The 55,804-nt window shown below is 73.5% G+C and carries 24 protein-coding genes, 4 tRNA genes and 78 pseudogenes (1 of these 106 running past the window's edge); 75 read left to right on the forward strand and 31 right to left on the reverse strand.

Annotated features, from left to right (window positions below; genetic code table 11):
* The 10 genes and pseudogenes from UK94_RS61665 to UK94_RS61705 form a co-directional block, all read left to right on the forward strand.
* On the forward strand, positions 1-189 hold a 189-nt coding region (locus UK94_RS61665; RefSeq protein ID WP_235489197.1), incomplete at its 3' end, for an FAD-dependent oxidoreductase.
* A 1-nt stretch (position 190) separates the two neighbouring features.
* A pseudogene (locus UK94_RS61670) lies at positions 191-373 on the forward strand (protoporphyrinogen oxidase); the annotation flags it as partial.
* Position 374: 1 nt separating this feature from the next.
* A pseudogene (gene hemG / locus UK94_RS22175) lies at positions 375-1,488 on the forward strand (protoporphyrinogen oxidase); the annotation flags it as partial.
* A gap of 54 nt (positions 1,489-1,542) precedes the next feature.
* A pseudogene (locus tag UK94_RS61675) lies at positions 1,543-1,632 on the forward strand (chlorite dismutase); the annotation flags it as partial.
* Position 1,633: 1 nt separating this feature from the next.
* Positions 1,634-1,825 (forward strand): annotated as a pseudogene (locus UK94_RS61680) (chlorite dismutase family protein); the annotation flags it as partial.
* 1 nt (position 1,826) lies between these two features.
* Positions 1,827-2,238: pseudogene (locus tag UK94_RS61685) on the forward strand (chlorite dismutase family protein); the annotation flags it as partial.
* Positions 2,239-3,282: 1,044 nt separating this feature from the next.
* Positions 3,283-3,937, forward strand: a pseudogene (locus tag UK94_RS61690) (sugar transferase); the annotation flags it as partial.
* A 1-nt stretch (position 3,938) separates the two neighbouring features.
* Positions 3,939-4,058 (forward strand): annotated as a pseudogene (locus UK94_RS61695) (hypothetical protein); the annotation flags it as partial.
* 1 nt (position 4,059) lies between these two features.
* Positions 4,060-4,496 (forward strand): annotated as a pseudogene (locus UK94_RS61700) (sugar transferase); the annotation flags it as partial.
* Position 4,497: 1 nt separating this feature from the next.
* Positions 4,498-4,944: pseudogene (locus tag UK94_RS61705) on the forward strand (sugar transferase); the annotation flags it as partial.
* A gap of 87 nt (positions 4,945-5,031) precedes the next feature.
* On the opposite strand, the gene UK94_RS61710 reads toward UK94_RS61705, so the two are convergent.
* Positions 5,032-5,163, reverse strand: a 132-nt coding sequence (locus UK94_RS61710; RefSeq protein ID WP_235489246.1) for a hypothetical protein, incomplete at its 5' end; no start/stop codon positions are given.
* Between the two features lies 1 nt (position 5,164).
* Positions 5,165-6,618: pseudogene (gene cysC / locus UK94_RS22190) on the reverse strand (adenylyl-sulfate kinase); the annotation flags it as partial.
* Between the two features lie 392 nt (positions 6,619-7,010).
* Here cysC and UK94_RS22195 point away from each other — a divergent pair.
* From UK94_RS22195 to UK94_RS22210, 8 genes and pseudogenes are all read left to right on the forward strand, one after another.
* Positions 7,011-7,826 carry a 3'(2'),5'-bisphosphate nucleotidase CysQ gene (locus tag UK94_RS22195; RefSeq protein WP_041940333.1) on the forward strand — a complete coding sequence of 272 codons (816 nt, stop codon included), beginning with the start codon at positions 7,011-7,013 and terminating at the stop codon, positions 7,824-7,826.
* A 207-nt stretch (positions 7,827-8,033) separates the two neighbouring features.
* Positions 8,034-8,942, forward strand: a complete 909-nt coding sequence (gene cysD, locus UK94_RS22200; protein WP_308203111.1) for a sulfate adenylyltransferase subunit CysD — start codon at positions 8,034-8,036, stop codon at positions 8,940-8,942.
* Positions 8,942-9,117 (forward strand): annotated as a pseudogene (locus UK94_RS61715) (sulfate adenylyltransferase); the annotation flags it as partial. The gene cysD and the pseudogene UK94_RS61715, both read left to right, overlap by 1 nt.
* Before the next feature lies 1 nt (position 9,118).
* Positions 9,119-9,518, forward strand: a pseudogene (locus UK94_RS61720) (GTP-binding protein); the annotation flags it as partial.
* Between the two features lies 1 nt (position 9,519).
* A pseudogene (locus UK94_RS61725) lies at positions 9,520-10,115 on the forward strand (sulfate adenylyltransferase); the annotation flags it as partial.
* Between the two features lies 1 nt (position 10,116).
* Positions 10,117-10,186: pseudogene (locus tag UK94_RS74675) on the forward strand (hypothetical protein); the annotation flags it as partial.
* Positions 10,187-10,222: 36 nt separating this feature from the next.
* A pseudogene (gene ligC / locus UK94_RS61730) lies at positions 10,223-10,421 on the forward strand (ATP-dependent DNA ligase); the annotation flags it as partial.
* Between the two features lies 1 nt (position 10,422).
* Positions 10,423-11,386: pseudogene (locus tag UK94_RS22210) on the forward strand (ATP-dependent DNA ligase); the annotation flags it as partial.
* Between the two features lie 2,362 nt (positions 11,387-13,748).
* Here the strand turns inward: UK94_RS22210 and UK94_RS22220 are convergent.
* From UK94_RS22220 to UK94_RS22225, 3 genes and pseudogenes are all read right to left on the reverse strand, one after another.
* Positions 13,749-14,018, reverse strand: a complete 270-nt coding sequence (locus UK94_RS22220; protein WP_055751381.1) for a hypothetical protein — start codon at positions 14,016-14,018, stop codon at positions 13,749-13,751.
* Between the two features lie 185 nt (positions 14,019-14,203).
* Positions 14,204-14,322 (reverse strand): annotated as a pseudogene (locus tag UK94_RS61740) (pyrimidine reductase family protein); the annotation flags it as partial.
* 1 nt (position 14,323) lies between these two features.
* Positions 14,324-15,052 (reverse strand): annotated as a pseudogene (locus tag UK94_RS22225) (pyrimidine reductase family protein); the annotation flags it as partial.
* A gap of 368 nt (positions 15,053-15,420) precedes the next feature.
* Between UK94_RS22225 and zapE (UK94_RS61745) the strand changes: the two are divergent.
* Together zapE (UK94_RS61745) and zapE (UK94_RS61750) are read left to right on the forward strand one after the other, a co-directional pair.
* Positions 15,421-16,253, forward strand: an 833-nt coding sequence (gene zapE / locus UK94_RS61745) for a cell division protein ZapE (RefSeq protein WP_268761555.1), incomplete at its 3' end; no start/stop codon positions are given.
* A gap of 1 nt (position 16,254) precedes the next feature.
* Positions 16,255-16,479: pseudogene (gene zapE, locus UK94_RS61750) on the forward strand (AFG1/ZapE family ATPase); the annotation flags it as partial.
* Between the two features lie 347 nt (positions 16,480-16,826).
* On the opposite strand, the gene UK94_RS61755 reads toward zapE (UK94_RS61750), so the two are convergent.
* The 16 genes and pseudogenes from UK94_RS61755 to UK94_RS61830 form a co-directional block, all read right to left on the reverse strand.
* A partial coding sequence (locus tag UK94_RS61755) for a DUF3459 domain-containing protein (protein ID WP_235489201.1) occupies positions 16,827-17,777 on the reverse strand: 951 nt, incomplete at its 5' end.
* Between the two features lies 1 nt (position 17,778).
* Positions 17,779-18,590: pseudogene (locus UK94_RS61760) on the reverse strand (alpha-amylase family glycosyl hydrolase); the annotation flags it as partial.
* Between the two features lie 279 nt (positions 18,591-18,869).
* A partial coding sequence (locus tag UK94_RS74680) for a hypothetical protein (protein ID WP_268761556.1) occupies positions 18,870-18,915 on the reverse strand: 46 nt, incomplete at its 5' end.
* A gap of 1 nt (position 18,916) precedes the next feature.
* A pseudogene (locus UK94_RS61765) lies at positions 18,917-19,418 on the reverse strand (malto-oligosyltrehalose synthase); the annotation flags it as partial.
* A 1-nt stretch (position 19,419) separates the two neighbouring features.
* A pseudogene (locus UK94_RS61770) lies at positions 19,420-19,864 on the reverse strand (malto-oligosyltrehalose synthase); the annotation flags it as partial.
* A 1-nt stretch (position 19,865) separates the two neighbouring features.
* Positions 19,866-20,448 (reverse strand): annotated as a pseudogene (locus UK94_RS61775) (malto-oligosyltrehalose synthase); the annotation flags it as partial.
* Between the two features lies 1 nt (position 20,449).
* Positions 20,450-20,563, reverse strand: a pseudogene (locus UK94_RS61780) (hypothetical protein); the annotation flags it as partial.
* 1 nt (position 20,564) lies between these two features.
* Positions 20,565-21,317, reverse strand: a pseudogene (locus UK94_RS61785) (alpha-amylase family glycosyl hydrolase); the annotation flags it as partial.
* A 153-nt stretch (positions 21,318-21,470) separates the two neighbouring features.
* Positions 21,471-21,797 (reverse strand): annotated as a pseudogene (locus UK94_RS61790) (glycogen debranching enzyme); the annotation flags it as partial.
* Positions 21,798-21,801: 4 nt separating this feature from the next.
* Positions 21,802-21,911: pseudogene (locus UK94_RS61795) on the reverse strand (hypothetical protein); the annotation flags it as partial.
* Between the two features lies 1 nt (position 21,912).
* Positions 21,913-22,259: pseudogene (locus tag UK94_RS61800) on the reverse strand (glycogen debranching enzyme); the annotation flags it as partial.
* Between the two features lies 1 nt (position 22,260).
* Positions 22,261-22,528 (reverse strand): annotated as a pseudogene (locus tag UK94_RS61805) (glycogen debranching enzyme); the annotation flags it as partial.
* A gap of 1 nt (position 22,529) precedes the next feature.
* Positions 22,530-22,576, reverse strand: a pseudogene (locus UK94_RS61810) (hypothetical protein); the annotation flags it as partial.
* A 1-nt stretch (position 22,577) separates the two neighbouring features.
* Positions 22,578-23,064, reverse strand: a pseudogene (locus UK94_RS61815) (alpha-amylase family glycosyl hydrolase); the annotation flags it as partial.
* A 35-nt stretch (positions 23,065-23,099) separates the two neighbouring features.
* A pseudogene (locus UK94_RS61825) lies at positions 23,100-23,482 on the reverse strand (glycogen debranching enzyme); the annotation flags it as partial.
* 1 nt (position 23,483) lies between these two features.
* A pseudogene (locus UK94_RS61830) lies at positions 23,484-23,655 on the reverse strand (hypothetical protein); the annotation flags it as partial.
* Between the two features lie 47 nt (positions 23,656-23,702).
* On the opposite strand from UK94_RS61830, the gene UK94_RS22250 reads away from it, so the two are divergent.
* From UK94_RS22250 to UK94_RS22265, 5 genes and pseudogenes are all read left to right on the forward strand, one after another.
* The gene (locus UK94_RS22250) at positions 23,703-24,137 is read left to right on the forward strand and encodes an NfeD family protein (protein ID WP_055751385.1); all 435 of its coding nucleotides are present in this window, start codon (positions 23,703-23,705) and stop codon (positions 24,135-24,137) included.
* 74 nt (positions 24,138-24,211) lie between these two features.
* The coding region (locus UK94_RS61835) for a paraslipin (protein WP_235489203.1) at positions 24,212-24,833 on the forward strand (622 nt) is incomplete at its 3' end.
* 12 nt (positions 24,834-24,845) lie between these two features.
* A pseudogene (locus UK94_RS61840) lies at positions 24,846-25,174 on the forward strand (SPFH/Band 7/PHB domain protein); the annotation flags it as partial.
* A 280-nt stretch (positions 25,175-25,454) separates the two neighbouring features.
* A pseudogene (locus UK94_RS22260) lies at positions 25,455-25,907 on the forward strand (DUF3145 domain-containing protein); the annotation flags it as partial.
* Between the two features lie 215 nt (positions 25,908-26,122).
* Positions 26,123-26,416, forward strand: a complete 294-nt coding sequence (locus tag UK94_RS22265; protein ID WP_011603287.1) for a DUF4193 family protein — start codon at positions 26,123-26,125, stop codon at positions 26,414-26,416.
* A gap of 271 nt (positions 26,417-26,687) precedes the next feature.
* Here the strand turns inward: UK94_RS22265 and UK94_RS61845 are convergent.
* Positions 26,688-26,991, reverse strand: a pseudogene (locus tag UK94_RS61845) (isochorismatase family protein); the annotation flags it as partial.
* Between the two features lies 1 nt (position 26,992).
* Positions 26,993-27,248: pseudogene (locus UK94_RS61850) on the reverse strand (isochorismatase family protein); the annotation flags it as partial.
* Positions 27,249-27,421: 173 nt separating this feature from the next.
* Between UK94_RS61850 and UK94_RS22275 the strand changes: the two are divergent.
* The 5 genes and pseudogenes from UK94_RS22275 to UK94_RS61870 form a co-directional block, all read left to right on the forward strand.
* A partial coding sequence (locus tag UK94_RS22275; RefSeq protein WP_235489205.1) for a DUF3097 family protein occupies positions 27,422-27,970 on the forward strand: 549 nt, incomplete at its 3' end.
* A 1-nt stretch (position 27,971) separates the two neighbouring features.
* A pseudogene (locus tag UK94_RS61855) lies at positions 27,972-28,156 on the forward strand (DUF3097 family protein); the annotation flags it as partial.
* A gap of 1 nt (position 28,157) precedes the next feature.
* Positions 28,158-28,231 (forward strand): annotated as a pseudogene (locus UK94_RS61860) (DUF3097 family protein); the annotation flags it as partial.
* 131 nt (positions 28,232-28,362) lie between these two features.
* Positions 28,363-28,772, forward strand: a 410-nt coding sequence (locus UK94_RS61865) for an N-acetylmuramoyl-L-alanine amidase (protein ID WP_235489207.1), incomplete at its 3' end; no start/stop codon positions are given.
* A gap of 1 nt (position 28,773) precedes the next feature.
* Positions 28,774-29,217 (forward strand): annotated as a pseudogene (locus tag UK94_RS61870) (N-acetylmuramoyl-L-alanine amidase); the annotation flags it as partial.
* A 161-nt stretch (positions 29,218-29,378) separates the two neighbouring features.
* Here UK94_RS61870 and UK94_RS22285 read toward each other — a convergent pair.
* From UK94_RS22285 to UK94_RS22295, 3 genes are all read right to left on the reverse strand, one after another.
* Positions 29,379-29,450: transfer RNA gene (locus tag UK94_RS22285), tRNA-Val, on the reverse strand.
* Between the two features lie 13 nt (positions 29,451-29,463).
* Positions 29,464-29,535 (reverse strand) — tRNA-Cys (locus UK94_RS22290).
* A gap of 42 nt (positions 29,536-29,577) precedes the next feature.
* A tRNA-Gly gene (locus UK94_RS22295) sits at positions 29,578-29,650 on the reverse strand.
* 340 nt (positions 29,651-29,990) lie between these two features.
* Between UK94_RS22295 and UK94_RS22300 the strand changes: the two genes are divergently transcribed.
* Both UK94_RS22300 and UK94_RS61885 read left to right on the forward strand, forming a co-directional pair.
* On the forward strand, positions 29,991-30,761 hold a 771-nt coding region (locus UK94_RS22300), incomplete at its 3' end, for a chorismate-binding protein (RefSeq protein ID WP_235489210.1).
* An 80-nt stretch (positions 30,762-30,841) separates the two neighbouring features.
* Positions 30,842-31,091, forward strand: a pseudogene (locus UK94_RS61885) (chorismate-binding protein); the annotation flags it as partial.
* 218 nt (positions 31,092-31,309) lie between these two features.
* Here the strand turns inward: UK94_RS61885 and UK94_RS61890 are convergent.
* On the reverse strand, positions 31,310-31,545 hold a 236-nt coding region (locus UK94_RS61890; RefSeq protein ID WP_235489212.1), incomplete at its 5' end, for an SsgA family sporulation/cell division regulator.
* Position 31,546: 1 nt separating this feature from the next.
* Positions 31,547-31,756, reverse strand: a pseudogene (locus tag UK94_RS61895) (SsgA family sporulation/cell division regulator); the annotation flags it as partial.
* A gap of 421 nt (positions 31,757-32,177) precedes the next feature.
* Here UK94_RS61895 and UK94_RS22310 point away from each other — a divergent pair.
* From UK94_RS22310 to UK94_RS61910, 4 genes and pseudogenes are all read left to right on the forward strand, one after another.
* Positions 32,178-32,249 (forward strand) — tRNA-Val (locus tag UK94_RS22310).
* Positions 32,250-33,892: 1,643 nt separating this feature from the next.
* Positions 33,893-34,032, forward strand: a pseudogene (locus tag UK94_RS61900) (HIT family hydrolase); the annotation flags it as partial.
* A gap of 1 nt (position 34,033) precedes the next feature.
* A pseudogene (locus tag UK94_RS61905) lies at positions 34,034-34,104 on the forward strand (HIT family hydrolase); the annotation flags it as partial.
* A 1-nt stretch (position 34,105) separates the two neighbouring features.
* Positions 34,106-34,353: pseudogene (locus UK94_RS61910) on the forward strand (HIT domain-containing protein); the annotation flags it as partial.
* A 166-nt stretch (positions 34,354-34,519) separates the two neighbouring features.
* Here UK94_RS61910 and UK94_RS61915 read toward each other — a convergent pair.
* The 3 pseudogenes from UK94_RS61915 to UK94_RS61925 all read right to left on the reverse strand — a co-directional run.
* Positions 34,520-35,358, reverse strand: a pseudogene (locus UK94_RS61915) (elongation factor G-like protein EF-G2); the annotation flags it as partial.
* A gap of 1 nt (position 35,359) precedes the next feature.
* A pseudogene (locus UK94_RS61920) lies at positions 35,360-36,528 on the reverse strand (GTP-binding protein); the annotation flags it as partial.
* A 1-nt stretch (position 36,529) separates the two neighbouring features.
* Positions 36,530-36,787, reverse strand: a pseudogene (locus tag UK94_RS61925) (GTP-binding protein); the annotation flags it as partial.
* Between the two features lie 207 nt (positions 36,788-36,994).
* Here UK94_RS61925 and UK94_RS22325 point away from each other — a divergent pair.
* The 39 genes and pseudogenes from UK94_RS22325 to cutA all read left to right on the forward strand — a co-directional run.
* A pseudogene (locus tag UK94_RS22325) lies at positions 36,995-37,644 on the forward strand (CDP-alcohol phosphatidyltransferase family protein); the annotation flags it as partial.
* Positions 37,645-37,744: 100 nt separating this feature from the next.
* Positions 37,745-38,176 (forward strand): annotated as a pseudogene (locus UK94_RS61930) (phosphatidylinositol mannoside acyltransferase); the annotation flags it as partial.
* A gap of 1 nt (position 38,177) precedes the next feature.
* A pseudogene (locus tag UK94_RS61935) lies at positions 38,178-38,587 on the forward strand (phosphatidylinositol mannoside acyltransferase); the annotation flags it as partial.
* Between the two features lie 43 nt (positions 38,588-38,630).
* A partial coding sequence (locus UK94_RS22335) for a glycosyltransferase family 4 protein (RefSeq protein ID WP_235489214.1) occupies positions 38,631-39,379 on the forward strand: 749 nt, incomplete at its 3' end.
* A 1-nt stretch (position 39,380) separates the two neighbouring features.
* Positions 39,381-39,758 (forward strand): annotated as a pseudogene (locus UK94_RS61940) (glycosyltransferase family 4 protein); the annotation flags it as partial.
* Positions 39,759-39,845: 87 nt separating this feature from the next.
* Entirely contained in the window at positions 39,846-40,571 is a 726-nt protein-coding gene (locus UK94_RS22340) for a hypothetical protein (protein ID WP_050997056.1), read from the forward strand.
* A 152-nt stretch (positions 40,572-40,723) separates the two neighbouring features.
* Positions 40,724-40,987 (forward strand): annotated as a pseudogene (locus UK94_RS61945) (pyridoxal 5'-phosphate synthase lyase subunit PdxS); the annotation flags it as partial.
* A gap of 1 nt (position 40,988) precedes the next feature.
* Positions 40,989-41,240 (forward strand): annotated as a pseudogene (locus tag UK94_RS61950) (pyridoxal 5'-phosphate synthase lyase subunit PdxS); the annotation flags it as partial.
* 1 nt (position 41,241) lies between these two features.
* Positions 41,242-41,523, forward strand: a pseudogene (locus UK94_RS61955) (pyridoxal 5'-phosphate synthase lyase subunit PdxS); the annotation flags it as partial.
* Position 41,524: 1 nt separating this feature from the next.
* Positions 41,525-41,656 (forward strand): annotated as a pseudogene (locus UK94_RS61960) (pyridoxal 5'-phosphate synthase lyase subunit PdxS); the annotation flags it as partial.
* Positions 41,653-41,714 (forward strand): annotated as a pseudogene (locus UK94_RS61965) (pyridoxal 5'-phosphate synthase glutaminase subunit PdxT); the annotation flags it as partial. The pseudogenes UK94_RS61960 and UK94_RS61965, both read left to right, overlap by 4 nt.
* 1 nt (position 41,715) lies before the next feature.
* A pseudogene (gene pdxT / locus UK94_RS22350) lies at positions 41,716-42,252 on the forward strand (pyridoxal 5'-phosphate synthase glutaminase subunit PdxT); the annotation flags it as partial.
* A gap of 22 nt (positions 42,253-42,274) precedes the next feature.
* Positions 42,275-42,331 (forward strand): hypothetical protein (locus UK94_RS74685; protein WP_268761557.1); only part of this gene is annotated, 57 nt, incomplete at its 3' end.
* Positions 42,332-42,339: 8 nt separating this feature from the next.
* A pseudogene (locus UK94_RS61970) lies at positions 42,340-42,646 on the forward strand (YebC/PmpR family DNA-binding transcriptional regulator); the annotation flags it as partial.
* Between the two features lies 1 nt (position 42,647).
* Positions 42,648-42,952: pseudogene (locus tag UK94_RS61975) on the forward strand (YebC/PmpR family DNA-binding transcriptional regulator); the annotation flags it as partial.
* 1 nt (position 42,953) lies between these two features.
* Positions 42,954-43,030 (forward strand): annotated as a pseudogene (locus tag UK94_RS74690) (hypothetical protein); the annotation flags it as partial.
* A gap of 148 nt (positions 43,031-43,178) precedes the next feature.
* Positions 43,179-43,772 carry a crossover junction endodeoxyribonuclease RuvC gene (gene ruvC / locus UK94_RS22360; RefSeq protein WP_011603304.1) on the forward strand — a complete coding sequence of 198 codons (594 nt, stop codon included), beginning with the start codon at positions 43,179-43,181 and terminating at the stop codon, positions 43,770-43,772.
* Positions 43,769-44,527, forward strand: coding sequence for a Holliday junction branch migration protein RuvA (gene ruvA / locus UK94_RS22365; RefSeq protein WP_011603305.1), 759 nt, complete (start codon positions 43,769-43,771; stop codon positions 44,525-44,527). Before ruvC ends, ruvA begins: the two co-directional genes overlap by 4 nt.
* A gap of 67 nt (positions 44,528-44,594) precedes the next feature.
* Positions 44,595-44,889 (forward strand): AAA family ATPase (locus UK94_RS61980; RefSeq protein WP_235489216.1); only part of this gene is annotated, 295 nt, incomplete at its 3' end.
* Between the two features lies 1 nt (position 44,890).
* A pseudogene (gene ruvB / locus UK94_RS22370) lies at positions 44,891-45,749 on the forward strand (Holliday junction branch migration DNA helicase RuvB); the annotation flags it as partial.
* A gap of 138 nt (positions 45,750-45,887) precedes the next feature.
* Positions 45,888-46,247 (forward strand): preprotein translocase subunit YajC (yajC, locus tag UK94_RS22375; RefSeq protein ID WP_235489218.1); only part of this gene is annotated, 360 nt, incomplete at its 3' end.
* Between the two features lie 476 nt (positions 46,248-46,723).
* A pseudogene (locus tag UK94_RS61985) lies at positions 46,724-47,596 on the forward strand (protein translocase subunit SecD); the annotation flags it as partial.
* A gap of 1 nt (position 47,597) precedes the next feature.
* Positions 47,598-47,836, forward strand: a pseudogene (locus UK94_RS61990) (protein translocase subunit SecD); the annotation flags it as partial.
* 1 nt (position 47,837) lies between these two features.
* A pseudogene (locus UK94_RS61995) lies at positions 47,838-48,524 on the forward strand (MMPL family transporter); the annotation flags it as partial.
* 3 nt (positions 48,525-48,527) lie between these two features.
* A pseudogene (locus UK94_RS62000) lies at positions 48,528-48,762 on the forward strand (protein translocase subunit SecF); the annotation flags it as partial.
* 1 nt (position 48,763) lies between these two features.
* Positions 48,764-49,781, forward strand: a pseudogene (secF, locus tag UK94_RS22385) (protein translocase subunit SecF); the annotation flags it as partial.
* Positions 49,782-49,892: 111 nt separating this feature from the next.
* Positions 49,893-50,018 (forward strand): annotated as a pseudogene (locus UK94_RS62005) (adenine phosphoribosyltransferase); the annotation flags it as partial.
* A 1-nt stretch (position 50,019) separates the two neighbouring features.
* A pseudogene (locus tag UK94_RS62010) lies at positions 50,020-50,198 on the forward strand (adenine phosphoribosyltransferase); the annotation flags it as partial.
* Position 50,199: 1 nt separating this feature from the next.
* A pseudogene (locus tag UK94_RS62015) lies at positions 50,200-50,462 on the forward strand (phosphoribosyltransferase family protein); the annotation flags it as partial.
* A gap of 82 nt (positions 50,463-50,544) precedes the next feature.
* Positions 50,545-51,541 (forward strand): HD domain-containing protein (locus UK94_RS62020; protein WP_235489220.1); only part of this gene is annotated, 997 nt, incomplete at its 3' end.
* 1 nt (position 51,542) lies between these two features.
* A pseudogene (locus UK94_RS62025) lies at positions 51,543-51,711 on the forward strand (hypothetical protein); the annotation flags it as partial.
* Between the two features lies 1 nt (position 51,712).
* A pseudogene (locus UK94_RS62030) lies at positions 51,713-52,871 on the forward strand (TGS domain-containing protein); the annotation flags it as partial.
* Position 52,872: 1 nt separating this feature from the next.
* Positions 52,873-53,127: pseudogene (locus UK94_RS62035) on the forward strand (ACT domain-containing protein); the annotation flags it as partial.
* 18 nt (positions 53,128-53,145) lie between these two features.
* Positions 53,146-53,446: pseudogene (locus UK94_RS62040) on the forward strand ((p)ppGpp synthetase); the annotation flags it as partial.
* A gap of 1 nt (position 53,447) precedes the next feature.
* A pseudogene (locus UK94_RS62045) lies at positions 53,448-54,043 on the forward strand (HD domain-containing protein); the annotation flags it as partial.
* A 1-nt stretch (position 54,044) separates the two neighbouring features.
* Positions 54,045-54,413: pseudogene (locus UK94_RS62050) on the forward strand ((p)ppGpp synthetase); the annotation flags it as partial.
* Between the two features lies 1 nt (position 54,414).
* Positions 54,415-54,484: pseudogene (locus UK94_RS62055) on the forward strand (hypothetical protein); the annotation flags it as partial.
* A gap of 1 nt (position 54,485) precedes the next feature.
* Positions 54,486-55,434: pseudogene (locus UK94_RS62060) on the forward strand (TGS domain-containing protein); the annotation flags it as partial.
* A 298-nt stretch (positions 55,435-55,732) separates the two neighbouring features.
* On the forward strand, positions 55,733-55,804 hold part of the coding region annotated (gene cutA / locus UK94_RS62065; RefSeq protein ID WP_235489252.1) for a divalent cation tolerance protein CutA (this coding region is incomplete at its 3' end). The annotated region continues 87 nt past the right edge of the window; 72 of 159 annotated nt are visible.

The following is a 55,804-nucleotide window of genomic DNA, read 5'->3' on the forward strand; positions in this document are numbered from 1 at the left end:
GTGCGGGTTGTCATCGTCGGTGGGGGAGTCGCCGGGCTCGCCGCGGCCCATGCCCTGTCCGGCCACGCCGAGGTGACCGTCCTGGACGCGGGGGAGCGCGTCGGCGGCAAGCTGCGCACCACCCCGATCGAGGGGATGGACGTCGAGGAGGGCGCCGAGTCGTTCCTCGCTCGCGTCCCCGACGGTCTGNGGCTGGCCAGGCAGATCGGCCTCGGCCACGACATCGTGCATCCGGCGACGACCTCGGCGTCGCTGTGGATCCGGGGCCGGCTGCGGCCGATCCCGCCGAACACCATGCTCGGCGTGCCGACCGACGCCTTCGGCCTGGTCCGCTCCGGGGTGTTGTCCCCCTGGGGGCTGCTGCGGGCCGCGGNCGACCTGGCCCTGCCGCGCACCCGCTTCCCCGACGACCCCACCGTGGGCGGCTTCGTCGGCGCCCGGGTCGGGCGCGAGGTCGTCGACCTGCTGGTCGACCCGCTGCTCGGCGGGGTGTACGCCGGGCGGGCCGACGCGCTGTCCCTGCGGGCCACCGTGCCGCAGCTCGTCCCGATCCTGACCGAGGACCGGTCGCTGCTGCTCGGCGCCCACCGGGTGCGGGCCCGCACCGCCCCGGCCGCGTCGGCGTCGACGACGCCGCTGTTCGCCAGCCTGCGCGGCGGCCTGGGGTCGTTCGCGACGCGGCTGGCCGAGCGGTCCGGCGCGACCGTGCGCACCGGCGTGCTGGTGCGCGCCGTGGAACGCACCGCCGGAGGCTGGCGGGTCGTCTGCGACCGGGTCGGCGGCGGGGAGAAGCCCGAGCCGCTGACGGCCGACGCGGTGATCCTCGCCGTGCCCGCCGGGGTGGCCCGGACACTGCTGAGCCCGCTGGCCCCGCACGCGGCGGCCCCGCTCGCCGGTGTCCCCTACGCCTCCGTCGGCCTGATCACGCTGGTCTACCGGGACGTCACCCCGCCGCCGGGCAGCGGTTTCCTGGTGCCGGCGCGGGCGGGTACGTCGGTGAAGGCGGCCACCTTCCTGACCACGAAGTGGCCGCATGTCCGCGCCGGCCGGTTCACGGTGGTCCGGGCCAGCATCGGCCGCGCCGGCGCCGAGCACGACCTGCAGCGCGGCGACACCGAGCTCGCCGGCGTGGCCGCGGCGGAGATCGCCCAGATCACGGGGCTGACGGCGCGTCCGATCGCCACCAGGGTGAGCCGGTGGGGCGGCGCGCTGCCGCAGTACCTCCCGGGCCATCTGAGCCGGATCGCCGGCGTGCGCCGGGCGCTGCCCGCGGGCCTCGCGCTCGCCGGCGCCGGCTACGACGGCGTCGGCATCCCGGCCTGCATCCGCTCCGGGGAGGCCGCCGCCGCCGCGGTGCTGCGCGCCGTCCGGACGGCCCAGGGCAGTCCGGCGGAGCCGTCGGGATCGACCGATCCGGTGGGATCGACCGATCCGGTGGAGCCGACCGATCCGGTGGGGCCGGTGGGTCCGCTGGGCCCGGGAGTCTGAGGAACGACCCGCACCGGCCGGTCCGGTCGGTGCGGGGTGATGGAGGAGACGGGTATGCCGGAGTCCACGAAGTCCGTTCAGGAGCTCAACGCCGAGCTCCTCTACACCGGGTGGTCGGTCTTCGCCGCCGACCGCCCGCTGCCCNCCGATCGGACCCCCCTGATCGACGAGGCCGACGCCCTGCTGGAAGGGGCACTGGCGAAGGACGTCTACACCCGCGGAACGTACGAGATCTCGGGCTACCGGGCCGACGCGGACCTGATGGTCTGGTGGACCAGCCCGGACCCCGACCTGCTGCAGGAGACCTACCAGCGGTTCCGCCAGACGGCGCTGGGCGNCCATCTGCGGCCCGTGTGGTCGGCCGTCGGGCTGCACCGCCCGGCGGAGTTCAACCGCAACCACATCCCGGCGTTCGTCCGCCGGGAGGACCCGCGCGGGTACATCTGCGTCTATCCGTTCAACCGGTCTCTGGAGTGGTACCTGCTGCCGGAGTACGAGCGGCGCGGGCTGCTCGCCGAGCACGGGATCATGGGCCGCGAGTTCGAGGACGTCCGGGCCAACACGGTCGCCGCGTTCGGCCTGGGCGACTACGAGTGGCTGCTCGCGTTCGAGGCCGACGAGCTGCACCGCATCGTCGACTGCATCCGCCACCTGCGGGGGAGCGCCACCCGTCGGCACACCCGGCTGGAGACCCCGTTCTACAGCGGCGCCCGCAAGTCCCTCGCCGACATCGTCGCCGCCCTGCCCTGACCCGGTGGCGGCCGCGCTGAGCCGCCCGCACAGCCCCGCCACGACGCTGCGCCGCGCGACCGTGCCGTCCCTCCGGCGCGCGGCGCCGTCGGTCCTGTCTGCGGCGCGTGCCGCCGGGGCCGGCTGACACCCGCAGCCGGCGCCTGCCTGGGCGCCCCCACCCGTCCGGCAGGCGCCGACCGTCCCGTATCCGTGCCCCCCGGCTCGCGCAGGCGCGAGCCGGATCGCACAGTTTCCACCCCGACGGCGCCCGTACGGGCCGGGCAGCCGACGGCTCCCCGGCCGGAGCCGAAGAGCCATGACGCACAGTAGCAGTCCAGCCGCTTCCTGTATACGCAGCGTGCGGCCGGCGTGTGCTGTCCGGAATTTCGGTATCCACGATTGAACGCGGGAATTTCGCTACGGCGGGTTACCGGCGATCGACGTCATCTCTGCTACCTTGAGTCGCCACAAACGGACGGATGACGCCGCCGCAACAGTCGGCGGTCGCGGCGTCGTCCGGCACCTGCTTCGCGGGCCCCCGGTAGATCGGCTGAGGAGAGCCGGTAACGTTGCCCGTGACCAGGAGTGCCGGCCGCGTCGGTGGCCGGCGGTCCGGTTCGCACCGGTGTGCACCCCGACGCAACGCCGGGCAGTGCGCGAACAGCCGGCCCGCCGTCCGCGGTGGCCCACAGTCAGTGGCGGGGGAAGATCGCTGGAGGTCCGGTCGATGCATCACCGATGGTTGAGCTCTCGGCCGTCCACGCGAGGCATACCGAGAACCGCGGCAGGATGGGGTCGGGCCCGGACCGCACCCGAGATCCGACGCGTTGTGGCGACCACGGAGCGGTCGACGATCGGCGCAGCTCGGGGCATCGTCATGACCCCCACCATGCGACCAGGGCGGACGATTCGGACAGTTTGTTCGATTCGTACATTTCAGGCGACTGTCGCCGCGGAGGCGACGGCGGGGTGTTCCGTCGGGAGTCGTCGTTCGGGCGGACCGGTCGGGCGGCGCTGTCCCGCGGGTCACGCTCCCGGGGAGGGCCACGCGTGACGGAGACGATGTCGGGGGACGCCCGCGCCTCCGCCGGGTCGAACTTCGTCCCGCGCACCCGGCCCGGCCCGTCGCCCTACCCGCCGCAGACCAGGCCCGGGGCCGCCGCACCGGCGGACCACGCCGCGACGCCCCCGGGCGGGCAGCCCGGCTGGACCGGCACCGGCGGCCGCCACAGCGTCGCCCGCGCGCACTCGGTCGCGGCGCTGGAGAACGTGGCCTACCGGGCGCAGGTCACCTGGGAGCGCCGCTACGTGCGGCTACTGATCCTGTTCGACGCGGCGGCCTGCGTGGTCGCCGCGGGGCTGGCGTTCTTCGTGCGGTTCGGCGACCTCGTCGACTTCGAGACCAAGCCGGTGTCGATCAAGCCGTACATCCTCATGACGGTGCTGCTGCCGGTCGCGTGGGTGCTCGCCATGTCGCTGAACCGGGCCTACGAGAGCCGGTTCCTCGGCGGTGGGTCGGAGGAGTTCCGCCGGGTGGTCAACGCCGCGGCCAGGTTCACGGCCGCGCTCGCGATCATCTCGTACGCGACCAAGGCCGAGATCGCCCGCAGCTACGTCCTCATCGCGTTCCCCGCGGCGACCCTGCTGTCGGTGGCCGGCCGGGTCATCGGGCGGGGGATCCTGCATCGGATGCGCCGCGCCGGGCGCTGCCTGCACCNGGTCCTCGTGGTCGGTGCCGGCGAGTCCGCCGCCACGCTGGTCCGCCTCGCCCAGCGCGACCCGACGTCGGGCTGGTCCGTGGTCGGCGTGGTGCTCGACCGCTCGCCGGGCCGGCACAGNCACGACCGCCCGGAGCGCAGCGGGTTCGACCTGCTCGGAGTGCCGATCGTGGGCACCTCGGAGACCCTGCACACCGCCATCACCGCCACCCACGCCACCACCGTCGCGATCTGCCCGCAGATGGACGGCGAGACCCTGCGCCGGGTGCTGTGGACGCTCGAGGGCAGCGACGTCGACGTGCTCGTCTCCTCGGCGCTGACCGACGTGACCGGCCCGCGGATCTCGATCCGCCCGGTGGCCGGGCTGCCCCTGCTGCACATCGAGGAGCCGGAGCTCAGCGGGACCCGCCGGGTCATGAAGGGCGTGTTCGACCGCTGCGTCGCCGGCACGGTGATCCTGCTGTTCCTGCCGGTCCTGCTCGGCCTCGGGATCGCGGTCCGGCTCACCAGCCGCGGCCCGGCGCTGTTCAAGCAGATCCGGGTCGGCCGGGGCGGCGANCACTTCACGATGTTCAAGTTCCGGTCCATGTACGTGGACGCGGAGGCGCGCAAGGCCGAGCTGGAGTCGCGTAACGAGCGCGCCGAGGGCCTGCTGTTCAAGATGCGCGACGACCCTCGGATCACCCGCGTCGGGAAGTTCCTGCGCAAGTGGTCGCTCGACGAGCTGCCACAGTTGATCAATGTGCTCAACGGCAGCATGTCGTTGGTCGGGCCGCGCCCGCCGCTGCCCTCGGAGGTCGCCCGCTACGAGGACGACGTGCACCGCCGGCTGATGGTGAAGCCCGGTCTGACCGGCCTGTGGCAGATCAGCGGACGCTCGGACCTGGAGTGGGACGAGTCGGTCCGCCTCGACCTGCGCTACGTGGAGAACTGGTCGCTGGCGATGGACTTCGTCATCCTCTGGCGGACCGTCTTCGCCGTCCTGCGCCGCGAAGGCGCCTACTGAGCTGGCCTGACCTGACCCGGCCGGCCGGCCCGACCGACCGACCGGCTGGCGGGCTTCCGGCCGGGAGCGGCCGGGCGGCCCGACGGACTACGCGGGGGTGAGCCAGCCGGCGACGCGTAGGTGATCGAGGATGCGGTCGACGGCCTCGTCCCCGGAAAGCTGCGCGGTGTCCACCGTGACATCGGCGTCGGCGGGTTGCTCGTACGGGTCCGACACCCCNGTGAACGCGGGGATGACGCCGGCTCGGGCCTTGGCGTAGAGGCCCTTGCGGTCGCGCGCCTCGCAGACCTCGAGCGGCGTCGAGACATGAACCAGGACGAAGCCGCCGCCGGCCGCCTGGACCATCTCGCGGACCTGCGTGCGCACCCGCGCGTAGGGCGCGATCGGCGCGCAGACCGCGGTGCCGCCCGCCCCGGCCACCTGCGCGGCGACGAACCCGATGCGGCGCACGTTGAGGTCCCGGTCGGCGCGGGAGAAGCCCAGGCCCTGGGACAGGTGGGTGCGCACGACGTCCCCGTCGAGCAGGGTGATCCGCCGTCCGCCCTGCTCGAGCAGCCGGCAGACCAGCAGCCCGGCCAGGGTCGACTTGCCGGACCCGGACAGCCCGGTGAAGAAGATGGTCAGCCCGCGCTGGGAGCGCGGGGGGATCGCCCGGGCGAGCTCCGCGGCCACCGCGGGCGGGGTCAGCTCGGCGGGGATCGGCCCGCCGGCGTCGAGCAGGGAGGCCAGCTCCTGGCGGCCGGGCGCGCCGATCGCCGGGCCGATCAGGCTGCCGGACAGGCCGTAGCTGCTGGCCAGGTGCGCGCGTTGGGCGGTGAGCCGGGCCAGCACCTCGGCGTCTGCGTTCGCCGACGGCGTTGCGCCCGCGGCGCCGCCGTCCGGTTCGAGGGGAATGGCCGCCGGGGCCACCCCGGCCGGTGCCGGGCCAGCCGACGACAGCGCCGCCGGTTCGAGGCCGCTCGGTTCGAGGCCGCTCGGTTCGAAGCCGCTCGGTTCGAGGCCGCTCGGTTCGAAGCCGGCCGGTTCGAAGCCGGCCGGGCCGGGGGCCAGCGGATGGCGCGTGCCGCCGGCGGGCGGCAGGACCGTCGCGCTCATCCCGGGCTCCCGGGGGGTGGCCAGCAGCGCCGAGGGGACGGCCGGGACGAGGACCAGCAGGCTGCGGTGACGCGGCGGGTGGTCGCCGGTGCCCGGGCGGCGGTAGGGATCGGGACCCGGCTCGTGGCGGCGGCCGGCGGCGCCCGCCGCGATGGCGTCGGAGGCCACCGCCTCGGAGGCCAGGGTCGCCTCGCTCGGGCGCAGCGGCGCGTCCACGGCGTCGAGCGCGGCCTGCAGGCAACGGACCCGCAGGTGATGCCCGGCATCCGCCGGGTCGGCACCGCCCACCGGGGCGAGCACCACGCAGCGCTTGCCCTGCCGGGTCAGCGCGCGGATGCGCCCCACGTCCGCGGTGTGCAGCAGGCCATCGGCCCAGACCGCCCACGCCGCCCCGGCTCCCACCTGCGGACCGGTCCAGCCGCGGGCGCGCAGCTCGGCACGGAGCTGGTCCGGGGTCAGCCGTAGCGCCGGGTGGTCCGGGTGGTGCGGCAGGCGCACCCCGTCCAGCGTGCCGACCAGGCGCACGGTGGACCCGGCCGGGGCCGGCAGCAGGGTGCGTACGTGCAGGGCGGCGATCATCACCCCCTCCGGGTCGCGCAGGGCGACGGTGTCCCCGGCCGCCAGCGGCTCGGCGTCGGCGGCCGGCACGGCGAGGATGGGCACCGGCACGCCGGCCAGCTCCTGCGCCGCCGGGTAGCCGGGGTTCGGACCGAAGGCGCCGACGAGCAGCAGCTCCAGCTCGGCGAGCTGCACCGGCGTCAGGGTGAGCGACGGCCAGCCGAGAGAGGCCGTCGTCAGCTCCGCGGCGCGGTCCGGCGTCACCAGGCGCAGCAGCCGATCGTCGGCGGCGGGCCCGTGCGACGGGTCGGTTGCGCCCGTGGCGCCCGGCTTCGGGAGGCGGTCGGGATCGGGATCCGGATGAGAGGTGGCACTCACACCCGCGACCGTAACGGGTGACAGACTCCGTCCCGATGAACACCGACGACACCCGCCGGCCGGCCACCGTCCCCGTCGACATCGCGACCGACGAACTCGACGACGACGTCCTGGCCCGGCGACTGGCCACGGATGCAGGCAAACTGCTGCTCAGAATCCGGGAGGAGGTCGGGTTCGCGGAGCCCGCCACCCTGCGCGACGCCGGCGACGCGCGTTCCCATCAGCTCCTGGCCCGGGCGCTGGCCCGCCACCGCCCGCAGGACGCGGTGCTGTCGGAGGAGGGCGCCGACGACCCGGCCCGACTGTCCGCCGAGCGGGTCTGGATCGTCGACCCGCTCGACGGCACCCGTGAGTTCGCCGAACCCGGCCGGTCCGACTGGGCGGTGCACGTCGCGTTGTGGCGCGCCGGCGAGCTCATCGCCGGCGCGGTCGCCCTGCCGGCGCTGAACGTGACGCTGTCGGCCGGCGGCGATGCTCCGGCCGCGGCCCGGCCCGCCGCGGCGGGTCCGCCGCGGATCGTCGCCAGCCGCACCCGGGCGCCGCGGATCGTCGGGGAGGTCGCCGAGGCGCTGGGCGCCAGCGTCGTCCCGATGGGGTCGGCCGGGGCGAAGGCCGCGGCGGTCATCCGCGGCCGGGCGGAGATCTACCTGCACGCCGGCGGGCAGTACGAGTGGGACTCCGCGGCCCCGGTGGCGGTCGCGCGGGCGGTGGGGCTGCACACCAGCCGCCTCGACGGCTCCCCCCTGCGGTACAACCAGCCCGACCTCCTGCTGCCCGACCTGGTCATCTGTGAGGCGAGCCTGGCCCCGGCGGTGCTCGCGGCGATCCGGGCGGCCGACCCACGGCCGTGAGGCCACCCGTGGTGGTCGCCCGGCGTCGCAGGCGGGGCGGCCGGGTGCCGACCGCGACCGGCCGGTGTCCGTCGTGTCGCCCGTGTGGCGGGATGGTGGAGTTGGGTCACGGGTGAGCCGGTTAACGTCGACGAAACCGCCGGTGGGAGAGCCGGGTCGGCTACTTTGGACTGATACATCGGCGAGACGAGGGGTTTTCGCGTGCCTGTGACGGGTTACGAGCTCACCCACCTGCAGATGCTCGAGGCCGAGGCCATCCACATCTTCCGTGAGGTGGCGGCCGAGTTCGAACGTCCCGCGCTGCTGTTCAGCGGCGGGAAGGACTCGATCGTCATGCTGCGGGTGGCCGAGAAGGCGTTCTGGCCCGCGAAGCTGCCCTTCCCGCTGCTGCACATCGACACCGGCCACAACTTCGACGAGGTGCTGGAGTTCCGGGACCGCCGCGCGGCCGAGCTCGGCGCCCGCCTCGTGGTCGGCTCCGTGCAGGCGGCGATCGACGCCGGGGAACTCACCGAGGACACCCGGCCCGGGGCGTCGCGCAACCAGCTCCAGACGCCCGTGCTGCTCGACTCGATCACCGACAACCGGTTCGACGCGGTGTTCGGCGGCGCCCGGCGCGACGAGGAGAAGGCCCGGGCCAAGGAGCGGGTGTACTCCTTCCGGGACGAGTTCGGCCAGTGGGATCCCAAGAACCAGCGCCCCGAGCTGTGGTCGCTCTACAACGGCCGGCACCGCCCCGGCGAGCACATCCGGGTCTTCCCGCTGTCGAACTGGACCGAGCTGGACATCTGGCGCTACATCGCCCAGGAGCGCCTGGAGATCCCGTCGATCTACTACGCGCACAGCCGCGAGACCTTCGAACGGGACGGCATGCTGCTCGCCGTCACCCCGCTGACCCAGCCGCGCGCCGGTGAGGCCGTGGTGCCGCGCCAGGTCCGGTACCGCACGGTCGGTGACATCACCTGCACCGGCGCGGTCGAGTCGACCGCGGCGACCGTCGACGAGGTCATCGCCGAGGTCGCGGCGACGCGGATCACCGAGCGGGGCGCGACCCGGGCCGACGACCGGGTCAGCGAGGCGGCGATGGAGGACCGGAAGCGGGAGGGGTACTTCTGATGGCCGAGCTGCTGCGCGTGGCGACCGCGGGGTCGGTCGACGACGGGAAGTCGACGTTGATCGGCCGGCTCCTCTACGACACGAAGTCGCTGTTCACCGACCAACTCGCGGCCGTCGAGCGGACCAGCCGGGAGCGCGGCGACGGCTACGTCGACCTCGCGCTGCTCACCGACGGNCTGCGGGCCGAGCGGGAGCAGGGCATCACCATCGACGTCGCCTACCGCTACTTCGCCACGCCGCGGCGGTCGTTCATCCTCGCCGACACCCCGGGGCACGTGCAGTACACGCGCAACATGGTCACCGGTGCCTCGACCGCCGACCTTGCGCTGCTGCTCGTGGACGCGCGCAAGGGCGTCGTCGAGCAGACCCGCCGGCACGCGTTCCTGGCCTCTCTGCTGCGCGTGCCCCACCTCGTGCTCTGCGTGAACAAGATGGACCTCGTCGACTTCGACCGGGAGGTCTTCGAGAAGATCAAGGAGGACTTCCGGCGCTTCGCCGCCAAGCTGGAGATCGTGGACGTCGCCACGATCCCGGTGTCCGCGCTGACCGGTGACAACGTGGTGTCCCGTTCGCCGANCACGCCCTGGTACGACGGCAGCTCGCTGCTGCACCACCTGGAGGAGCTGCACATCGCCTCCGACCGCAACCTGATCGACGTGCGGTTCCCGGTGCAGTGGGTGGTCCGGCCGCGCAGCGAGGAGCTGCACGACTACCGCGGCTACGCCGGGCAGGTCGCCGGCGGTGTGCTCAAGCCCGGCGACGACGTCATCGTGCTGCCGTCCGGGCTGACCTCGCGGGTCGCCGGGATCGACACCTACGACGGGCCGGTCGAGGAGGCGTTTCCCCCGATGTCGGTCATCGTCCGGTTGGAGGACGACCTCGACGTCTCCCGCGGCGACCTGATCGCGCGGCCGAACAACCAGCCGACGGTCGGCCAGGATCTCAACCTGATGGTGTCCTGGATGGTCGACGCGCCGCTGCGCCGGCGGGCCCGGGTCGGGATCAAGCACACCACCCGATCGGTGCGGGCGATGGTCACCGACGTCAGCTACCGCGTCGACATCGACACGTTGCACCGGGACGAGAGCGTCGACACGCTGGGCCTGAACGACATCGGCCGGATCGCGCTGCGGACGACCACGCCGCTGTGCTACGACCCGTACCGCCGCAACCNCACCACGGGCAGCGCGCTGCTCATCGACGAGGCGACCGGAACGACCCTCGGCGCCGGAATGATCCTCTAGCGGCGCCCGGCCCGCCGCGGCGATCCGGCGGGGCGCATGGGGCAGTATCGAGCGGTGGACCTGCCCGTTGTTCCGCCGGTGAAGCCGATGCTGGCGCGTGCCGTCGCCGAGATCCCGCCGGGTCTGGTCTACGAGCCGAAGTGGGACGGCTTCCGGGCCCTGGTGTTCCGCGACGGCGACGCCGTCGAAATCACCTCGCGGACCACGAAGTCGATGACGCGCTACTTCCCGGAGCNCGTCGCGGCCCTGCGGGCCGTGCTGCCGGCGCGCTGCGTCCTCGACGGCGAGATCGTCGTCGCCGGAGAGCACGGCCTCGACTTCGAGGCGTTGCAGCAACGGGTGCATCCCGCGGCGAGTCGGGTCGCGCGGCTGGCCGCCGAGACCCCGGTGTCGTTCGTCGCCTTCGACCTGCTCGCCGTCGGGGACCGGGCGCTGCTCGACGAGCCGTTCGCCCGCCGCCGCGCGGAGCTCGCCGAGCTGCTGCGCCCGGGGGACGCCGCCGGCGTCCGCGTGCACGTCACGCCGGCCACCGACGATCTCGATCTTGCCCGACGCTGGTTCGACCAGTTCGAGGGCGCCGGCCTCGACGGCATCATCGCCAAGCCGCCGACAGGTGGCTACGAACCCGACCGGCGCACGATGTTCAAGATCAAGCATGAGCGGACGGCGGACTGCGTCGTCGCCGGCTATCGCCCGCACAAGTCCGGCGCCGGCGCCGTCGGCTCCCTGCTGCTCGGCCTGTACCCGGACCCGGACCCGGACGGCACCGGCACCACCGCCGACGCCGATGCCGGGCCCGGCGCCGGGGATCCGGCCGGCGGCTCGGCGCTCGCCGGCGCCGGCCTCGCCGCGGTCGGCGTGACGTCGGCGTTTGCGATGGCCCGGCGGCGCGAGCTGGTGAGCGAGCTCGCGCCGCTGGTCATCCCGATCGACGAGCATCCCTGGGCTCCCGCCGGGTCGGGCGGCACACGCACACCCTGGGACGCGGGGGAGAGCAGATGGGCGGCGGGCCGGGACCTGTCGTTCGTGCCGCTGCGCCCGGTGCTCGTCGCCGAGGTGCGCTACGACCACATGGAGGGCCCGAGGTTCCGCCACACCACCCAGTTCGTGCGGTTCCGGCCGGACCGTGACCCGCACAGCTGCACCTTCGCCCAGCTCGAACGACCGGTGCGCGTCGACCTGGCCGACGTGCTGCGGTGAGGCGGGCAGCGCCCGCGGGATCGTCCTCCGCTCGATCATCCGTCCACCTGATCGTCATCCGCCCGGCCGCAGGGCAGCGTCCGGCGGGATCCGCGTCTCGCCGAGCGCGACCGCCCCGGCCAGGACGGGCAGCCGGTCGTTGTTGGCGACCAGCGCCGGACTCTCCAGCCAGGCGAGGTAGGCGCCGCGCTGCGCCGGCGTCATCGCCGCGCTCGGCCGCGGNCTGCCGCCCGGGTCGAGGAAGTCCGTCGTCGGACCGGTGATGTACCCGTCGAGGCGCGGGTCTGCGGTGTACACCCGGGGCCGCCCGTCGCCGCCGGTCACCGTGATCGGCCGCAGTGGGTCCCCGTCGCGGCGCGCCCAGAGCTGGCGGGCGCTCGACTCGTAGGCCGCGGCCCACCCCGGGCCGACCCGCGAGGCCTCCCNCAGCCGGGCGAGGATCCACTCCGGCCGGGTGGTGGGTACATCGCGGTAGCGCTGCCGGACGAGGGCCTCGACCACGTCCACCGTGATCCCGACGCCGAGATGGGCGAACGTCGCGATCGGATCCGTGGGGTCGATCGACGTGGCCACCGTGCCGAGCAGATCAAGGATCACCGCCTGCCGCCGGCGGTGGGCGGACCCGGCGTCGGCGTGTTCGCGCAGCACCGCGTCGGCGGCGTCGCCGAGAGCGCCGCTGAAGAAGGCCTGCGCCCGGGCACCCCGCAGGTAGCCCAGTGCCCGTGGGCTCGACGGATAGCCGCCGGTCCCGGCGTTCCAGCCCCGCGTGCGTCTCGCCACCCGCTCGTCGAGCCCGATCGCGTAGGCCGCGGCGTCCCGCCCGAGCAGCCCGGCGAGCGCACCGCCGCGCAGGCCCTCCCGCAGCAGCGTCTGCCAGGCCGCGACCGGGATCTCGCGGCTGGCCGCCGCCGGCGGCGAAGAGACCGGCCCGGCAACGACCGCCGTCACCGCGTCGTACATCTCCTCCCGGTAGGTGTGCAGCGCCGGGACGAGGGCCGCGCGCAGGTGCGACGGCAGCGCCGGGCCGTCGGCGGCGTGCACGGCCCCGGCGAGGCGGGCGACGAACTCCGCCGAGGCGCGCGGATCCGCCCGCCGTGCCGCCGTGCCGCCGGCCGCGGCGACCAGCCCGGACCATGCCCGCGCGGTCGCGCCGACGAGGCCGACCGCCACCGGCAGAGCGAGGTCCCCGACGGCGGCGCCGGCCAGGATCGCCTCGACGTACCGGGTTGCGAACCGGGCCGCCAGCGCCGGTTCGGCGGCGATCGCCGCCAGCAACGCGACCCGGTAACCGCGGTCCGCCGGCGCCTCGCGCAGCACAGCCGCCCCGCGACCGTCCGCGGGCTCCCGCCGAGCCGCCGGTCCGGACCCCGGGCCGAAGGCCAGGCGACCCAGCCGGTCGAGCAGGGCGCTGTCGATGCGACCGGCCGTCAACAGCGGAATCAGCAGCACGGTCTCGGCCCGGTCGTGGCGGCCCTGGGTGTTGAACCGGCCGAGCCAGGAGTCGTCGAATGCCCGGCCGCGGCTGTAGGCGGCGAAGGTCCGCCCGAGAATCCCCTCGGCGTCGCGCCGGTTCACCCCGGCCGGTGGTGCCGGCCGGTTGACCATCGGCCCCCCGGAGCGTTCCGTCACCCCGGCGAGCAGGTGCGCGAGCCCGGCCGGCCCGAGCCCGTCGTAGAAGCCGGCGACGAAGTCCAGGTCGCCGCCGCGTGAGCGCAACGCGCTCAGCGCCTCCCGCAGGCTGCCCGCGGATGCGCCGCCGCCTNCCGACGCGTGGCCGCCCGGTGAACCCAGCCGCCGCCCGGCGCCCGCACCGAGAGCGCGGGCCGGACGCCCCGCCGACCCGGCGACGTCGCCGGCCGCGCCCTGCGCTCCCGCCGGGCCGCCATCGGACAGCAGCGAACGCGCCGCGGCCCGACCCGCGGCGCGCGCCGCGGGTCCGCCGCCCCCGACGGGGACGGCTCCGGTACCGGCAGCGACGTCCGCCCCGGGATCAGCCCCACCGTCGAACGACCGGGAGTGCTGTACGGCCGGCACGATGACGGCCGCCGCCGGCAGGATCGACCGTCCCGCGACGTCGGCGCTTTCGGCCAGCGCGAGCCGGCGGCGCAGCATCGCGGCATCGGCGTCGAGCTCGTCGCCGAGCCGGGCCAGCCGTGCCGCCCAGCCACCCGGGCCGCCGACCTGAGCCAGCGCGTGGGCGACGAGCCGCGCGCCGGTGTGCAGGGCCTCCCCGGCGGACCGGACCGCGGCCGCGAGCACCCGCAGCCGGGCGGGATCGAAGGACACCCGGGCGGCACTCGTGNCGTGCCCGGGAGGATGGCCCGCGGTGAGGGGGACGGAATCACCGAAGCTCGCCACAGCGTCAGCCGATCGCCCGCGGTGGGGCGCCGGGCGCCGCCGACGGCCCGGCCGGGCCGGAACAGGCCTGCTCGCAGAGCAGCAGGCACCGGTCGAGCAGGGCGGTCGCCTCGGCGGCGAGGCGCCGAATCCGGCTGGCCCACTGCTGTGCCGCCCGGCCGTCCCACGCCCCGGCACCGGCGGCCGTCACCCGGTCCAGGGCCGTCGTCACGTCTCGCCGGGTGCGCGCCACCGCAGCGGCCGCCGTCGTCCCGGCTCCATCGAAGATCGTCATCCGCACACCACCGCCATCGGGGTCAGGTTCGGTGCGGCGACGCTAACAACTTCCCGGCGGCTCGCGCTGATCGTCCTCGGATCCTGTGGATGACGGCTGTGGGAATTGCCGACCTGTGGATGAAGCGAGAGCCACCCCGGCCCCGCCGCACCGACCGGGCGCACACGGGCCCGGCGCCGGCGGCCTCAGCGCTGGTAGCGCAGGAAGAGGTTGCCGTCCTCGGCGAACACCTGGACCAGCCTCATCGTGGCCGGTTCGGGCCAGGGAGGGCCCTCCACGATGCCCATCCGGCCGGGGCCGGCGANCATCGGCGCCACGGTCAGGCACAGCTCGTCGAGCAGACCGGCACCGGCAAGCTGGGCGTGCAGCAGCGGCCCGCCCTCCGTGAGTACCCGGGTCATCCCCCGTTCGGCCAGGGCCGCGAGGGCCGCCGCCGGGTCGACGGTCGTCTCACCGCAGAGGACGACCTCGGCGACCGCCGCGAGCGCCTGCCGTTTGGCCGGGGGGGCGGCGTCGCAGGTCAGGACGATGGGACGGACCTCGGCGTCGAACAGTCGGGCGCCGGGATCGAGGCCAGCGGTCGCGGTGATCACGGCGATCGGGGGGACGGCGGCGAGCCCCGCGGCCTGCCGCCGATCCCGCCGTTCGGGGGGGACGATCACCGGCCCGTAGTTCTCGTGGCGTACGGTGCCGGCGCCGACGAGCACCACGTCGCTGAGCCAGCGCAGCAGCTGGAAGACCCGTCGGTCCGCCTCGCCGCCCAACGGGCCGGACCGCCCACCCACCTCGGCGGCACCGTCGACGGAGCTGACGAAGTTCGCCCGGACGTAGCTGGTCTGCCCGGCTGCGGGCGGGTAGGCGTAGGCCTCGTCGAGATCGACCTCGACCGCCTTCGCCGCGATCTCGTCGCCGCCGGCGGCGACCGGACCGTCCGTGCCGGCACCGGCACCGGCGGCATCCGCCGTCGTCGTCGCGACCGGCGCGGGCGTGCCTGGGCTGTCGGCGGGGCCGGGAACCGGAAGGATGCGTCGCACCGAGCCGACTGTAGCCGGTCGGCGAGGGCTCATCCGGTTCGTCTCGTCCTGTGACGTGCGGCCGACCAGCCTGTTCCTACTGCCCCGATCGGCGGCTCGCCCGGCCCTCGATCCCTGCCCTGAAGGGGCTGCGAGAGGGGTGGGCCCTGCCCCGAGGGGCGGCTGCGAGAGCCCTGTGTCCTGCCCCGTTGGGCGGCTCTGNGCGCCGTGCGTCCTGCCCCGCGGGCGGCGCCGCGACGACCCCTGTGCCGGCCCGATCGGCCCGGGCACTGTGAGTTCGGTCCCGGCGGCGCACGACGGGTGGCCCGATCCGGCCTGCTCCGTAGGCTGGCGGGGTGGTGCAGCGCCTCGTCGACCGCCGACCGCAGGTGCGGCCCGAGGAGCTGGTCGCCGCGCTCGTCCCGCCGCCGCGCTTCGACGCCGTCCGCTTCGCCGGCTACCTGCCCGATCCTGCGGAACCGAGCCAGAGCGCCGCCGTCACCGCCCTGTCCGCGTTCGCCGACCGAGTGAATGCCGGCCCCGCCAGGGGCGGCGGTTCGGCCCGTAGGGCCCGCAGCGGCCGGTCGGGGCTGTTCGGCCGCGGCGTCCGCGGGGCCTGGTCGGGTGGTGCGGGCCGCGGTGCGGGGACGGCCCGGCCGGGGGTGTACCTCGACGGCGGGTTCGGCGTCGGCAAGACCCACCTGCTCGCGTCGCTGTGGCACGCGGTGGCGGGCCCGAAGGCCTACGGCACCTTCGTCGAACTCACCTCCCTGGTGGGAGCGCTCGGCTTCGCGGCGACCGTGCGCGCTCTCGGCGGGATGCGGCTGCTCGCCGTCGACGAGTTCGAGCTCGACGATCCGGGCGACACGGTGCTCATGTCGACCCTGCTGACCCGCCTCGCCGACGCCGGCGTCGCGCTGGCCGCGACGAGCAACACCCAGCCGGAGGATCTCGGCGCCGGCCGGTTCGCCGCGGCCGACTTCCTGCGCGAGATCCAGGGCCTGGCCGCCCGCTTCGACGTCCTGCGCGTCGACGGCGCCGACTACCGGCACCGGGGACTGCCGGCCCCGCCCCCGCCACGCGCGGACGGCGAGGTCGCGGCGCTTGCCGCCGCCCACGACGGGGCCAGCGAGGACGATTTCGCGGCGCTCTGCGCGCATCTCGCCGGACTGCACCCGTCGCGTTACGGGGCACTCGTCGACGGGGTGCGGCTGGTCGCGTTNCACGGCGTGACGCCGGTCGCCGACCAGGCCGTGGCGCTGCGGGTCGTGGTGCTCGCCGATCGGCTCTACGACCGGTCGATACCGGTCGTCGCCTCGGGCATCGGTCTGGGGGAGCTGTTCGGCGCGGAGCTGCTCGCCGGGCCGCATCGGAAGAAGTACCAGCGGGCGGTGTCGCGCCTGGCCGCGCTCGCCCGCGACGGCGCCCACCTCACCACCGCCGCCTGACCCTCGCCGTCCGCGTCCCGCCGCCTGCGTCCCGCCGCCCGAGTCCTGCCGCCCGAGTCCTGCCGCCCGAGTCCTGCCGCCCGAGTCCTGCCGCCCGAGTCCTGCCACCTTCCATCCCGGACGCCGGCCTCGCGGCGCTCCCGAACCGGCTGCCCGTCAGGTGGACGGACATCAGGGACCGGACCGCCGCGATCGTCGGCGAGGCCTGCGACGATGGACGCATGGGAACCTACGTCGTGCTGCTCGTCATGGTGTTGCTGGTGGGGCTGGCGGTGCTCGGCGCGCTGTACTTCCTGCTGTCCCGCGGCCGCATCCGACGATGACCGGCGGGCCGGGCGCGGCGGCGCTCAGCCGGCGGGCGGCAGCAGGCGGGTGATCACGACGGACTCGCCGTCGAGCTCGACCCGGCCGGGCATGTAGGTGAAGCCGGGGGCCGAGGCCGCCGGCGCGTCGAACGGGACGCCGTCCAGCGGCACCGCCTGCCGCTGCGCCGCGAGGTTGACGACGATCGCCACGTCCCCCCGGCGCACCACCAGCCAGCGGGCCTCCTCGTCGAAGGTGCACTCCACCGACGCCCACGCCGGATCCGTCAGCGCCGGCAGCCTGCGGCGCAGTCCGATGAGCCGGCGGTGCCAGTCGAGCAGGCTGCCGTGGCCCGGGCGGGTCGGCTCGGACCAGTCCAGCTTCGACCGTTCGAACGTCGCCGGATCCTGCGGGTCGGGAACGTCGTCGGGCCCCCAGCCGTGCTCGGCGAACTCGGCCCGCCGCCCCTCCCGCACCGCGTCGCCGAGCCCGGGGGCGAGGTGGTCGGTGAAGTACTGCCAGGGGGTGTGCGCCCCCCACTCCTCGCCCATGAACAGCATCGGGGTCAGCGCCGAGGTGAGCAGCAGGGCCGCGCCAATGCGCAGCAGCCCGTCGCTGAGCTGCGCCGACGACCGGTCACCCACCGCCCGGTTGCCGATCTGGTCGTGGTTCTGCAGGAACGTGACGAACCGGTAGGCCGGCGTCGTCGGCGGCATCGGCCGACCGTGGGAGCGGCCGCGGAACGACGAGTAGCCACCCTCGTGCACGAAGCCCTTCGTCAGCGCGTGGGCGAGCGTCGAGATCGACCCGAAGTCGACGTAGTAGCCCTGCCGTTCGCCCGACAGCGTCGCCCACAGCGCGTGGTGGGCGTCGTCGCACCACTGGCCGTCCAGGCCGTACCCGCCGGCCTCGGGCGCGACCACCAGCTTCGGGTCGTTGAGGTCGGACTCGGCGACGACGAACAGCGGCCGGCGCATCTGCGCCCCGAGCCGGTGNACCGACTCGGCGATCTCCTCGAGCAGGTGCATCGCCCGGCTGTCCTGGAAGGCGTGCACGGCGTCCAGGCGCAGCCCGTCGCAGTGGAAGTCCCGCAGCCAGGACAGGGCGCTGTCGAGGATGAACGCGCGGACCTCGTCCGAGCCGGGCGCGTCGAGGTTGACCGCCGGCCCCCACGGGGTGATGTACCGGTCGGTGAAGTACGGCCCGAACTGCCCCAGGTAGTTCCCGTCTGGGCCGAGATGGTTGTAGACGACGTCCATGATCACGCCGATGCCGCGGGCGTGTGCCGCGTCGACGAACCGCTTCAGCCCCTCCGGCCCGCCGTAGGGCTCGTGCACGGCGAACAGGCCGACCCCGTCGTAGCCCCAGCCGTGATGCCCCGGGAAGGCGTTGACCGGCAGCAGCTCGACGGCGTCGATGCCGAGCTCGGCGAGGTGGTCGAGCCGGCCGATCGCGGCGTCGAAGGTGCCCTCCGGGGTGAACGTCCCGACGTGCAGCTCGTAGAGCACGCTGCCGGCCAGTGCGATGCCCCGCCAGCTCGCGTCCGACCAGCGGAACGCGCCGTGGTCGACGAGCCGGGACCGGCCGTGGACCCCCGCCGGCTGCCAGACCGAGCGGGGATCGGGCAGCTCCTCGCTGCCCCCGTCGAGCTGGAACGCGTAGTCCGTGCCGTGCTTCGCGGAGGGGACGTTCACCCACCACCAGCCCCGCCGCCCGGCGGACATCTCATGGGTGGCGTCGCCGGCGGAATCCGCCACGACCAGGCTGACCGTCTTCGCGTCCGGGGCCCACAGCCGGAAGGTGCTCATAGCTCCTGTCTACCTTCCGCCGCCGGCCGACATGCCGTGTCCGTGACAACGGCCCCCACCGAAGGTGCCCGCAGGACCCGGTTTCACCGGGCGGGACGGCCCCCTGTGACCGGTCTCATGGCCGCGGACACGCCAGGTGAGATCCGTGATCAGCGTCTGGCGGCGCGCGCCGTCCCGCCTCGTGCGGACGTCCGTCGGCGGCGAAGGTCGATCCGTGGGAGGGGCCCGNTCGCGCCGGGTCAGGAGCGTGGTGAAGGCCTCGGGGAGCCGGGCCCGCGGTCAGGAGCGGACGAGGAGGCTGACGGGGAAGTCGCGTAGGAGGCGCNGGACGTAGGCGGTGCCGCCGTCGTGCTTGCGGCCGGTCAGGACGTCGGTCCAGCGGCCCTCGGGCAGGGGGATGGTCGTGTCGCGCCAGCCGCCGCCGCGGCGCAGGCCGAGGACCAGGCGCGGCACCACGGTGACCACCGACTCGGAGCGGGCGAAGGCGACCACGTTCTCCGCGGCCGAGCCGGACGCCCACAGCGGCCGGTAGGTGGCCCGGTCGCCGAACCACTCGGGGTGCTCGCGGCGGGTCCGCAGCGTCCGGGCGACGACGAGCAGCTTCGCGGCGCCGGAGTCGTCGAGCAGCGGCGGGCGGCGTGGCCCGCCGGTGTCCGCGCCCGGCTCGGCGCCGAGCTCGGCGAGCAGCTTCGTGCGGTCGCCGTAGTTGACCGGGCGGCGGTTGTCCGGGTCGACCAGGGACAGGTCCCACAGCTCCTGACCCTGGTACACGTCCGGCACGCCGGGGACGGTGAGCTGGAGCAGCTTCTGGGCCAGCGAGTTCTGCCGNCCGAGCTCGACGAGGGTGGCGACGTAGCCGGTGAGCACGGCGAGGAACTCCTCGTCCTCCAGCACCGACTCGATGTAGTTCGTCAGCGCCGCCTCGTAGGCGGGGTCCTGGTCGGTCCAGCTCGTGTAGACCTTCGCCTCGCGGACGGCCTTGACCATGTACTGGGTCGCCCGCTCGGTGGACAGCGGCCAGGCGCCGACGAGGGTCTGCAGCAGGAAGTAGGCGGTGGACCGGTCCGGCCAGCCCTGCTCGGTGTCGCGGTGGCGCTCGCCGAGGCGGACCAGCCGGCCGGCGACCTCCGCCCAGCCGCGGGGGTCCTCCGACAGGACGGCGAGGCGGGCGCGGACGTCCTCGGAGCGCTTCGTGTCGTGCGTGGACAGGGTGGTCATCGTCAGCGGCCAGTTGCGCTGCACGGTCAGGTTCGCCTCGTGGAACTCGGTGACGGNGCTGCGCGGATGCCCGGTGGTGAACGCCGGGAAGCGCGCCGGGTCGCCGCCGACCTCGTTGAGGGCGATGAGCCGGGAGTAGCGGTAGAACGCCGTGTCCTCGATGCCCTTGGCCATCACCGGGCCGCAGGTCTGCTGGAAGCGCGTGACGAACTCGGGCGGGCCGCTGAGGGCCAGGTCCTCGATCAGGTCGACCTCGGTGGAGCGGCCGGGCAGGTACGAGCGGGCCTGCTCGCAGGCGCGCACCACGTGGCCGCGTGCCTCCAGGCTCGGGGTGCCGTCCGGGCGGATGTAGGCCCGGTAGACGTCGAAGGCGGCCAGCACCTCGCACAGCGCCTCGCGCAGGCCGGTGCGGGTGAGGTCCGCGCGGGCCTCCCGGGCCTCGCCGAGGGCGAGCGCGGTCAGCCGGTCGACCTCGGGCTGCAGCACGCCGGCGAGCACGTCGAGCTTCGCGGCCCGGGCCTCGGCCTCGTAGTCCGGATCGGCGCGGGTGATCTCCTGGTAGAGCGCGGCGAGGGGATGCCCGGCGACGGGGTCGAGGAACAGCCGGGTCAGCCGGGCGATGCCCTCGTAGCCGGTGGTGNCGTCGCAGGCCCAGGTCTCCGGCAGGTCCTCGTCGTTCTCCAGGATCTTCTCGACGACGGTCCACACCCCGCCGGAGGCGTCGGCCAGCCGCCGCAGGTAGCCCTCCGGGTCGGNCAGGCCGTCCGGATGATCGATGCGCAGCCCCTCGAACGTGCCCGCCCGAACCTGCTCGATGAGCAGCCGATGGGTGGCGGCGAAGACGTCGGGTTCCTCCTGGCGCAGCCCGGCGAGGGTGGTGATGTCGAAGAAGCGGCGGTAGTTCAGCTCGCTCGCGGCGACCCGCCACCAGCACAGCCGGTAGTACTGGGCGTCGAGGGTCGCGGCGACGTCGTCGGGGTCGGCGGTGCCGGGCGCGGTCGGCAGCACGTGGTCGTAGTAGACGACGACCCACGCGCCCTCGGTGTCCTGTTCGACGGAGATCTCCCCGGCGGCCAGGCAGTCCGCGAGGCCGGCGCCGAGGATCGGCACGAGCACCCGGCCCGGGTTGTCGGGGGCGGCCCAGTCGATGTCGAACCAGGTCGCGTAGGGGGAGTCGGGGCCCTCCCGCAGCACCGACCACCAGGCCGCGTTCGCCGCCGCCGGGGTGACGGACATGTGGTTCGGGACGACGTCGACGACGATCCCGAGGCCGGCCTTGCGGCAGGCGGCGGTCAGCCGGCGCAGGCCGCCCGTCCCACCGAGCTCGGGGTTGATCTGGCCGTGCTCGACGACGTCGTAGCCGTGCGTCGAGCCGGGGGCGGCCTCCAGCACCGGCGACAGGTACAGGTGCGACACGCCGAGCGCCGCCAGGTAGGGGACGATCACGGCCGCGTCGGTGAGGGAGAAGTCCAGATTGAGCTGCAGCCGGTAGGTCGAGGTCGGGACCACCCGCTCGCCTCGGGAGCCGCCCGGCGGCGGGGCGGTCGGCTCAGTCGACACGGCGCAGCACGACCGTCGAACGGGCGTCGATCTCNATCGGGTCGCCGGCCTTGACCACCTTGCCCACGTCGGTGGGATCCAGGGCGGTGTGGGCCAGGGGGNTGACCTCCAGAGTGGCGTCGATCTCCGCGGTGGACTTGCGGGTGTCGATGACCGTCTCCCAGGTCGCGCCGAAGCTCGGTGCCGGCACGCGGAAGGCGACCGGCTCGAAGTGGGCGTTGAAGTACAGCAGGAAGGAGTCGTCGGAGATCGGCTGGCCGAGCGCGTCCGGGTCGGGGATGCCGTCGCCGTTGAGGTAGACGCCCAGGGTGCGGGCCGTGCCGGACTCCCAGTCGACGTCGGACATCTCGGTGCCGTCGGGCCGCAGCCAGGCGATGTCCTTCTTGGCCGGGTCGTCGCTCGCGGCCGGGTCGTCGCCCGCGGCGCCGCNGGNCGCGGTGCCCTGCCCGCGCAGGGAGAGCCCCTTGAAGAACCGGCGTCGGCGGAAGATCGGGTGATCCTTGCGGAGCCTGGCCAGCAGGCCGACGAACTCGACCAGGTCCGNGTTGCGCTCGGCATCCGCCCAGTCCAGCCAGGAGATCGGGTTGTCCTGGCAGTAGGCGTTGTTGTTGCCGTGTTGGGTGCGCCCCATCTCGTCTCCGGCGACCAGCATCGGCACCCCCTGGGACAGCAGTAGCGTCGTGAGCAGGTTACGGGTTTGCGCGGTCCGCAGGGACAATACGTCCGGGTCGTCCGTCGGCCCCTCGACTCCGCAGTTCCACGACCGGTTGTCGTCGGATCCGTCCCGGTTGTCCTCGCCGTTGGCCTCGTTGTGCTTCTCGTTGTACGAGACGAGGTCGCGCAGCGTGAACCCGTCGTGGGCGGTGATGAAGTTGATCGACGCCCAGGGACNCCGCCCGTTGTTCTCGTACAGGTCGCTGGACCCGGTGAGGCGGGAGGCGAACTCGGCGATGCCGTGGTCCTGGCCGCGCCAGAAGTCACGGACGGTGTCGCGGTACTTGCCGTTCCACTCCGTCCACAGCGGGGGGAAGTTCCCGACCTGGTAGCCGCCCTCGCCGAGGTCCCACGGCTCGGCGATCAGCTTGACCTGGGAGACGACCGGGTCCTGCTGGACCAGGTCGAAGAACGACGACAGCCGGTCGACGTCGTAGAACTCCCGGNCCAGCGTGGCGGCCAGGTCGAAGCGGAAGCCGTCGACGTGCATGTCGNTCACCCAGTACCGCAGCGAGTCCATGATCAGCTGCAGGACGTGGGGGTGGCGCACCCGCAGGCTGTTGCCGGTGCCCGTGTAGTCCATGTAGTAGTGGGGGTCGTCGTCCACGAGGCGGTAGTAGGCCGCGTTGTCGATGCCGCGGAAGCACAGCATCGGCCCCATGTGGTTGCCCTCGGCGGTGTGGTTGTAGACGACGTCGAGGATCACCTCGATCCCGGCCTCGTGCAGGTTCTTGACCATGCCCTTGAACTCCTGCACCTGCCGGCCGTGGCCGCCGGAGGCGGAGTAGCCGTTGTGCGGGGCGAGGAAGGCGATCGAGTTGTAGCCCCAGTAGTTGCGCAGGTTCTTGCTGACCAGGTGCTCGTCGTGGACGAACTGGTGCACGGGCAGCAGCTCGATCGCGGTGACGCCGAGCTTGCGGTAGTGGTCGATCATCAGCGGGTGGGCGACGCCGGCGTAGGTGCCGCGGTACTCCTCGGGCAGNCCGGGATGGTTCTTGGTGAGCCCGCGGACGTGCNCCTCGTAGAACACCGACTCGTTGTAGGGCGTGCGCGGCGGACGGTCGCCGTTCCAGTCGAAGAACGGGCTGATCACGACCGACTTCATCATGTGCGGGCCGGAGTCGGCGTCGTTGACGCTGTCCGGGTCGCCGAAGGTGTACGGGAAGACCGCCTGGTCCCAGGCGACCTCGCCGTCGACGGCCTTGGCGTACGGGTCGAGCAGCAGCTTGTGCGGGTTGCACCGGGCGCCGTGGGCGGGGTCGTAGGGCCCGTGGACCCGGTAGCCGTAGCGCTGCCCCGGCCCGACCGCCGGCAGGTAGGCGTGCCAGACGAAGGCGTCGACCTCCTTGAGATCGACCTGGTCCTCCTTGCCGGCGTCGTCGAACAGGCAGAGCTGGACCNGGTCGGCGATCTCCGAGAAGAGCGCGAAATTCGTCCCCGACCCGTCATATGTGGCGCCCAGGGGATAAGGGCTGCCCGGCCATACCTGCGACATACGAACGAAGCCTACGGCCAGGACGGATGCTCTGATCCGGGGGCGCACGAAATGTGAGGTCAGAGCTTTGGTGATCATTGAGGTTTCATTGATCGGCGGCTGACGGCCGGNCCTAGCATGGACTCATGGCCGACTGGGCGATCTGGGTCGTCGTCGCCGGCGCCCTGCTCGTCGGCGAGCTGCTCACGCTGGATCTGACGCTGGTGATGTTCTCGCTGGCGGCGCTGGTGGGCGCCGCCGTCGCGGTGCTGGGCGTCGATGTGGCCTGGCAGATCGTCGGGTTCGTCGTGGCGGCCGGTGGCTTCGGCCTCGGGCTGCGCCCGGTGGCCCGCCGGCACCTGCAGCGCGGCCCCGAACTGCGCACCGGCACGGAGGCGCTCGTGGGGGAGCAGGCCCTGGTGGTGGAACAGGTCAGCGGCGACGGCGGCCGGGTCAAGATCAAGGGGGAGGTCTGGTCGGCCCGGTCGTACCCGACCACGACCGTGCTGGAGGTCGGCAGCCAGGCGCACGTCCTGCGCATCGACGGAGCGACCGCCATCGTGCATCGATTCGAGATCTGACCCCACGGCCCGGCGCTCCCGGCGTCGGCGGGGTCAGGCACAAGGCCCGCGGGTCCGACTGGGAGGGGTTCGTCATGGCAGGTGTCATCGTCGCCGTGGTGGTCGCGGCGGTATTGCTGATCTTTCTGGCGCGGGCGGTGCGGATCGTGCCGCAGGCGCGGGCGATGGTGGTGGAACGCCTCGGCCGGTACCACCGCACCCTCACCCCGGGGCTGGCGATCGTCGTCCCGTTCGTCGACCGGGTGCGCGACCGCATCGACCTGCGCGAGCAGGTGGTCAGTTTTCCGCCGCAGCCGGTGATCACCGAGGACAACCTCGTCGTCGGGATCGACACGGTCATCTACTTCCAGGTCACCGATCCGCGGGCGGCCACCTACGAGATCGCCAACGTCATCCGCGCCATCGAGCAGCTCACCGTCACCACGCTGCGCAACGTCATCGGCGGGCTGAACCTGGAGGCCACGCTCACCTCCCGCGACCAGATCAACGGACAGCTGCGCGGCGTGCTCGACGAGGCCACCGGCAAGTGGGGTATCCGGGTCAACCGGGTGGAACTGAAGGCCATCGACCCGCCGCGGTCCATCCAGGACTCGATGGAGAAGCAGATGCGGGCCGAGCGGGACCGTCGCGCGGCGATCCTGACCGCCGAGGGCGTGAAGCAGAGCGAGATCCTGCGGGCCGAGGGGGAGAAGCAGGNGGCGATCCTGNGGGCCGAGGGCGAGCGCGAGGCGCAGATCCTCACCGCCGAGGGCGAGGCGAAGGCCATCGGCACGGTGTTCCGGGCGATTCACGAGGGCGACGCCGACCAGAAGCTGCTGGCCTACCAGTACCTGCAGACGCTGCCGCAGATCGCCCAGGGCCAGGCGAGCAAGCTGTGGATCGTGCCGAGCGAGCTGACCGGCGTGCTCGGCGGCCTCGGCAGCGGCCTCGGCGGTCTGCTGGGCACCGGCGGGCCGGCCACCGGCCAGGACGGCGCGCCCGCCCGCGGCGGGCCCAACGGCGCCGCGCCGCAGCGGCCTCATGCCGCGTCGGACTGACTCACCCGGATGAACCATCCACGAGGCGGGGAGCGTGGTTGNCCCGAACCGGGGTTCCGCCCAATTAGTCATACTTCCGGAGGGGGGTGGGGCTAGTCCGCCGAGCCGGACCATGGGACGATTTGTTCAGCCATACGGGGGCGGGTCGACAGGCGCAGGGGAAGGCGTCCCTCGTCGACGGAGGTCCCGCGTGGTCGCAATGTCCTCGACAGCTCGTGAGCTGTCATCCGGCTCGTCGTCCTTNGCCGTGCCGGGCAAGCTGGCGGTGCTCGCCTGTCCNCCGGCCCTGTGCCCGCATCTGGAGTTCGGCGTGTCCGGCGTGTTGTCGTCGCCGGTGTCGCTGACCTGGACGGCGCAGCCCGGCATGCCCGGATTCCTCTTCGCCGGGCTGGAGTGGCGCGCGTCCCCGGGTACGGCGGGCCGAGTCGCCGGCGCCCTGCGCAGGCTCGGTCACATCACCTTCGAGACCGTCGAGGGGCCCTCGCCCGGGTGTGACGCCGAGCGCTATTCCTATACCCCCGATCTCGGCCTGCACCGCGCCGCGATCGCCGCGAACGGTGACGTGGTGGTCGGCGAGGCCGCCCTGCGGGCGCTGCTGGAACGGGGCGAGGCTCGGGAGACCCTCGCCCGTGGCCTGCACCGTCTGCTCGGGACGGCGTGGGACGACGTCCTCGAGCCGCTGCGCCGGGGCGCCCACGGGGCCCCGGTCACCTGGCTGCGGCGCACCGGCTGAAGACCCGCCGCCGACCGGCCCGCGGGGCCCCGGACCTGCACCGGGTGGGCGCGCGTCGCGGATGGTCAAAGCCCTACGACGCATCGGCGCGGAGATGGTTGCGAGGGTGTGGTGAAGCCCACACCCGGGTAGCGCGGGTCTGACGGGCACATACCCCGGCGGTCGTGCGTTGTGGCTTGCGCACGACCTCGCACAACCATTCTGGGAGTTATTCAGTGGCCACCGATTACGACACACCTCGTACGGCTGACATAGAGGACGCCTCCGAGCAGAGTCTCGAAGCCCTCAAGGCACGGCGGGCGGACGCGGCGGCTGATCTCGGTGACGATGTCGACCCGTTCGAGACCGAGCTCGGCCTGCCGGGTGCCGACCTGGCCGGAGAGGAACTGAACGTCCGGGTGCTGCCGCGGCAGGCTGACGAGTTCACCTGCACGCAGTGCTACCTCGTCCACCACCGCAGCCAGCTCGTGGACGAGCGCCGGATGGTCTGCCGGGACTGCGCGGCCTGAGGAACCGCGTTCGGATGTTCCACCGCATGGCCTCTGGCGTGGGCTCGCAACACGCCACGGCCGTGGCGGGGGCCCGCTGACGGCACGCCCCGACCGGCCCGACCGACGGGGTTGCCTCAGCCGACCAGCACGCCCGCGTCCCGCATCGCCGCCACGGCCCGCTCCCCGTCGCCCGGATGCAGGTTGACGAATCTGGTTCGAGCCAGCGGCAGCACCACCGTGAGACCCTGCAACCGCGCGTCCAGCGCGCTCTCCCGGACGATGTGTATAAGAGACAGGCCACGGCCCGCTCCCCGTCGCCCGGATGCAGGTTGACGAATCTGGTTCGAGCCAGCGGCAGCACCACCGTGAGACCCTGCAACCGCGCGTCCAGCGCGCTCTCCCGGACGCAGTGGTCGCCGGCCAGGCCGACGACGACGAGCGTCGACACCCCGAGCTCGGCGAGCCGCTCCCCGAGCACGGTCGCCGACCGGTGCCCCGAGGCCGGGTCGCGCACGGAGAAGGCGGAGTAGCCGTCGGCCCCGTCCACCCCCTTGCGGATCACCTCGCCCGACACGACCAGGTCGGGATGGAAGNCGGCTCCCGCGGTTCCCGCCACGCAGTGCGGCGGCCAGACACCGCCGTCGGTGACGAAGTGCGGGGTGCGCGCGGGGTGCCAGTCCTGGCTGTAGAACACCGGGGAGCCGGCGGCCACCGCGGCCTCGACCTCGGCGTTCACCCCCTCGACGATCTGCTCGCCGCCGGCCACGTAGAGGCTGCCCGCCGGGTCGGCAAAGTCGTTCTGGACGTCCACGACCAGCAGGGCGATTCCCGGTCCGTAACGCGCAGTCACCGNCGCAGCTCCCCTTGCCTCATGCTGCCATCCTCGTGCCGGCCCGGCCGCCGGGCGGGAGCGGGCCGCGGGCGATATGACCCCACCTGATCCCACCTGACCCCACTGTCGCATCCCGACACGCCCGNGTCGATATCCCTGATCATGGCGTTCTGGCGGCCTAGGTTCGGGGCATGCGCAGCCGCGATTATGGCCGAGATGTCCTGGCGCCCGCCGCCCGGACCCGCCCGGTTCCGCCGCCGGAGGTCGAGCTCGAAGCCGATCTGGTGGTCGAGGAGGTCGCGACGGGCTTCTGCGGCGCGGTGGTCGGCACCGAGCGCGGCGCCGTCACGCTGGAGGACCGCCACGGCGCCCGCCGGGTCTTCCCGCTCGCACCCGGGGCGTTCCTGCTGGAGGGGCGCCGGGTCACACTCGTGCGGCCCCGTCGGGCGGGGCCTGCCGCCCCGGCACGCACCGCGTCCGGCTCGCTCGCCGTCGCCGGTCATCGGGCCCGCGTCGCCCGTGCCAGCCGCATCTACGTGGAGGGCGTGCACGACGCCGCCCTCGTCGAGCGGGTGTGGGGTGACGACCTGCGCGTCGAGGGCGTGGTGGTGGAGAGCCTCGACGGGGTCGACGAGCTGCCGGGGGTCGTCGAGGCGTTCCGGCCGGGGCCCGGCCGGCGGCTGGGCGTCCTCGTCGACCATCTCGTCCCCGGCTCGAAGGAGAGCCGCATCGCCGCCGCCNTCACCGGCGAGCACGTGCTGGTCACCGGCCATCCCTACATCGACATCTGGCAGGCGGTGAAGCCGGCGTCGATCGGCATCCCGGCCTGGCCGACGGTGCCCCGCGGCGAGCCGTGGAAGGAGGGGGTGTGCCGGGCGCTGGGCGTTGCCGAACCCGTCGATCTGTGGCGCCGGGTACTGGCCTCGNTCGACAGCTACACCGATCTCGAGGTGGGCCTGCTGGGAGCCGTGGAGCGGCTGATCGACTTCGTCACGGCCTGACACCGCCCCCCGCGCCGCCCCGGGGAGCCTGCCGTGCTGCCGTGACGCCGCCCTGTTCTGGCGGGGTTCGGGCGTTCGCATACGGTGAGTGCGGACGGGGCAGCTCGACTCCTCCGTAGGTGGGAGACACGATGCCGGTGTGGGTCAGGCCGTCGATGCTCGCCCAGATCGTCGGCGTGGTCGCCGTCGCCCTGGTGGCCGGGTTCGGTCTGCGGTTCGCGCTGACCGGCTCGGACCAGCACGGCGCCCCGGTCCCCAGGCCCGTCGACTCGCCCGTCGCCGCCGGCCCGGCGGCGCTCGCCGGCCGCACCGTCGTGCTCGATCCAGGGCACGACGGCGGCAACAGCCGAGCGAGCGCGGCCATCAACCGACTGGTGCCCGCCGGGGGTTTCGACAAGGAGTGCGACACCGTCGGGGCGCAGACCGACGGCGGGTACCCGGAGCACGCCTTCACGTTCGATCTCGCCCAACGGGCCGCCGTGATCCTGCGCTCCCGCGGCGCCAGGGTCGTGTTGACCCGGCCGGGCGACGACGGCGTGGGNCCGTGCATCGACGACCGGGCGAAGATCGGCAACAGCGCCGGCGCGGCCGCGGTCGTCTCCGTCCACGCCGACGGCGGGCCCGCCGAGGGGCGCGGCTTCCACGTGATCGCGCCCGCGCTGAGTCCCGACCGGGCCAACGCGGCGATCCTCACCCCGTCGAGCCGGCTCGCCGGGGCCCTGCGGTCGGCGTTCGGCCGCGCCACCGGCCAGCCGCTGGCCGACTATCTCGGCAAGGAGGGGATGACGATCCGGTCCGACCTGGGGGGCCTGAACCTCTCCCGTGTCCCGAAGGTGTTCCTCGAATGCGGGAACATGCGCAACCGGACCGACGCCGCGGAAATCATCGATCCGGCCTGGCGGGCCCGGGCGGCGAGCGGCATCGCCGACGGTGTGACCGCGTTCCTCCTGGCCTCGGGTTCGCCGTCGGCGGCGCCGACCCGCTGATCCGGCTCCTCGCGATCGTGCCGCGGCGGGGCCGTCCGGCCTGGGTAGCAGCGGATCCGGGCGGGCGGTGGTTGGGAAACGACCGCGCGACCGCGCCCGAACATGAAAACGGCCACTCCAGGGAGTGGCCGGCCAAAACAGAAAAAACACCGTACTGCGGGTGGGCGATACTGGGATTGAACCAGTGACCTCTACCGTGTCAAGGTAGCGCTCTCCCACTGAGCTAATCGCCCGCAATGGATCCAGAGGCGGAGGCGGGAATCGAACCCGCGTACAGGGCTTTGCAGGCCCTTGCCTAAACCACTCGGCCACTCCGCCGCGGGAGGCCGCTGGTACGGACCTCAAGCCCCTCTGTTCCCGAGCGGACGACGGGATTCGAACCCGCGACCCTCACCTTGGCAAGGTGATGCTCTACCAACTGAGCCACGTCCGCGCTGCACCAGGAGTTCTTGGCGGTGCAGGTAGCACTCTAGCGGACGAACGGCCCCTGCGTCGAATGGCCCGCCAGACGTCGCGGAGATGTTGCGTTGGGTCAAGGTGTCCCACGTGAACATCGGGTTTCGCCCACGGCACGTCCACCGAGCCGGTCGACCCCCCGGGCTCGGTCTCCATCCGTGGCCCGCGGGTCACGCGTTCGCCCGCGGCAGCGTTCGCGGCACGTCTCGCGGGCGTGGACGACCGCCTGCGGGGCAGGGGATCCACGGCCGGGCAGACCGATCGGGAAGCCCGTGGGAGGGAGGTGTCGATCCGGGAGGGGCGGTAACGTGATCGGAATGAGCCGGACGAACCTGGGCGCTCCGGAACCGGTCGTCCGCGGGTCCGCGGCGGTCCCGCGGTCCAGGCCACCGTCGTACCTGCTCGCGGGCGAGCGGCTCGCCACGGGCGTGGTGGAGATCAGCGACGATCCCGCGGTGCTGGAGCGCGGCGGCTTCTGGGCCGTGGTCGTCGACTTCGAGGGGGCGCTGCGGTGCGTCCGGTTCGCCGACGTGCGTCCGGCGCCCGCCGCGGGTGCCGCGGCGCTGAGCCGCGGCCCCTGGCGCGGCCCGGACGCGCGATCCTGGGCCACCAGCCTCGACCGCGCCGCGTACGTGGCCGGCGCGACGACCATCCGGGAGCGCATCGCCGCCGGCGACGTCTACGAGGTCAACCTCTGCCGGCTGCTGTCCGCGCCGCTGCCTCCGGCCGGCCCCGGCGGCGAGCCGGTCGAACCCGACCCCGCCGCGCTCGCCGCGATCCTCGCGGCCGGCAACCCGGCGCCGTACGCGCTCACGCTCGACGTTCCCGAGGCCGGCCTGCGGATCGCGGGGGCCTCGCCGGAGCTGTTCCTGGCCCGGGACGGCGACGTCGTCCATTCCGGCCCCATCAAGGGCACCGGCCGGAGCGTGCGCGACCTGCGGGACAAGGACGTCGCCGAGAACATCATGATCGTCGACCTGGTACGCAACGATCTCGGGCGGGTGGCTCGGACGGGCAGCGTCGCCGTGCCGGCCCTGTGCGCCGTCGAACATCATCCCGGCCTGGTGCACCTCGTCTCGACGGTGCGCNCCCGGCTGCGGTCCGGGGTGGGCTGGCCGGAGCTGCTGGAANCCGCCTGCCCGCCCGGCTCCGTGTCCGGCGCGCCCANGTCGAGCGCGCTGCGGATCATCGGTGAGCTGGAGCCGGGGCCGCGCGGTCCCTACTGCGGCGGCATCGGCTGGGTGGACGCCGACAGCGGCCGGGGATGGCTCTCGGTCGGCATCCGTACCTTCTGGTTCGGCGCGGACCGGCTGTGGTTCGGCACCGGCGCCGCCGTGACCTGGGGCAGCGACCCGCTGGGGGAGTGGCACGAGACCGAGCTCAAGGCCCACCGGCTGGTGGGCCTGGCGAGCGGCTGAGGTCGAGCGGCCGGCCCGCGCCGGCGCACCAACGACGACCCGCCTGGCCGGAGGGTCTCCGACCAGGCGGGTGGGTGCTCGTCAGGCAGGTGGATGCTCGGCATGCGATGGATGGGAACTGCCTCGGATGCAGGAGGCGATGGGGGAGGAGCTCCCCCTGTCGAACAGTGCCCGCACCGGCTGACCGGGGTCGGGCAGCGATCCCGACCCCGGTCAGATCACCGCTCGGGACCGCCCCAGATCAGCAACGCGAGCTCCGCATCGAGATCGATGATGTCGCTCTCGCCACCGAGGGGCACGGCGGAGTACGTCCGCCGTAGGAAGGCCAGCACCTCGGAGCGCGGCATCTCGAACAGCGCGTGCCCCGACGGACTGGACAGGGACAGGCAGACGATCCGCCCACCGGACTGGGCGGCCGGCCACACCTGCACATCGCCGTCCCCGGCGGGACGACNCACGCCGTCGCTCAGGAGCTGGCGTGCGAAGGTCCACTCCACGACCTCGTCCGCTCCCGTCCGGAAGCCGATGCTGATCGCGTAGGGGTCGGCCGGCTCGTACCGGACCGTCGCGGCAACCGGCACAGGAGCGCCGCCGGGCACGACGAGACGAAGGGCGAGTTCGGCGGTGATCGAATCGTGACGAATAGTCATCGGGCGGCCTCTCATGGTGCGTGGTGCGGGCGAGCACCCNTGTAACGGGATAGTTCCCTCTCCGAGTCCCGTTGGAAACAAGATTATGCCAAGACAACATCCGTTACGGCAGTTCGGGCGAGTTGACCGGCCCGGAAGGGTGACCCTTTCCCGGGTAGATCGTAGATCGGACGGCCGCGAGATGTACCCCCACCGCAGGCGGGCGGATGGTTACCATCCGTAGCGTCCGAACGTCCCCCGAGCGTCAGGCCAACCTGCCAAGGCCGTTCCACTTTGAGCCTTCCCCGTCCGGGTGGTTCTCAACCTTGGCCAGTCGCGGCGAACCTGACCCAGTCCACCCACCGGACGGGACGGCGGACATCGGTGTATCCGTCCNCCGGGACCCCCCTGCATCGACCCGGATCGGTGCCGTGTAAGGTGGTCCCACCACCCGCAAGGGCGTATAGCTCAGTGGTAGAGCGCTGCCTTCACACGGCAGAGGTCCGTGGTTCGAAACCACGTACGCCCACGCGATCTGGCTTGTCATGCTGCGCCCCCTTCCGAGGGGCTTGCCGCGGTCCCGCGTGATGTCTGCCCGGGGGGCGACCCCCCGGACCCCCCGCGATGGGTGTGGTGGTGGGTTGGGGTGGATGGGCGGGTGTGGGTGGGAGTCTGGCTCTGAGCGCATGGGATCCCTTGGTGGGTGGGCCTTGGCGCTGGTTGTCGGTGGGGCGGCTCGGGCTGGTGTCGATCTTGCCGCCATGTCGAATCTTCGCGCTGGGCGGGGGCTTGGCCTGGTGAGCGCTGGTGCCCGGGGGATGGCCCCAGGTGCGCTCGCGATGGGCCTGGAGGCACGTCTGACCAGGGGCTCGGACGGTGGTGTTCGGGTCGTTGGTCGGGGGGTTGGTCCCGGGGCGGCTCGGTGGAGACNGGCGGGTGGCGCGGGAAGCGTCCGGTGCGGGTGGGTCGTGCTCATGCTCGCGCCTTTGAGTTCCGGTCGTCGGTGATCCGCTGCGGTTTCCCCTTTGGTGTCGGTTCCCGGGGCTGCCAGGCACCGCCGCGTCGGTGAGTTCGCTGGGGGCGGACCGGCGGCGGGCCATCGGATGGAGATCGTCCTGTCCGGCGTTGGCGCGCTTCCTGCCAGCACAAATGCCGCTTTCTTCGCGATACGCCNGCCCGCTTCGGGCGTCGGTCGGACCGGAACAATCTCCTCGCGACCCCACTTTGGTGCCATGCCGGTGGGGGTCCTCGACGTCGGGCCCGCGGACGGGGCGCCCGCACCGCGCCGGGCGCCTTCCGGCGGACGGTGACGGAGAGTGAGCATCGCCGAGGGTGGGCCGGTGTGGTCCGCCGATCTGGCCAGCCGAAGGGCGATCGCTTTTCTGGTTCCGCCGGTCGAGATGAGTGGCCCAGACCGCGAAAGACCGTCCGGGTTCGGACGATCGAATTCACCTGGGTGGGCTACCCCGGGTGGTCCGGGGTGGACGGTGCGCCTCGTCGGTCGCCCGGCAGCGGCGCGCGAGGATCGCCGTCGGCCGGAGTCGAAGGTGACGGGGCGGGGTGGGCCGACCGCGGTGGCCGATGACGTCGCCGTTGGCCCATCGTGGATCGCCATCGTTGTGCGTCCCGCCCCTTCGGTGAGATCGTTGGTGTGCCCACGGGTTCAGGTCCGGCGCCGGCGATGTTCGTCGGGATAGTTCCGGTCGNCATGAGACCGGCCCTGTACAGATCGGCTGAACACCCGCTAAGCTGATCCGGTAGGGCGTAGCGGGTCCCTTTTGTCGGTGCGGCGCCGCGCAGGATGCGTCGGGAGATCTCTCCCGTTTCGTACGTTTCCTTCGGGCGTGCCGCCGCGNCGGCCGGGACGCCGTGGTTCGAAACCGAATACGCCACTCGAGGGAGACTGGCGGCGACCCCCCCACGCCGTCAGTCTCCCTCTTCATCTGCGGGTACGCACCTGCGCGTGGGCGTCATCGCCCTCGCGGGAGCCCCTCATCGGTCCACGTCCTGATAAATTGGCGGGATGATGGCCACCCTTCGAGGGGGATCGTCCGATGCAGGTGGCAGGGTTGTCCCCGGTGGGCAGGCCCGGTCGGCCATGTCCCGTCCAGTCGCTCCCACCTGCGGGCTCCCCCGGCCAGGCCGGGACGGCGAGCTCACTGTGACCACCCGGTGAGCGCCGAGGTCTCGCCTGGCGGGGTTCCGCTGGAGGAGCAGGCCGGGGTCGGCGGCCCGGATGCCTTCCAGCGGCTTTACACCCCGCACCGGATGGCCTACATCAAAGGCGAGGGGCGCGGGCGCGACGACGAATGNCCCTTCTGCTCCATCGTCGACATGTCCGATGAGGACGGGCTCGTCGTCGCCCGCGGGAAAACCGTCTACGCNGTCCTCAATCTCTATCCCTACAATGCCGGGCATCTGCTCGTCGTGCCTTACCGGCATGTGGCCGACTATGCCGACATGGAATCCGAAGAAATCGTGGAGATGGCCTTTTTCGTGCAGCGGGCCCTGCGCGCGCTGCGCACCGCCAGCGGAGCCCACGGTTTCAACACGGGCATGAACCTCGGCCACGTCGCCGGGGCTGGGATCGCCTCCCATGTGCACCAGCACGTGGTGCCCCGGTGGGGCGGCGANACGAACTTCATGCCGGTGGTGGGGGCCACCCGGGTCCTGCCCGCCCTGCTCGGGCAGACGCGGGAGATGCTCGCCGACGCCTGGGCGGCCGCCGCGGCCACGTCCACGTCCACGGCCGAGGCCGAGGCCGAGTAGGTCGACGCCGAGGAGGCCGCCGCAGGCGGCTCAGCCGAGCAGCGAGTCGGCGAGCTGCGGCGGCATCGGCTCGTAGCCGTGCGGCTGGCGGTGGAAGCTGCCCGTTCCGTGACTCAGAGAGCGCAGCTCGATGGCGTACCGGGACATCTCGCTCTCGGGCACCTCGGCGTGCACGACGGTGCGCGTCGCCGCGAACGAGCTCGCGCTGCCCGGCGGCGGCGGCACCGGATCCATGCCGACGACCCGTCCACGCCGGGTCGACAGGTCGCTGACCACCGTCCCGACGAACTCGTCGGGCACCGACACGTCGACCGCGAGCACCGGCTCGAGCACGACGACGCCGCCGCTGCGGACGGCGTCGCGCAGCGCCAGCCCGCCGGCGATCTGGAAGGCCATGTCCGAGGAGTCGACGCTGTGCGACTTGCCGTCGACCAGGCGCACCCGCAGGTCGGTCAGCGGGTGGCCGGCGCGCACTCCCTGGGCCATCTGCGCCCGGACCCCCTTCTCGACCGAGGGGATGAACGAGCGGGGGATGGCGCCGCCGACGACCTCGTCGACGAACTCGAAGCCGCTGCCCGGCGGGAGCGGCTCGACCTCGATCTGGCAGACGGCGTACTGGCCGTGCCCACCGGACTGCTTGACCTGACGACCCAGCCCCCGCGCCGGGGCCCGCAGCGTCTCCCGCAGCGGGATGACGGTCGGCACCCGGTCGACGGTGGCGCCATAGCGCTGGGCGAGGCGCTCCAGCACGGACTCCGCGTGGGCCTCGCCCATGCTCCACAGGACGAGCTGGGCGGTCTCCGGGTCCTGAACCACCCGCAGGGTCGGATCCTCGACCGCCAGCCGGGACAGCGCCGTGGCCAGCCGGTNCTCGTCGGCCCGGCCGCGGGCCCTGATCGCGATCGGCAGCAGCGGCTCGGGCATCGTCCAGGCGGGCAGGTGGCGCGGATCATCGAGGTTCGACAGGGTGTCGCCGGTCTCGGCGGTCGCGAGCTTCGTCACCACGCAGATGCCGCCCGCCGGGCAGTCCGGCACGCTGTGCAGCACCGAGCCGTACGGCCGGGACAGCGCGCCGACCCTCTCGTCGTCGTCGTGGTCGGCGTGGCCGGCCGCCGCCCGGCCGTGCCCGCTGACGTGGACGTGATCGTCCGGGTGCAGCGTCCCGCTGAACACCCGCACGACGGACATCCGGCCCACGTACGGGTCGGTGGTCGTCTTGACGACCTCGGCGACCAGCGGCCCGGCGGGATCGCCGGTGGCCGGGTCGCAGGCCGTGCCGTCGGGCCGGGTCAGCACCGGGAGGGGATGCTCCGCCGGCGCGGGGAAGCCCTGGACGAACAGGTCGAGCAGCTCCGTCGAGCCGAACCCGCCGGCCAGCGCCGGGCCTCGGTCCTCCGCGACCCGTTCGTTCCTGTCCCGTCCGTTCCTGTCCCGTCCGTTCCTGTCTCGCTGGTTGCCGTCCCGCTGGTTGCCGTCCCGTTCGCCCCGGTCGTGGTCCGCGCGCCGTTCGGTGAGCAGGCCGATCGGCAGCACCGGGAAGAACGTGCCGTGGGCGACCGCCTTCTCGAGGTCGGCCAGCAGCAGGTCCGGATCGGGGTCGGCGCCGGCCAGGTAGCGGTCGAGCAGGGTCTCGTCCTCGCTCTCGGCGATGATTCCCTCGACGAGGGCCGCCCGGGCGGCGGCGTGGCGCACGTCGGAGCGATCCGACTCCGCCGCCGACTCGCGCCGCCCGCCGGGGCCGTACTCGACGATCCGGCCGCTGAGCAGTCCCGTCATGCGCACCCCGCCGCCCGCCGCGCGGCTGGGCAGCCAGGCTGGCAGCACCCCGGTGCCGAAGGCGCGCTGGCACTCCTCGACCGCCGCGGTGAAGTCGGCCCGGGCCTGGTCCAGGTGGGTGATCGCGATGGCGCGCGGCATGCCGACCTCGGCACACTCGCTCCACAGCAGACCGGTCGCGCCGTCCACCCCGTCGACGGCGCTGACGACGAACAGGGCGGCGTCGGCGGCGCGCAGACCCGCGCGCAGCTCGCCGACGAAGTNGGGGTACCCCGGAGTGTCGAGCAGATTGACGGTGAGCCCGCGGTGGCTGACCGAGCACAGGGAGAGACTGACCGACCGGGACGGTCGGTGATCGGGGTCGGCGTGCCCGACGTAGCTGGTGTGGGCGAGCTGATGGTCGCCGTTCTGACGCTCGGGCGGCCCGGCGGTGGCGAGCAGTCGGTCCACCAGGGCCGTCTTGCCCGCGCCGGTGTGCCCCACCAGAACGACGTTGCGTACATCGCACGAGGCTGTCGACATCCTCGCCTCCTTGATCGGCAGGTGGGATCCTGTCCGTAACGGCAGAGTCCTCCCAGGTGACGTGGGGCACAAGCCCGAGGGGGGTCGTGGTCGGGAATGCACGGATCGTGGCGGCGGTACTGTGAAGACCGCCCGAAGCCGGGTACACGCGGGACGACGGGACGGACATGCTCGCTAGCAAGGCACGACCGCAGATCCAGAAGGTGNTCGACCCGGTGAGCCAGTGGGCCGCCCGGTCGTCGGTGTCGCCCGACGTCGTGACGATCATCGGTACCGTCGGGGTGGCCGGCGCCGCGCTGGGGTTCTTCACCCGCGGGGTGTTCTTCCTCGGCACGATCGTGATCACCCTCTTCGTCTTCTCGGACCTGATCGACGGGGTGATCGCCCGAGCCCGCGGCATCTCCTCCAAGTGGGGGGCCTTCCTCGACTCGACCTCCGACCGCGTCGGCGACAGCGCGATCTTCGGTTCCCTGATCGTCTGGTACGCCGGTGACGGCGACTCGCTGCCGCTCGTCGTGGCCGCGTTGATCTGCCTGGTGGCGGGCTCGATCACCTCCTACGTCAAGGCACGTGCGGAGGGGCTCGGCTTCACCTGCGACGTCGGCTTCGCCGAGCGCGGCGAGCGGCTGCTGGTCCTGCTGGTCGCCGCCGGGCTGTACGGCCTCGGCGTGCCCTACCTGCTGCCCGCCGCCCTGTGGTTCCTCGTCGGCGCGACCTCGCTCACCGTCGTGCAGCGCGTGGTGCACGTGTACCGGCAGTGGTACCGCGCAGGTGACCCGCCGTCGCCGTCCGCGTCGACCGCGGCCCCCACCGTCCCCTCCGGGGCCGCGCCGGCCGGGCCCGCGCGGCGGCCGTGACCGTGGTCCAACCGTCATCGGGCTGCGCACCGTCCTCGGGCTGCGCACCGTGACCGGACTTCGACGGTGACCGGACTTCGGTCGTGACCGGGGCTCGGCCGTGAGCGAGGGGCGGCTCACGGATCTCGGCTACGCGCTGGGCTGGCGCGGCGTGCGGCTGCTGCCGGAACCGGTCGCCGCCGCGGCGTTCCGGCTGGGCGCCGACGCGGCCTACCGGCGCGGCGGGCGGGGGGTGCGCCGGCTGCGGGCAAACCTGAGCCGGGTGGCACCGCCCGGCACCGACCTGGATCGGCTCACCCGGGCGGCGATGCGCTCCTACGCGCGCTACTGGCTCGAGGTCTTCCGCCTGCGCGAGCTCGGTACCGAGCGGATCGTCGGCCGGATGCGGGTCCTCGACGAGCACCTGCTGCGTGACGCGCACGCCCGCGGCACCGGCACGATCCTGGCGCTGCCACACATGGGCAACTGGGAGCAGGCCGGCGCCTGGCTCGCGGCGACGGGCGTCCCGTTCACCACGGTCGCCGAGCGGCTGNGGCCCGAGTCGCTGTTCGAGCGCTTCGTCGCGTTCCGCTCCGAGCTCGGGATGGAGGTCATCCCGCTGACCGGCGGTGAGAGCCCGCCGTTCGGCCTGCTGGCCGACCGGCTGCGGGCCGGCGGAATGCTGTGCCTGCTCGCCGACCGCGACCTGTCCCGCGCGGGCATCGGCGTGCGGTTCTTCGGCGCCCCGGCGACGATGCCCGGCGGACCCGCCGCGCTCACGCTGGCCACCGGGGCGACGCTGCTGCCGGTCACGCTCTGGTTCGACTCGGACGGCTGGAGCGCGCGGATCCACCCCCCGGTGCGGCCGAGCGACGTCGCGACGATGACCCAGGACCTCGCCGACGCCTTCGCCGCCGGCATCGCCGCCCACCCCGCCGACTGGCACATGCTCCAGCGCGTCTGGNGCGACGAGGCGTGAGCCCGCCCGGTCGCGCCACGGCGGCGCCGTGAAGATCGGCCTGGCCTGCCCCTACACCTGGGACGTCCCCGGCGGGGTCCAGGTCCACGTGCGGGACCTCGCCGAGACCCTGCTCGCGGCGGGGCACGAGGTCTCCGTCATCACCCCCGTCGACGACGAGCAGACCCTGCCGTCGCACGCCGTCGACGCCGGTCGGGCACTGCCCGTGCCGTACAACGGCTCGGTCGCCCGGCTGCTGATGGGCCCGGTCTCCGCCGCCCGGGTCCGCCGCTGGCTGCGCGAGCACGACTTCGACGTCCTGCACGTGCACGAGCCCAGCGCGCCGAGCGTCAGCCTGCTGGCCTGCATGCTCGCCGACGGGCCGATCGTGGCGACCTTCCACACCGCCAACCCCCGCTCCCGGTTCCTGACCGCCGCGCAGGGCGCGCTGCAGCCGTCCTTCGAGAAGCTGCGTGCCCGCATCGCCGTGTCCGAGGCGGCGCGGCGCACGCTGGTGGAGCATCTCGGCGCCGACGCCATCCTGATCCCGAACGGGGTCGCGGTGCAGCACTTCGCCGACGCCCGGCCGCTGCCCGGCTACGACGACGGGCGGCCCACCGTCGCCTTCCTCGGCCGCATCGACGAGCCGCGCAAGGGCCTCGACGTGCTGCTGGCCGCGATGCCGGCGCTCGCCGCCCGGATCGACGACGTGCGCCTGCTCGTCGCCGGGCCCGGGGACGCCGCGGCGGTGCGCGCCCGGCTGGATCCGCAGCTGCGGTCCCGGGTCGAGCTGCTCGGNCTCGTCTCCGATGCGGACAAGCCGCGGGTGTTCGCCTCCGGCCAGGTGTACTGCGCCCCGAACACCGGCCAGGAGAGCTTTGGAATCGTCCTGCTGGAGGCGATGGCGGCCGGGACCGCCGTGGTGGCCAGCGACATCGACGCGTTCCGCCGGGTGCTCGACGACGGCCGCGCCGGGCGGCTGTTCGACGTCGGCGATCCCGCGCAGCTCGCCGCCACCCTCGCCGACGTGCTGACCGATCCCGTCGGGGCCGCGGGGCTCATCCGGCGGGGCCGGAAGGTCGTCGAGACGTACGACTGGCGGACCATCGCCGAGCGCATCGTCGGCGTCTACGAGATGGTCTCCGGGGACCGGCGGGTGTCGCTCGCGCCGGCCTAGCCGGGTGGGCGGCGACGAGTCCGGTGCCGAGCCCGGTGGCCGGTACCGGCGCCAGGTCACATCCGCCCGTTGACTACGCTGCGCGAGATGACCGTCCTCGTGGTGGTGGTTGCCCTGGTGGTGGCGACTGCGACCTATCTGACCTGGCTGGCCCGCCGGCTCGATCGGCTCGCCGCCCGGGTGTCGGACGCCGGCGGCGGTCTGGTCACCCAGCTCGTCGCTCGCGCCGACGCCGCGGCGCGGCTCGCCGAGCGCTGCGGTCTCGACGAGCTGGCGGCCAGCGCCGCCCGCGCGCGCGCCACCTACCCGGCCCTGCTCGCCGGCGCCCCCCTGGACGCCGCGGTCGAGCTGACCGAGAACGCGCTGAGCCGGGCGCTGCGCTCCGCGGAGGTCGCGGCGGCCGGGCAGCGCTTTCCCGTCGAGCTGCACGCGGTCGACTCCGGGGCGGCCCGGGTGGCGCTGGCCCGCCAGTTCCACAACGACGCGGTCCGGGACCAGCGGGCGCTCGCGGGCCGCCGGGTGGTCCGGGTGCTCCACCTGTCCGGCCGCCGCCCGCCGCCCGGCTACTTCGAGATCGACGACGCCCTGCCGGCTCGCGAGGAACCCTGGCCGCGCCTCGTCGAGGGCGGCTCGGCGGATGACGCCGACCCCTCCGTCCGCGACGCCCCCGTCGGCGACGCCCCTGGCCGCGATGTTCCTGGCCGCGACGCCTCCGTTCGCGACCTGCCCGGTCGCGACATCCCCGGCCGGGAGGACCGGTCGGGGCGCGACGGGCCGCTCGGGCACGGCGACCGGCCGGGCCTGGCCTCCTGAGCCGCCCGGTCGGCGCGAGCTGCGCCGTACGATGGGGAACCGACCCACCCGCACGGGATTCACCTGGCTGGGTATCCGACATGCAGGTGTCCCTGACATGGCGGAGCCGGCCGGCCGTGGCGCCCGACTGGAGCGAAAAGAGACGGCACATCATGTCCCAGGGCCAGACTGCCGCCGCCACCGGCCCGGCGACCGACTCCGCCCGGCACGCCGGCACCGCCCGCGTCAAGCGCGGCATGGCGGAGATGCTCAAGGGCGGTGTGATCATGGATGTGGTCACGGCCGAGCAGGCGCGCATCGCCGAGGACGCCGGCGCCGTGGCGGTGATGGCCCTGGAGCGGGTGCCCGCCGACATCCGCGCCCAGGGTGGCGTCGCCCGGATGAGCGATCCGGACATGATCTCGGAGATCATCGAGNCGGTCTCCATCCCGGTCATGGCCAAGGCGCGGATCGGGCACTTCGTCGAGGCCCAGGTGCTGCAGGCCCTCGGGGTGGACTACGTCGACGAGTCCGAGGTGCTCACCCCGGCCGACCCGCACCACCACATCGACAAGGGGTCGTTCACGGTCCCGTTCGTCTGCGGGGCGACCAACCTCGGCGAGGCGCTGCGCCGCATCGCCGAAGGCGCGGCGATGATCCGCTCCAAGGGGGAGGCGGGTACCGGCGAGGNGTCCAACGCGGTGGTGCACATGCGCACCATCCGCGCCGAGATCGGCCGGCTCGCCGCGCTGCCCGCGGAGGAGCTCTACGCCGCGGCCAAGGAGCTGCGCGCCCCCGTCGACCTGGTCGCCGAGGTGGCCCGGCTCGGCCGGCTGCCGGTCGTGCTGTTCACCGCCGGCGGCATCGCCACCCCGGCGGACGCGGCGCTGATGATGCAGCTCGGCGCGGACGGGGTGTTCGTCGGCTCGGGGATCTTCAAGTCCGGGGATCCGGCGCGGCGTGCCCGCGCGATNGTCGAGGCGACCACGATGTTCAACGACCCCGACGTGCTGGTGAAGGTGTCGCGGGGCCTGGGCGAGGCGATGGTCGGCATCAACGTCGCCGAGCTCCCGTCGGCGGCCCGCTACGCCGACCGCGGCTGGTGAGCGGCCCGCGGATCGGCATCCTCGCGCTGCAGGGGGACGTGCGGGAACACGCCCGGGGNCTGACGGACGTCGGCGCGCAGCCGGTGGAGGTTCGCCGCGCGGCGCAGCTCGCCGAGGTGGACGGTCTGGTCCTGCCCGGCGGCGAGTCCACGACGATCGGCCGGTTGCTGCAGGTGTTCGAGCTGCTGGAGCCGCTGCGGGCCGCGGTCGTGGCGGGGCTGCCCGTGTTCGGCTCGTGTGCTGGCATGATCCTGCTTGCGCGGGACGTCGTGGACGGTCGGCCGGACCAGCCACTGATCGGTGGGTTGGACATGGTCGTCCGGCGCAACGCCTTCGGCCGGCAGGTCGACTCGTTCGAGGTCGACCTCGACGTCGACGGGGTGGAGGGACCGCCTGTGCACGCGGTCTTCATCCGAGCACCATGGGTAGAAAAGGCGGGCGATGCGGTCGAGGTCCTGGCTCGTGTCGCCGAGGCGCCGGTGGCGGTCCGTCAGGGCTCGCTGCTGGCCACCGCGTTCCATCCGGAGCTGACCGGAGACTCCAGGATGCACCGGCTATTCGTCGACATTGTGCGATCTTCCGGATCCGGTCGGTGATCGCGAGTAAGAGGGGCAGGACATGAGCGGTCACTCCAAGTGGGCGACCACGAAGCACAAGAAGGCGGTCATCGACGCCNGACGGGNCAAGCTGTTCGCCAAGCTGATCAAGACGGTGGAGGTCGCCGCCAAGACGGGCGGCGGCGACCCGGCGGGCAACCCCACGCTGGCCGACGCCATCGCGAAGGCCAAGTCGCAGTCCGTGCCGAACGACAACATCGAGCGGGCGGTCAAGCGCGGGTCCGGTGAGCTCGCCGGCGGGGTGAACTACGAGAACATCACCTACGAGGCGTACGGGCCGAACGGCGTCGCGATCCTCGTCGAGTGCCTGACCGACAACCGCAACCGGGCCGCCTCCGACGTCCGGGTGGCGATCACCCGCAACGGCGGCACGNTGGCCGATCCCGGCTCGGTGTCGTACCTGTTCAACCGCAAGGGCGTCGTGCTGCTCACGAAGGCCGCCGGGCTCACCGAGGACGACGTGCTGCTCGCCGTGCTCGACGCGGGCGCCGAGGAGGTCAACGACCTCGGCGACGTCTTCGAGGTCATCTCCGAGGCCACCGACCTGCATGCGGTGCGGGTGGCGGCCGGTGACGCCGACCTGGAGATCACCTCGGCGGACATCTCCTGGCTGCCGAGCGTGAGCGTGCCGCTGGACGCCGAGCCCGCGGCCAAGGTGCTCAAGCTCGTCGAGGCGGTCNAGGACCTCGACGACGTCCAGAACGTGTGGTTCAACGGCGACATCTCCGACGACGTCATGGAGCTCGTCAGCAGCTGACGGGCCGCACGCCACCGCGTCCGGGACGATCTGTTGGGCGTGTCGTGGATGTCCGGTTGCGCCGACCGATCTACCATCGAACGAGTGTTCTTGCGGGCGAGCGGGCCCGTGAGCGAGCGGGCCTGCGGGCGCGTGGTCGGGAGGGTGGATGCGGGTGCTGGGCGTCGATCCGGGGCTGACGCGGTGCGGCCTGGGGGTCGTCGACGGCGCCCTGGGTTCCCGCGCCCGACTGGTCGAGGCGGGAGTGGTGCGCACGCCGGCCGGCGCCGAGGTGGCCGACCGGCTGCGGGCCGTCGCCGACGGCATCGACGCCTGGCTGGACCGCACCCGCCCGGACGCGGTCGCGGTCGAGAAGGTCTTCAGCCAGGCCAACGTGCGCACGGTGATGGGCACGGCCCAGGCCGGCGCGGTGGCGATCATGCTCGCCGCCCGGCGCGACCTGCCGGTGGGCCTCTACACGCCCAGCGAGGTCAAGGCCGCGGTCACCGGCAGTGGCCGGGCCGACAAGGCCCAGGTCGGGTTCATGGTCACCCGGTTGCTGGGGCTGGCCGAGGTGCCGCGGCCGGCCGACGCCGCCGACGCGTTGGCGCTGGCGTTGTGTCACCTCTGGCGGGGCCCGGCGTTGGCCCGGCTGCGCGCGGCGGCTCCCGCAGCGCCTGTCAGCCGCCCGGCTCCCGCAACGCCCGCTCGCCGCTCGCCGCGGCCCGCCGCGCCTGCCCGCCGCCCGGCGGGGGCGTCATGATCGCCTCGCTGGCCGGCACCGTCCGGGCGCTCGGGCCGCTGTCCGCCGTCGTCGAGGTGGGTGGCGTCGGCCTGCTCGTCCAGTGCACCCCGGCGACGCTGGCCCGGCTGCGCATCGGTGAGCCGGCCAGCCTCGCCACCACCCTCGTCGTGCGCGAGACGGAGCTGACCCTCTACGGATTCCCCGACGCCGACGCCCGCGACGTCTTCGAGATCCTGCAGTCCGCCGCCGGGGTGGGGCCCAAGCTCGCCCAGGCCGTCCTCGGCGTGCACGAGCCGGACGCGGTCCGCCGGGCGGTCGCGGAGGAGGATCTCGCCGCGCTCACCAAGGTGCCCGGGATCGGGCGCAAGGGCGCCCAGCGGATCGTCCTCGACCTGCGCGACCGGCTCGGCCCGCCGCGCGGCGCCGCCGTGCCCGGGCCCAGGTCGGGCGGCGCCGATCTCGGCGCCGGCGGGGTCGGGGCGGCCGGTCCCGGCGAGGCCGGCGCGGTCGCGGACACGGTGCGTGAGGCGCTGATCGGCCTGGGCTACTCGGCGCGGGAGGCCGACGACGCGGTGTCCCGCGCGCTGGCCGTGCTGGCCGCGCCTTCGGGCGACCCCGGCGGTCCGGACCGGCCAGGCGGGAACGCGTCAGCCGTTGCCCCGTCCGCGGTGGCGCCGTCTGCGGCGGCCCCGTCCGCGGGTGCAGCGCCGATCGAGGGCGCGGCCGACGCGGCGACGCTGCTGCGGGCGAGCCTGGCAGTGCTGCGCCGATGACCGCGCCGGAGCAGGCCGCGCCGGAGCAGGCCGCGCCGGCCGCGGGCCGGGCGCCCGGGGGTGGCGCGTGAGCGCCGACGGGCTCGTCTCGGCCGCCGCCAGTGCCGAGGAGCAGGCGTTCGAGGCCGGGCTGCGCCCCCGCACGCTCACCGAGTTCGTCGGTCAGCGCAAGGTCCGGGAGCAGCTCTCGATCATGCTGGAGGGGGCGCAGGCCCGAGGGCGCCCGCCGGACCACGTCCTGCTGTCCGGCCCGCCGGGTCTGGGCAAGACCAGCCTCGCGATGATCATCGCCGAGGAGCTGGCGGTGCCGCTGCGGATGACCAGCGGGCCGGCGATCGAACGGGCCGGCGACCTCGTCGCGANCCTCACCGCGCTGTCCCCCGGGGAGGTGCTGTTCCTCGACGAGATCCACCGGATCGCGCGTCCCGCCGAGGAGCTGCTCTATGCCGCGATGGAGGACTTCCGGGTCGACGTGATCCTCGGCAAGGGGCCCGGCGCGACCGCCATCCCCCTCGACGTCGCCCCGTTCACCCTGGTGGGCGCCACTACCCGGTCGGGGCTGCTCACGGGGCCGCTGCGCGACCGCTTCGGGTTCACCGCCCACCTGGACTTCTACGCCCCCGACGAGCTCGCCCGGGTGCTGACCCGGTCGGCGGGCCTGCTCGGCGTCAGCCTCACCGAGGACGGCGCCGCCGAGGTCGCCGGGCGCTCCCGGGGCACCCCGCGCATCGCCAACCGGCTGCTGCGCCGGGTACGCGACTACGCGGAGGTGCGCGCCGACGGCGTGGTCACCCGCGACGTCGCCCGGGCCGCGTTGCGGATCTACGACGTGGACGGGCTGGGGCTCGACCGCCTCGACCGTGCCGTGCTGGAGGCGCTCGTGGGTCGCTTCGGCGGCGGCCCGGTCGGGCTCACCACGCTGGCCGTCTCGGTGGGGGAGGAGCCGGAGACGGTCGAAGATGTGGCCGAGCCGTTCCTGCTGCGGGCCGGTCTGCTGATCCGCACCTCCCGCGGCCGGATCGCCACCCCCGCCGCCTTCGAGCACCTCGGGCTCGAACCGGTCGCCGACCCGCTCGGCCGCAGCCAGGCCCCGCTCTTCTCGAACACCGGCCTGCTCGCCGAGGACGGCCTGCTTCCCGAGGACGGCCTGCACTCCGAGGGCGGCCTGCTTCCCGAGGACGGCCCGCACTCCGAGGACGGCCTGCACCCCGGGGGCGGCTGAGCGGCGGCCCACCGGGCGGCCCACCCCCGCCCACCGCGCGGCGCCACGGCGCCGGTATAAAGCGGACACCACGGCCCTGCCCACCGGCGGCATCCGCTCGATACGTACGATCGCCGCAACACATCAGGAGGGCAGGACGTGCGCGGACTTGTGACGGCGGCGACGGCAGCCGACGGTAACGGCGGCAGTTCCATCGGCGGTTTCCTGATTCCGCTACTTCTCGTCCTGGCGGTCGTCTACATCTTCTCGATGCAGCGTCGCCGCGCCAAGGCTCAACAGCAGCAGGTGTCCCAGCTCCTGCCCGGCACCCTCGTGATCACCACCGCCGGGCTCTACGCGACTGTCGTGGAGCTGGAGGACGGCGACGTCCTGCTCGAGATCGCCCCCGACGTGGTCTGCCGGTTCACCCGCAGCGCCATCGCCCGGGTGATCAGCTCGCCGGACGCCGACGAGACGCACGACGACGGGTCGGCGGACGGCGCCGCGCACGACGGTCCGNCCGACTCCGCGATCGCCACCGGCGAGACGGCTCCGGGGACGGCACCCGGCGCGGGCACCGCCGTCGGCGAGGAGGGCGCCGGGGGGCCGTCCGCGACCGACGGTTCCGACGGCGAGGGCAAGGGCGTGCCCCACCCGCCACGCAAGGAGCTGTAGCAGGTCGACGGACCACCGGAGCGTCACCAGCGGGGGTTTGGAACGTACCCTCGGTGACATTCGTTCGGGTACGTTGGGCACCGCCGGTCCGGGCAACGGCGAGACGAACGAGCGCCGGCCTCCGGCGCGTGAGGAAGGGACTCGCACGTGGCACGCGGCTCGGCACGGNCATCCACGGGAAGCTCCGTCTGGACCCGGCTGGGGGTACTCGGCGGTCTGCTCGTCGTCCTCTACAGCCTGATGGCCGCCACCGGGAACTGGACCCCGCGGCTGGGGCTGGACCTGCAGGGCGGCACGAGCGTGATCCTCACGCCTCGGGNGACCACCGGTAGCAGCGTCGACTCCGGCGCGGTCGACCAGGCGGTGGAGATCATCCGCCAGCGCGTCGACGGGCTGGGCGTGGCCGAGTCCGAGGTCCACCGCACCGGCAACCAGATCGAGATCTCGGTCCCCGGCCGCGGTCGCAGCGACGTGGTCGACCTGGTGGGGCAGACCGCGGAGCTGCGCTTCCGGGAGGTCTACGAGGCCGCCGCGGCGACGCCGGCGAAGACGGTCCCCTCGCGCACCCCCGCCGGCACGGCCGCACCGACCCCCGCGTCCGGCGCGACGCCGTCGCCGGCGGCTGGGAGCACACCGCCCGCGACGCCGTCGGCGGCCCCCTCCGTGGCGCCGAGCCCCTCGGCGTCGAACCGCCCGGCCGCTCTCGGCGACGGCGCGCGGCCGGCCGCGAAGCCGGTGGCGCTCGGGGATGGCTCCGGGCTGGTCGCGCAGCCGGTGGCGCTCGCCGCGAGCACGGGTAAGGCCGCAGGCACGGGCAAGGCGGTCACCGCCGCCGGCGTCCTCACCGCGGCCTCGGCGGCTCCCCCCGCGCCGGCCTCTCCCGCCGCGGCCTCCCCTGCTGCGGCGTCCTCCGCGGCTCCGGCCGCGTCGGCGTCCCCGGCGCCGTCGTCTCCGGCGCCCGTCGCCGGCGCCGCCGCCGCCGCGGACACGCCGCCTGCCGCCGCGGTCGCCCAGTACGACGCGCTGACCTGCGCGGCCACCGACGTGCGCAGGGCGGCGGTCAGCACCGACCGGCCCCAGGACTGGACCGCCGCGTGCGACCGGGACGGGGCGACCAAGTACCTGCTCAAGCCGGCGTCCGTCGTCGGGACCGACGTGAAGACGGCCTCCGCCGGCCTGCAGGGCGGCGGCGGNACCACCGGCGTCACCACCGGCCAGTGGGTGGTCAACGTCGACTTCACCGGCTCCGGCCAGAACAAGTTCACCAAGCTCACCGAGAAGACGATCGGCAAGCAGGTCGCGATCGTGCTCGACGGCGTGGTGCAGTCGGCGCCGCAGACCAACGAGCGCATCGCCGGGACCGCGCAGATCTCCGGGTCCTTCGGCCAGTCCGAGGCTGAGGACCTCGCCAACGTCCTGCGCTACGGCGCGCTNCCGCTGGCGTTCGAGCGTTCTCAGGCCGAGTCGATCTCGCCGACTCTGGGCCGCGACTCGCTGCGCGGCGGGCTGCTCGCCGGGGCCATCGGGCTGGTGCTGGTCGTCGCCTACTCGTTCCTGTACTACCGGGCGCTGGGCATCGTGGTGGTCGCCTCGCTGGCCGTCAGCGGGGCGATCATCTATGCCTCGGTGGTGCTGCTGGGCGCCGCGATCGGCTTCACGCTGACCCTCGCCGGCATCGCCGGTCTGATCGTGTCGATCGGCGTCACGGCGGACTCGTTCGTCGTCTACTTCGAACGGATCAAGGACGAGGTGCAGGCCGGCCGGACGGTGCGTGCCTCCGCCGACCGGGCCTGGCCGGCCGCGCGGCGCACGATGCTCTCGGCGGACACGGTCTCGTTCCTCGCCGCCGCCGTGCTGTACATCCTCTCGATCGGCTCGGTGCGCGGGTTCGCGTTCACCCTCGGGCTCTCGACGTTGAGTGACGTGCTGATCATGTTCATCTTCACCCGCCCGATGGTGGCCCTGCTGGTGCGGCGCAGACTGTTCTCCGTCAGCCGGTTCTCCGGCCTGAGTCCGAAGACGATCGGTGGTCGGGCCGCGGCCGGGCCACCGGCCGCGGCCCCCAGCAGGCCGCGGCTGGCCAAGCGGCCGGCGCCGGCCGGGCAGAAGCGGGAGAGCTGACAGATGGCACTGCTCGGGCGGATCTACCGCAGCGACTTCCACGTCGATTTCGTCGGCCGCCGCCGGGTCTGGTACGCGGTCTCCGGCGTCATCCTCGTGATCTGCGCCGTGAGCATGATCTTCCGCGGCTTCACCCTGGGCATCGAGTTCTCCGGCGGCGCGGTCTTCCAGCTACCCAGTCACGGCGGCACCGTCGAACAGGTCGAGCAGACCCTCTCCAGCGTCGGCATCGACCCGGNGGACGGCGTGGTCCAGCAGCTCGAGACCTCCAAGCAGTTCCGGGTGCAGACCCCCACCCTGACCGACGCCCAGACCGACAAGCTGACCGACGCGCTGGCCAAGCGGTTCTCCGTGACCGACCCGGACCGCGACATCGCCGTGTCCACCGTCGGCTCCTCGTGGGGCTCGACGATCACCAGCAAGGCCATCCAGGGGCTGGTCGTCTTCCTGGTGCTCGTGATGATCTACCTGTCGGTGCGCTTCGAGTGGAAGATGGCGGTGGCCGCGATGGCCGCGCTCATCCACGACCTCGTCGTCACCATGGGCGTCTACTCCCTCGTGGGGTTCGAGGTGACGCCGTCGACGGTGATCGCCGTGCTGACGATTCTGGGCTTCTCGCTCTATGACACGGTGGTGGTGTTCGACCGGGTGCGGGAGAACACCGCGGGGATGGCGACCTCCCACCGCCGTACCTATGCCGAGGCGACGAACGACGCGCTGAACGAGACGCTGGTCCGTTCGCTGAACACGTCCCTCATCGCCCTCATCCCGGTGGCGTCGCTGCTGTTCGTCGGCGCCGGGCTGCTGGGCGCGGGCACGCTGAAGGACCTCGCGCTCGCCCAGTTCGTCGGGATCGCCTCCGGCACCTACTCGTCGCTGTTCTTCGCCACGCCCCTGCTGGTCGACCTCAAGCGGGGTGAGCCGGCGGTGCAGGCCCTCGATGCGCGGGTCGCCCGGGAACGGGGCAAGCGTGCCCGCGCCGTCGCGTCGACCGCGGCCGGCCCGGGGGCGCCGGTGGGCTCGCCGGCGCCGGACGAGCCGGTATCGGGGGAGGTCGCGGCCCTGTCGGCGGGCGGTGCCGCGCTGGCGGACGATCCGGTCGGTCGGCCCGGCGGCCCCGGTGCCCGCGAACCGGTTCCCGCCGGGGCGGGACTCGGCGGGCCCGGCCGGCGACCCCCCACGGCGGGTGCCGCGCGACGCGCCGGTGGCCGCAAACCCGGCCGGCGGGGGCGGCCGAGCGGTAAGAAGCGTCGGTGAACCGGGCGTCAGGGACACACCTGCGTACCCGCGCCCTGCGGTGTACCCGTGCCCTGCGGCGCCCGGGGACGGATCTGGCGGACTAGCCCCGAAAGTGGGATGAGCAGGACGATGACGAGCATCGACGAGGCGGCACCCGGACGGTCCGCCGCGAGCGACGCGGCCGCCGACGTGTTGCGTGGCCACATCCGGGACATCCAGGACTGGCCGCAGCCCGGGGTCGTGTTCAAGGACATCNCCCCGCTGCTGTCCACGCCCGCCGCTTTCGGCGTGGTCGTCGGGGCCCTGGTGGACGTCGCCCGCGAGCGCGGCGCGACCACGATCGCGGGGATCGAGGCCCGCGGCTTCCTGCTGGCCGCGCCGGTCGCCGACCGGCTCGGCGCCGCCCTGGTGCCCATCCGCAAGCAGGGCAAGCTGNCGGGCCCGACCCGCAGCGCGACCTACGACCTGGAGTACGGCACCGCCACCATCGAGATCCACGCCGACGCGGTGCGCCCGGACGAGCGGGTGCTGCTGGTCGACGACGTGCTGGCGACCGGCGGCACGGCGGCCGCCGCGCACGGCCTGCTGGCCGGCGTGGGGGCCGAGGTGGTGGGCCTCGCGGTCCTCATGGAGCTGTCGTTCCTGCCCGGGCGGGAACGGGTCGCTCCGCTGGATGTCGTCCCACTTCTGACGATTTGACCTACCCTCGGCCGGGCCTGCGGAAGGCTTCCGGGCGGCGCGGCGTTAGGCTCGGTGTCTAGTCCTCACGCAGGAGCGGCCCGTGCCAGAGGCAGCGCCGGTGACCACCGGAGCGTCGTCGCCCGCCGTGGCTCCCTCGAGGGAGCCACGGACGGCGGCTGATGGTGCGCGTCCTGCCCCGTCTGGCCCGGACCGCGGACCCACCCTCCGTGACGAGGCCGTCCGCGAGCCGGCCGGCCCGCAGCCCGCGAGCCGGGAGCCGCGCGGGGCCGCCCCGGCCCGGGAACCGGCCGGGCAGGCCGGTCCGCCACTGGCGGATGCGCCGCCGGATGACGGCTCACCGGTCGTTCCCCGCCTCGGCCACGAGTCGCCGCCCCTGCCGCGCCGGGTGCGCGGGCGCCTGTCGCGCCTCTCGACGCACCGGGCCACTCCCTCGTCGGCCCTTGACCCAGTGCTGCGCGGCCTGCTCGCGAACCACCCACGGGCCGACATCGACCAGGTCCAGCAGGCCTTCGAGGTCGCCGACGCCGCGCACGCCGGCCAGGTGCGCTTCTCCGGGCATCCCTACATCACCCACCCGATCGCCGTGGCGAGCATCCTCGCCGATCTCGGGATGGACACCCCGACGCTGTCCGCGGCGCTGCTGCACGACACGCTGGAGGAGACCTCCCTGTCCGCCGAGGCGATCCGGGAGACCTTCGGCGACCAGATCGCCCTCATCGTCGACGCCGTCAGCAAGCTCAACCGGGTCAAGGTCGGCGAGGCGGCGCAGGCGGAGACGATCCGCAGGATGGTCGTCGCGATGGCCCGCGACCCGCGGGCCCTGGTCGTCAAGCTCGCCGACCGGCTGCACAACATGCGCACCCTGCGCTTCCTGCCCGAGCACAAGCAGGAGCGCAAGGCCCGCGAGACGCTGGAGGTCTACGCCCCGCTCGCCCACCGGCTCGGGATGAACTCGCTGAAGTGGGAGCTGGAGGACCTCGCGTTCGCCGCGCTGTACCCGAAGCGTTACGACGAGATCGTCCGCCTCGTCGCCGACCGGGCGCCCAGCCGCGACGTCTACCTCGCCGAGGTGATCGNCCAGGTGCAGGCCGGCCTGCGCGACGCCCGGATCCGCGCGGTCGTCTCCGGCCGACCCAAGCACTACTACTCGATCTACCAGAAGATGGTCGTGCGCGGCCGGTCGTTCGACGACATCTACGACCTGGTCGGCATCCGCGTCCTGGTCGACTCGGTCCGCGACTGCTACNCCACCCTGGGCACCGTCCACGCGAACTGGAAGCCGATCCCCGGCCGGTTCAAGGACTACATCGCGATGCCCAAGTTCAACATGTACCAGTCGTTGCACACCACGGTCATCGGGCCCGAGGGCAAGCCGGTCGAGCTGCAGATCCGCACGCACGCGATGCACAACCGGGCCGAGTACGGCATCGCCGCGCACTGGAAGTACAAGGAGGACGGCGTCGCGGCCCGCCCGTCGGCGGCCGCCGTCGACAGCGGCGGCGGCCGGTCCGGGCGGCGTCGCGGCAGTCCCGAGCCGGACCTCATGAGCTGGCTGCGCCAGGTCCTGGACTGGCAGCGCGAGACCGCCGACCCGGGGGAGTTCCTCGACAGCCTGCGCTTCGCCGCGGAGACCGACGAGGTCTTCGTGTTCACTCCGAAGGGCGACGTCATCCCGCTGCCCGCCGGGTCGACGTCGGTGGACTTCGCCTACGCGGTGCACACCGACGTCGGTCACCACTGCGTCGGCGCGCGGATCAACGGCCGGCTCGCGGCGTTGGACACCGAGCTCGACAACGGCGACACCGTCGAGGTCTTCACCTCGCGGGCGCACTCGGCGGGTCCCAGCGAGGACTGGCTGATGTTCGTCCGCTCCTCGCGGGCCCGGGCGAAGATCCGCCAGTGGCACGCCCGTGAGCGCCGCGAGGACGCGATCGTCGCCGGCCGCGACGCGATCGGCCGGGCCATGCGCCGCCACGGGCTGCCGCTGTCCCGGCTGATGAACGGCGACGCGCTGCTCAACCTGGCCAAGGACCTGCGCTACGCCGACGTCGCCGCGCTGTACGCGGCGGTAGGGGAGAACCACGTCAGCGCCCCGTCGGTCGTCTCGAAGCTGCTGGTGGCGCTCGGTGGCCCTGAGGGCGCCGAGGAGGACGCCGGCGAGACCGAGCTGCCGATCCGCACGCTGCGCCGCTCCACCGGGGAGCCGGGCGTGCTGGTTACCGGGGCACCGGACGTGTGGACGAAGCTTGCGCGCTGCTGCACCCCGATGCCCGGCGACGACATCGCCGGCTTCGTCACCCGGGGTAAGGGCGTGTCCGTCCACCGGACCGACTGCTCCAACCTCACCGGGCTGCGCGGCGGGCCGCACGACCGGCTCGTCGAGGTCGAGTGGGCGCCGTCGTCGGGNTCGGTGTTCCTCGTCGTGATCCAGGTCGAGGCGCAGGACCGGACCAAGCTGCTCTCGGACGTCACCCGGGTGCTCTCCGACCGGCACGTGAACATCCTGTCCGCGTCGGTGGCCACCACCAGGGACTCCGTCGCGGTCAGCCGCTTCACCTTCGAGATGGGGGATGCCAAGCATCTCGGGCACATCCTGAGTGCCGTGCGATCCATCGACGGGGTCTACGACTGTTTTCGCGTCACCTCAGGCATACAGGTCTAGCGGGACAAAGGGGGCGCCGTGGATGCTGAGACCGTAGGTGCGGGTCTGCCGGCGGGCGGCGGACTGACCCCGGCGCTGTCCCGGGCCGACTCCCGGGGCGACTCCTCCGACGACGCCTCCCGGGCCCTGTCGGCGGCGCGGCAGGCGAGCGTGCGCCTGGCGCACCTGGCCCGCCGGATGGCCACGCCGCGCATGTCGCAGGTGCCCCCCGAGCTGCGGGACATCGTCGAGGCCCACCGCGACTACCACCCGCGGGCCGACATCGGCGCCCTCGTGCACGCCTACGGGGTCGCCGAGCGGCTGCACGCCGGCCAGATGCNCCGCAGCGGGGACCCGTACATCAGCCACCCGCTCGCCGTCTGCGAGGCCCTCGCCGAGCTCGGAGTGGACACGACCACGCTGATCGCGGCCCTGCTGCACGACACCGTCGAGGACACCGGCTACACCCTCGACTCGGTCGTCGAGGAGTTCGGCGGCGAGGTCGCCAACCTCGTCGACGGGGTCACCAAGCTGGACAAGATGCGCTTCGGTGAGGCGGCCGAGGCCGAGACGCTGCGCAAGCTGATCGTGGCGCTCGCCCAGGACTACCGGGTTCTCGTTATCAAGATCGCCGACCGGCTGCACAACATGCGCACCCTCGACTTCATGTCCCCACCCAAGCAGGTGAAGATCTCCCGGGTCACGTTGGAGATCCTGGCGCCGCTGGCCCACCGGCTGGGCGTCAGCGTGATCAAACGGGAGCTGGAGGACCGGGCGTTCGCCGTGCTCCATCCGGCCGAGCATGCGCGCACCGCCCGGATCGTGGACGAGTTCACCGCCGCGGAGCAGGCGTCGGGTTCGCTTGCGGGCCTGGTCGCGCGGCTGCGGGCGGGCCTGGCGGGCGCCCGCATCGACAGCGAGGTCTCCGTCCGCGCCANCCACCTGTTCTCGATCTACAAGCGGGGGCAGGAACGGGCCCGCGCCCCGCAGGACTACACCGACATCGTCCGCGTCCTCGTGCTCGTCGACGAGGTGACTGACTGCTACGCCGCCCTCGGGGTGATTCACGCGCTGTGGCGCCCGGTGCCGGGCCGGCTGCGGGACTTCGTGGCGACGCCGAAGTTCAACATGTACCAGTCGCTGCACACCACCGTCGTCGACGACACCGGGCGCAGCATCGACATCCAGATCCGGACCCCGGCGATGCACCGGCTGGCGGAGACCGGCATCGTCGCGCGCCCGGTCGGCCCCGGCGCCGACGGCGCCCGGCTGGAGGGCCTGTCCTGGCTGCACAGCCTGCTGGACTGNCAGGAGGACACGATCGACTCCGACGAGTTCCTGGAGTCGCTGTCGTCCGATCTGGACTCCGACGAGGTGCNCGCCTTCACCCCCAAGGGGCGGATGATCGCCCTGCCGCCCCGGTCGTCGCCCGTCGACGTCGCCTACGCCGTGCACACCGACATCGGTCACCGGGCGATCGGCGCCCGGGTCAACGGGCGGCTCGTCCCGCTGCACACCCGGCTGCGCAACGGTGACGTCGTCGAGATCCTGACCTCCAACCTGCCCGGTGCCGGGCCGTCGGAGGACTGGCTGCGGTTCGTGAAGACCTCGCGGGCCCGCGTGCGCATCCGCCGCCGGCTTGCCCGGCAGCGCCGGGACGCCGCTGCCGGCCCCGGCCTGCCCGAGGGACCGGAGCAGTCCGGCCCGGCGGCCGGGACGGACGCCGGCGCCCGCGGCGGCCCGACCGGCGACCCTGGCGGCGGTCCGGGGGGCGCTGCGGGCGGCACCTCCGCGGCACCGGCGCGGCAGCTGGCCCGGCGCGGGGTGCCCAGCCTCGCCGCCGTGGCCGACGACGGGTCGGGCGCGAGCATGCCCGTCCGGCTGGCCCGATGTTGCCTGCCGCTGCCCGGTGACGCCGTCGTCGGCTTCACGACCCATGGCAGCGCTGTGTCGCTGCACCGGCGCGAGTGCGGCAACGCCGCCGAGGCGAGTGCCGACCGGGAACGGGTCGTGGTGACCGCGTGGTCCGCTCCCGATGTCCAGATTTTTCCCGCCGAGATCGCGGTCGAGGCGTTCGACCGTTACGGCCTGCTGGCCGACATCACCGAGGTCCTGTCCGAGACGTCGGTGTCGGTCCGGGCCGCGTCGACGACCACCTCCGAGGACCGCGTCGCCCACGCCCGCTTCACCATCGAGGTCACCGGGCCCGAGCAGCTCGACAGCGTGCTCTCGGCGGTCCGCCGGGTGGGTGGCGTGTACGACTGCTACCGCGTGTGTCAGTCCCAGGCGTCGCCGACCGTCGACCCGCCCGCCCGCGCCGCCACCTGACCCGAGCCGCGGCCGGGTCGGGCGACCCCGTACGGGCACGACCCGCCGACCCGACCGTCGAAGGGGGCCCGGTCGGCGAGAACCGCCACCGATACCGGCGCGCAGCGTGGCGATTCCACCCCGGAAAGTGCCCTCCGCATCCACCGGTGGTAAACGGAAGGTGCCTAAAACTGCCCCATCCGGGCCGATAAGGGTGGATTGTCGCCGGGAGAATACCCGCCACCCTTCCGGGCGCCGTAAATTCAACGGCGACCGCCACTGATCGATGTAGAGTATCTCGCGTATCCCTCGTTTCCAGATGGGAGTGCGCGTGGGTCACCTTCAGGTCATCGTGAGTATCGACTCCCGGGAAGGCGCCGAGCGTGTCGGC

The sequence above is a fragment of the Frankia sp. AvcI1 genome, assembly GCF_001420875.1.
Taxonomy (GTDB): domain Bacteria; phylum Actinomycetota; class Actinomycetes; order Frankiales; family Frankiaceae; genus Frankia; species Frankia alni.

Bases quoted from the DNA above. Each gene is read 5' to 3' on its own strand.
- UK94_RS22195 (WP_041940333.1), top strand. From the start codon at position 7,011: ATGAACACCGACGACACCCGCCGGCCGGCCACCGTCCCCGTCGACATC.
- UK94_RS22220 (WP_055751381.1), bottom strand. From the start codon at position 14,018: ATGACGATCTTCGATGGAGCCGGGACGACGGCGGCCGCTGCGGTGGCG.
- UK94_RS22250 (WP_055751385.1), top strand. From the start codon at position 23,703: ATGGCCGACTGGGCGATCTGGGTCGTCGTCGCCGGCGCCCTGCTCGTC.
- UK94_RS22340 (WP_050997056.1), top strand. From the start codon at position 39,846: ATGACCGTCCTCGTGGTGGTGGTTGCCCTGGTGGTGGCGACTGCGACC.
- ruvC (WP_011603304.1), top strand. From the start codon at position 43,179: ATGCGGGTGCTGGGCGTCGATCCGGGGCTGACGCGGTGCGGCCTGGGG.
- ruvA (WP_011603305.1), top strand. From the start codon at position 43,769: ATGATCGCCTCGCTGGCCGGCACCGTCCGGGCGCTCGGGCCGCTGTCC.